This is a genomic window from Streptomyces sp. NPDC057271 (assembly GCF_042668715.1).
GTDB lineage: Bacteria > Actinomycetota > Actinomycetes > Streptomycetales > Streptomycetaceae > Streptomyces.
Map to the genome: position 1 here is coordinate 13181 of NZ_JBHUYJ010000052.1, position 42234 is coordinate 55414.

Annotated in this window: 40 protein-coding genes and 1 riboswitch; of the genes, 19 read left to right on the forward strand and 21 right to left on the reverse strand. The window is 73.2% G+C overall.

Annotated features, from left to right (window positions below; all coding sequences use genetic code 11):
- Nucleotides 1-70 precede the first annotated feature (70 nt).
- Nucleotides 71-646 (reverse strand): GNAT family N-acetyltransferase, encoded by a 576-nt coding sequence (locus ACFUJR_RS23180; protein WP_383176999.1) that lies wholly within the window; start codon nt 644-646, stop codon nt 71-73.
- Nucleotides 633-2807 (reverse strand): penicillin acylase family protein, encoded by a 2175-nt coding sequence (locus ACFUJR_RS23185; RefSeq protein WP_383177002.1) that lies wholly within the window; start codon nt 2805-2807, stop codon nt 633-635. Before ACFUJR_RS23185 ends, ACFUJR_RS23180 begins: the two co-directional genes overlap by 14 nt.
- 79 nt (nt 2808-2886) lie before the next feature.
- Between ACFUJR_RS23185 and ACFUJR_RS23190 the strand changes: the two genes are divergently transcribed.
- The 3 genes from ACFUJR_RS23190 (at nt 2887) to ACFUJR_RS23200 (ending at nt 5520) form a co-directional block, all read left to right on the forward strand.
- Nucleotides 2887-3612, forward strand: coding sequence for a siderophore-interacting protein (locus tag ACFUJR_RS23190; RefSeq protein ID WP_383177005.1), 726 nt, complete (start codon nt 2887-2889; stop codon nt 3610-3612).
- A 299-nt stretch (nt 3613-3911) separates the two neighbouring features.
- Nucleotides 3912-4898, forward strand: coding sequence for an SCO1860 family LAETG-anchored protein (locus ACFUJR_RS23195; protein ID WP_383177008.1), 987 nt, complete (start codon nt 3912-3914; stop codon nt 4896-4898).
- 175 nt (nt 4899-5073) lie between these two features.
- Nucleotides 5074-5520 (forward strand): SRPBCC family protein, encoded by a 447-nt coding sequence (locus ACFUJR_RS23200; protein WP_383177011.1) that lies wholly within the window; start codon nt 5074-5076, stop codon nt 5518-5520.
- 27 nt (nt 5521-5547) lie between these two features.
- Here ACFUJR_RS23200 and cobC read toward each other — a convergent pair whose 3' ends face one another.
- On the reverse strand, nt 5548-7107 hold the full coding sequence (gene cobC / locus ACFUJR_RS23205; RefSeq protein WP_383450675.1) for an Rv2231c family pyridoxal phosphate-dependent protein CobC: 1560 nt from the start codon (nt 7105-7107) through the stop codon (nt 5548-5550).
- A complete protein-coding gene (locus ACFUJR_RS23210; protein ID WP_383177017.1) occupies nt 7092-8318 on the reverse strand; it encodes a precorrin-6Y C5,15-methyltransferase (decarboxylating) subunit CbiT in 1227 nt (408 codons plus the stop codon). Before ACFUJR_RS23210 ends, cobC begins: the two co-directional genes overlap by 16 nt.
- Nucleotides 8319-8386: 68 nt before the next feature.
- Between ACFUJR_RS23210 and ACFUJR_RS23215 the strand changes: the two genes are divergently transcribed.
- Nucleotides 8387-9166 (forward strand): ZIP family metal transporter, encoded by a 780-nt coding sequence (locus ACFUJR_RS23215; protein WP_383177020.1) that lies wholly within the window; start codon nt 8387-8389, stop codon nt 9164-9166.
- Nucleotides 9167-9168: 2 nt separating this feature from the next.
- Here ACFUJR_RS23215 and ACFUJR_RS23220 read toward each other — a convergent pair whose 3' ends face one another.
- The 7 genes from ACFUJR_RS23220 to ACFUJR_RS23250 form a co-directional block, all read right to left on the reverse strand.
- Nucleotides 9169-10629, reverse strand: coding sequence for a cobyrinate a,c-diamide synthase (locus ACFUJR_RS23220; protein ID WP_383177023.1), 1461 nt, complete (start codon nt 10627-10629; stop codon nt 9169-9171).
- Complete coding sequence (gene cobO, locus ACFUJR_RS23225; protein WP_383177026.1) at nt 10623-11231, reverse strand: cob(I)yrinic acid a,c-diamide adenosyltransferase; 609 nt, start codon at nt 11229-11231, stop codon at nt 10623-10625. The genes ACFUJR_RS23220 and cobO overlap by 7 nt, the downstream gene beginning before the upstream one ends.
- Complete coding sequence (locus tag ACFUJR_RS23230) at nt 11231-13339, reverse strand: putative cobaltochelatase (RefSeq protein ID WP_383177029.1); 2109 nt, start codon at nt 13337-13339, stop codon at nt 11231-11233. The genes cobO and ACFUJR_RS23230 overlap by 1 nt, the downstream gene beginning before the upstream one ends.
- 79 nt (nt 13340-13418) lie before the next feature.
- Nucleotides 13419-14966, reverse strand: coding sequence for a cobyric acid synthase (locus ACFUJR_RS23235; protein WP_383177032.1), 1548 nt, complete (start codon nt 14964-14966; stop codon nt 13419-13421).
- Entirely contained in the window at nt 14963-15925 is a 963-nt protein-coding gene (locus ACFUJR_RS23240; RefSeq protein ID WP_383177034.1) for a cobalamin biosynthesis protein, read from the reverse strand. The genes ACFUJR_RS23235 and ACFUJR_RS23240 overlap by 4 nt, the downstream gene beginning before the upstream one ends.
- A gap of 54 nt (nt 15926-15979) precedes the next feature.
- Nucleotides 15980-16054, reverse strand: a riboswitch (cobalamin riboswitch).
- Between the two features lie 181 nt (nt 16055-16235).
- Nucleotides 16236-16457, reverse strand: a complete 222-nt coding sequence (locus ACFUJR_RS23245; RefSeq protein WP_329122086.1) for a hypothetical protein — start codon at nt 16455-16457, stop codon at nt 16236-16238.
- A gap of 12 nt (nt 16458-16469) precedes the next feature.
- Nucleotides 16470-17735: an anion permease gene (locus ACFUJR_RS23250; RefSeq protein ID WP_383173693.1), complete on the reverse strand. Its 1266-nt coding sequence runs from the start codon at nt 17733-17735 to the stop codon at nt 16470-16472.
- Nucleotides 17736-18123: 388 nt separating this feature from the next.
- On the opposite strand from ACFUJR_RS23250, the gene ACFUJR_RS23255 reads away from it, so the two are divergent.
- Nucleotides 18124-19251, forward strand: a complete 1128-nt coding sequence (locus ACFUJR_RS23255; protein WP_383173696.1) for an alpha/beta hydrolase — start codon at nt 18124-18126, stop codon at nt 19249-19251.
- Nucleotides 19252-19362: 111 nt separating this feature from the next.
- Nucleotides 19363-20886, forward strand: a complete 1524-nt coding sequence (locus tag ACFUJR_RS23260; RefSeq protein ID WP_383173699.1) for a hypothetical protein — start codon at nt 19363-19365, stop codon at nt 20884-20886.
- Nucleotides 20887-20901: 15 nt separating this feature from the next.
- On the opposite strand, the gene ACFUJR_RS23265 is transcribed toward ACFUJR_RS23260, so the two are convergent.
- Both ACFUJR_RS23265 and ACFUJR_RS23270 read right to left on the reverse strand, forming a co-directional pair.
- Nucleotides 20902-21303 carry a VOC family protein gene (locus tag ACFUJR_RS23265; protein WP_383173702.1) on the reverse strand — a complete coding sequence of 134 codons (402 nt, stop codon included), beginning with the start codon at nt 21301-21303 and terminating at the stop codon, nt 20902-20904.
- A 75-nt stretch (nt 21304-21378) separates the two neighbouring features.
- On the reverse strand, nt 21379-22269 hold the full coding sequence (locus tag ACFUJR_RS23270; RefSeq protein WP_383173705.1) for a neutral zinc metallopeptidase: 891 nt from the start codon (nt 22267-22269) through the stop codon (nt 21379-21381).
- 265 nt (nt 22270-22534) lie between these two features.
- On the opposite strand from ACFUJR_RS23270, the gene ACFUJR_RS23275 reads away from it, so the two are divergent.
- From ACFUJR_RS23275 to ACFUJR_RS23285, 3 genes are all read left to right on the forward strand, one after another.
- Nucleotides 22535-24133 (forward strand): ABC-F family ATP-binding cassette domain-containing protein, encoded by a 1599-nt coding sequence (locus tag ACFUJR_RS23275; RefSeq protein ID WP_383173708.1) that lies wholly within the window; start codon nt 22535-22537, stop codon nt 24131-24133.
- 323 nt (nt 24134-24456) lie between these two features.
- On the forward strand, nt 24457-24678 hold the full coding sequence (locus ACFUJR_RS23280; RefSeq protein ID WP_006123601.1) for a helix-turn-helix domain-containing protein: 222 nt from the start codon (nt 24457-24459) through the stop codon (nt 24676-24678).
- A gap of 119 nt (nt 24679-24797) precedes the next feature.
- A complete protein-coding gene (locus ACFUJR_RS23285; protein ID WP_383173711.1) occupies nt 24798-25595 on the forward strand; it encodes an enoyl-CoA hydratase/isomerase family protein in 798 nt (265 codons plus the stop codon).
- A 20-nt stretch (nt 25596-25615) separates the two neighbouring features.
- Here the strand turns inward: ACFUJR_RS23285 and ACFUJR_RS23290 are convergent, their stop codons facing one another.
- Entirely contained in the window at nt 25616-26320 is a 705-nt protein-coding gene (locus ACFUJR_RS23290; RefSeq protein ID WP_383173714.1) for a hypothetical protein, read from the reverse strand.
- 57 nt (nt 26321-26377) lie between these two features.
- Between ACFUJR_RS23290 and ACFUJR_RS23295 the strand changes: the two genes are divergently transcribed.
- The 5 genes from ACFUJR_RS23295 to amaP are packed head-to-tail and all read left to right on the forward strand — an operon-like array spanning nt 26378 to nt 28612.
- Nucleotides 26378-26830 carry an Asp23/Gls24 family envelope stress response protein gene (locus ACFUJR_RS23295; RefSeq protein ID WP_383173717.1) on the forward strand — a complete coding sequence of 151 codons (453 nt, stop codon included), beginning with the start codon at nt 26378-26380 and terminating at the stop codon, nt 26828-26830.
- A 30-nt stretch (nt 26831-26860) separates the two neighbouring features.
- Nucleotides 26861-27052, forward strand: a complete 192-nt coding sequence (locus ACFUJR_RS23300; protein WP_383173720.1) for a hypothetical protein — start codon at nt 26861-26863, stop codon at nt 27050-27052.
- A 21-nt stretch (nt 27053-27073) separates the two neighbouring features.
- A complete protein-coding gene (locus tag ACFUJR_RS23305; protein WP_383173759.1) occupies nt 27074-27409 on the forward strand; it encodes an Asp23/Gls24 family envelope stress response protein in 336 nt (111 codons plus the stop codon).
- On the forward strand, nt 27406-28020 hold the full coding sequence (locus ACFUJR_RS23310) for a DUF6286 domain-containing protein (RefSeq protein ID WP_383173723.1): 615 nt from the start codon (nt 27406-27408) through the stop codon (nt 28018-28020). Before ACFUJR_RS23305 ends, ACFUJR_RS23310 begins: the two co-directional genes overlap by 4 nt.
- A gap of 13 nt (nt 28021-28033) precedes the next feature.
- The gene (gene amaP / locus ACFUJR_RS23315; protein WP_383173762.1) at nt 28034-28612 is read left to right on the forward strand and encodes an alkaline shock response membrane anchor protein AmaP; all 579 of its coding nucleotides are present in this window, start codon (nt 28034-28036) and stop codon (nt 28610-28612) included.
- 169 nt (nt 28613-28781) lie between these two features.
- Here amaP and ACFUJR_RS23320 read toward each other — a convergent pair whose 3' ends face one another.
- The 7 genes from ACFUJR_RS23320 to ACFUJR_RS23350 all read right to left on the reverse strand — a co-directional run bounded on the left by ACFUJR_RS23320 (nt 28782) and on the right by ACFUJR_RS23350 (nt 37104).
- The gene (locus ACFUJR_RS23320) at nt 28782-29537 is read right to left on the reverse strand and encodes an SDR family NAD(P)-dependent oxidoreductase (RefSeq protein ID WP_383173726.1); all 756 of its coding nucleotides are present in this window, start codon (nt 29535-29537) and stop codon (nt 28782-28784) included.
- 4 nt (nt 29538-29541) lie between these two features.
- The gene (locus tag ACFUJR_RS23325; protein ID WP_383173729.1) at nt 29542-31326 is read right to left on the reverse strand and encodes a glycoside hydrolase family 15 protein; all 1785 of its coding nucleotides are present in this window, start codon (nt 31324-31326) and stop codon (nt 29542-29544) included.
- A 34-nt stretch (nt 31327-31360) separates the two neighbouring features.
- The gene (locus ACFUJR_RS23330; RefSeq protein ID WP_383173731.1) at nt 31361-32179 is read right to left on the reverse strand and encodes an SURF1 family protein; all 819 of its coding nucleotides are present in this window, start codon (nt 32177-32179) and stop codon (nt 31361-31363) included.
- A gap of 140 nt (nt 32180-32319) precedes the next feature.
- Nucleotides 32320-32553, reverse strand: a complete 234-nt coding sequence (locus ACFUJR_RS23335) for a hypothetical protein (protein WP_355111499.1) — start codon at nt 32551-32553, stop codon at nt 32320-32322.
- 54 nt (nt 32554-32607) lie between these two features.
- On the reverse strand, nt 32608-33582 hold the full coding sequence (locus ACFUJR_RS23340) for a DEDDh family exonuclease (protein ID WP_383173735.1): 975 nt from the start codon (nt 33580-33582) through the stop codon (nt 32608-32610).
- Nucleotides 33583-33714: 132 nt separating this feature from the next.
- Nucleotides 33715-36312 (reverse strand): MXAN_6230/SCO0854 family RING domain-containing protein, encoded by a 2598-nt coding sequence (locus ACFUJR_RS23345; protein ID WP_383173738.1) that lies wholly within the window; start codon nt 36310-36312, stop codon nt 33715-33717.
- 153 nt (nt 36313-36465) lie between these two features.
- Nucleotides 36466-37104 (reverse strand): TetR/AcrR family transcriptional regulator, encoded by a 639-nt coding sequence (locus tag ACFUJR_RS23350; RefSeq protein ID WP_383173741.1) that lies wholly within the window; start codon nt 37102-37104, stop codon nt 36466-36468.
- A 96-nt stretch (nt 37105-37200) separates the two neighbouring features.
- On the opposite strand from ACFUJR_RS23350, the gene ACFUJR_RS23355 reads away from it, so the two are divergent.
- From ACFUJR_RS23355 to ACFUJR_RS23375, 5 genes are read left to right on the forward strand one after another with little or no spacing between them, the layout of a single operon-like run.
- On the forward strand, nt 37201-37998 hold the full coding sequence (locus tag ACFUJR_RS23355) for an acetoacetate decarboxylase family protein (RefSeq protein ID WP_383173744.1): 798 nt from the start codon (nt 37201-37203) through the stop codon (nt 37996-37998).
- On the forward strand, nt 37998-38882 hold the full coding sequence (locus tag ACFUJR_RS23360; RefSeq protein ID WP_383173747.1) for an SDR family NAD(P)-dependent oxidoreductase: 885 nt from the start codon (nt 37998-38000) through the stop codon (nt 38880-38882). Before ACFUJR_RS23355 ends, ACFUJR_RS23360 begins: the two co-directional genes overlap by 1 nt.
- 12 nt (nt 38883-38894) lie before the next feature.
- Complete coding sequence (locus ACFUJR_RS23365) at nt 38895-40175, forward strand: amidohydrolase family protein (protein WP_383173750.1); 1281 nt, start codon at nt 38895-38897, stop codon at nt 40173-40175.
- Nucleotides 40175-41398 (forward strand): amidohydrolase family protein, encoded by a 1224-nt coding sequence (locus tag ACFUJR_RS23370; protein ID WP_383173753.1) that lies wholly within the window; start codon nt 40175-40177, stop codon nt 41396-41398. The genes ACFUJR_RS23365 and ACFUJR_RS23370 overlap by 1 nt, the downstream gene beginning before the upstream one ends.
- 24 nt (nt 41399-41422) lie before the next feature.
- Nucleotides 41423-42136 carry a VIT family protein gene (locus ACFUJR_RS23375; protein WP_383173756.1) on the forward strand — a complete coding sequence of 238 codons (714 nt, stop codon included), beginning with the start codon at nt 41423-41425 and terminating at the stop codon, nt 42134-42136.
- Nucleotides 42137-42234 lie beyond the last annotated feature (98 nt).

The window sequence follows — 42234 nt, forward strand, 5'->3', positions numbered from 1 at the left end:
CCCACAGAGTCCTGCGCCCCTTCTAGGCTGGGCAGGGCCGGGTTCCCACAAGCCCCAGGCCCCGCACCCGTCAGCGGCTCAGGAACGCGAGGCGCGCCTTCTTCGCCGGGATGAAGACCTCCGGGAGGTCCACCTCCGGCAGCACGACCTCGGGGCCGAGCTCGAAGCCGGCCCGCACCAGCCGGGCGATCGCCTTCTCGTTGCCGGCGTCCGGTTCCGCCACGGCACGCGTCCGGTCGTTCAGCGCGAACGCCGTCAGGGCGACGAACAGCCGGGCGGAGAAGCCGGGTTCGGGGGTGGCGGCCGGTGCGATCAGGATGTGCACCCCGATGTCGCCCGGCAGCACCTCGTAGCACTCGCCGACGCGGTCGGCACCGGGCTCGTACGTCTGGAAGAGCGCCACCGGCTCGCCGTCACGCCGCACCAGGAAGCCGTGGTGCGTGGTGAGCGAGTCCAGGTGCGCGTAGATCTCCCGTACCTGGTCGACGGTGGTTCCGCCCATGCCCCAGAACCGGGCGCGGTCCTCGTTGACCCAGCCGTGGATGAGGTCGGCGTCGCGGTCGGGGTCGACGGGGTCGATCCGTACGGTGCCGAAGCCCTCGACGGTCTGGAGGTGGACCGGCGGTCGGGAGTCAGTGGTCGTCACGGCGGGGAGGCTCCTTGGTGAGGTGGTTCCAGTCGGTGGTGACAGGGGCGAGTTCGCCCCGCAGCCACAGGGGGAGTTGGTCGCGGTGGTGGGGGTCGCCGGTGACACCGGAGGCGCCGAAGGGCACGACCCAGAGGCTCCGCTCGCGGTCGGCGAGGTCCCAGACGTAGCGGGCGGCGGACGCGCGGGCGCTGCGGTCGGTGAACCCGGGCACGCTGGACGTGGACAGCACGCAGTCGTGGTCCCCGCCGAGTCCGGGCCAGGTCGCGTCGTCCTCCTCGGGAAGGGCCGCCCACGGGGCGAGTCGGTGCGTGACACCCCAGGCGGGCGGCTCGTCCCCGGCGGCGACCTCTTCCAGGGCCTCCCGCACGATGCCGTCGATGTCGGCGGCCGGTACGGGTCCGGAGACGAGCAGCGTCTCCAGCGCGAACGCGACTCGGGGCCCGAGCGCCAGCCAGGGCCGGAAGACGGCGGGGTGCGCGGCGGGCTCGCGCAGTGCCGCGAACGCCGGATGCCCGGCGACCCGCCGTACGACGGCCCCGCGCACGGCGGCGTACAGACCGGCGTCGGCGCTGTCCGCCTCCATCCGGCGGTCCCAGGCGAGCAGTCGCGCCCGGACGGCACGGGCGTCGGGGGAGAGGCCGTCCTCGCCTCCCGCCAGGACCGCGTCCAGGAGCCGGGCCGCCGAGGGGTTGTCGGTGTCGGTGTGGACGGCGGTCATGCCCTCGGGCGTCCAGGCCGTCGAGGCGGCGAGCAGCGCGTCGATCCGCGCCGCCCGGTGCGGGGGAGAGAACTCCACGCCCAACGGGGCCGCGACGCCCCGCGCGTTGGCCATGACGGCGTGACCGTCCACGTCCGCGCGGGGGGTGGCCACGGCCTCGTCCTTCCAGGCGTGGGCCGCCTCCCAGGCGGGCACCACACGCAGGGAGTTGACCCGGTCGCGCACGGGGACGTACCCCGCGACCCGGTGCAGCAGGCCGCCGTCCACGTCGGCGGCCTGGACGACGTTGACCGGCTCGGCCCAGCCGTCGACGGCACGGTCCACGTCCGCGACGGTCCGGGCGGCGAGCAGGTCGGGCAGGACGGCGAAGCCCAGCTCACCGGTCACGCGCGGCGGGTAGCGCAGGCTGATCGCCTCCCAGGACGCGTCGCGGCCGGAACGGGCATCCGTGCCCCTCCCCTCGGCGTCGTCGTCCGCTCCGGAGGCCACCGGTGCGGCGCCGCCGTCCGCGCCCCTCCCCTCGGCGCCGCCGTCCGCGCCGATGATCACCGGACCGCGCTCGGTCTCGACGACCTCGATCTCGACCGGCTCCCCGCCCGCCACCTCGACCGTCTCCCGGTGCGCGGACGCCCGGCGCCAGCCGTCCGGGCCCAGGGCCTCCACCCCGCCGTCGGCGGTCCGCCTCAGTCGCTCGCGGTACAGGTCCTGGTAGTCGGCCATCGCGTTGGTGATCGCCCAGGCCACCCGGCCCGTGTGTCCGAAGTGGGCGAGACCCGGGACGCCGGGGACCGCGAGGCCGAGCACGTCGTATTCAGGGCAGGCGAGGCGGATCTGCTGGTAGACCCCGGGCGCCTCGATGAAGCGGTGCGGGTCGCCCGCCACGATCGCCGCCCCGCTCGCCGTCCGGGCGCCGGAGACCACCCAGCCGTTCGAGCCCGACGTGCCCGGACCGTCCGTGGCGAACAGCTCCGTCCACTCCTCGCCGAGCCGGCGCGCGACCTCCTCCCGCCACAGCTTGGTGGGGAAGCCCGCGAAGAGGATGTGTGTGGAGAGCCAGACCGCCAGCGGCGTCCACGGATCCCAGCGCCCGGGCGCGAGTCCCACCCGGGCGAACTGGGTCGCCCGCGCGGCGCCTTCCGGCAGGCCGTCGTTGACCCCGTCCACGTACGCCCGTACCCACCGCGCCGTCTCCGGGTCCAGCGCGTCGAAGCAGCGGCGCGCGGTGTCGGCGAGCCCGGCCTGCCGTACGAAGGTGTCCCAGCCGGTCTCGCCCGCACCGAGGAACGCGGCCGACGTGCCCTGCGCCCGGTGCCGTTCGACCTCCAGCTGCCAGGCACGGTCCACCGCCGTCACGCGCCCCTGCGCGAAGACGAGTTCGGTCGGATCGGCGGCCCGCAGATGCGGTACGCCCCAATCGTCCCGGTAGACCTCGATGCTCACTCCGACTCCGATCCCGTCCGACGCCAATTAGGTTAGGCTGACCTAAATTAATCTACGCTACGCAGGGGAGACGATCGCGGTGGGGCAAGGGCATGGCTGGGAAGGCGTCGTCCTCCGACTGCTCCGTGGCCGGGACTTCACGTTCACGGTGACCGGGGCCGAGCAGGTCACCGAGCACTACCGCCGGGTCCACCTGACGGACGGCGGACTCCTCGCCGCCGCCGGTGTGCACCCGACGATGTGGGTGCGGATCTGGTTCGAGAACGCGGGCAAGCCGCACCAGCGCGCCTACACCCTCGTCGACCCCGACCCGGCCGCCGGGACCTTCAGCCTGGAGTTCGCCCTCCACGACGGCGCCGCCAGCGACTGGGCCCGCACCTGCGCCCCCGGCGACACCGTCGAGGCCACGCTTCAGGGCACCGGCTTCACCGCCCCCGAACCCCGCCCCGGCCGCATGCTCGTGATCGGCGACCCGGCCTCGATGCCCGCCATCAACTCCCTCCTCGACTCGGCGCCCGACGTGCCGGCCACCCTCTGGTTCGAGACCTCCCACGACGCCGACGGGGAGCTTCCGCTGCGCGTGGACGCGGACCGGCACGACGTCCGCCGGGTACCCCGGCAGGGCGGCGGCGCGGCGCTCGTCGAGCAGGTGCGGAAGGAGCTTCCCGAGCTGCTCGGCGACGATCCGTACGTCTGGATCGCCTGCGACACCGCGACCACCCGCACCCTCGCCACGTACGTCCGAAAGGAGCTCGCGCTCCCCAAGGACCGGATCCACTCGCTGGGCTACTGGCGCGCCACATGAGCGAGCCCCGCCGATGCGCCGGGTTGACCGTCCGTTACCCCTGACCGGTGCGGATCGTTGGAATACTTCCGCGCGCCCCGCGCTCTTCGCAACGCACGGGGCGCGCGGGAACGCGTGTGCCGAAAGAATCGAATACGGGCGCGGAAACACCCCTTTGGAGTGAACTCACGCCAGGTGCCTGTCGGTTCACTCTCCGTGCGTAAAGATTCCGGTGTCTCAAGTCGCCGAGGCCGCGTCGACCCCGTGTCCCCGTGGTGAGCGGCCGGCGACGCCATGTCTCTTGTGGGGGTACCACCATCTTGAACAGCAACACCTTCCGCATGCCCGTACGCCGCACCGCCGCCGCGACGACCGCCGTCGCGCTGGCCGTCGGGCCCGTGCTCCTCCTGGCCCCCGCGGCGCACGCCACGGGCGGCGGAGAGGGGCGCGCGACCGCCGTCGTCCTGCGGACCGGTCTCGACGTCTCCTTGCTCGACAAGTCGGTCCAGGTGCCGCTGCGCACCTCCCTCAACGAGGTCAAGGCGCCGGAGAGCGAGAACAAGACCGCGCTGACGGTGAAGGTCGAAGGCGCCGAGAACGGCAAGCCGATCGACGTGCTGCGCGCCGACGTCGCCACCTCGAAGGCCACGGTGGACAAGAACAAGGCCGAGGGGTACGTCAATCTGGTCAAGGCCCGGGTCCACGTTCCCGGCGTGCCCCTGCTCTCCCTGATCGAGGTCCGGAAGGTCACCTCCAGGGCGGTCTGTGAGGCGGGCAGGCAGCCGGTCGCCGAGTCCAACGTCCTCGGGCACGTGACCGTCTTCGGCAAGAAGACCACCCTGTCGACCACCGGACAGACCAAGGTCACCGTGCCGGGCATCGGCGACGTGACCCTCGACCTGTCCCGTACCTCCACCACCTCGCGCACCGCCGCGGCGACCGCGCTCGAACTGAAGGTGGAGGTCGACCCGCTGAAGCTGGGCGTCGCCGAGGTCAACGGTGTGGTGACCCTCGCGGAGGCCACCTGCGAGACGCCCAAGGGCTCGGGCCCGACGGACCAGCCCACCGACAAGCCGACCGAGAAGCCCACGGAGCAGCCGAGCGAGCAGCCCTCGCAGGAGCCCTCCGCCCAGCCCTCCGACGACGGAGGTGTGACGACCCAGAACGACGGCACCCACCCTGCCGACCAGAACCTCGCCGCCACGGGCGGCAGCTCGACGACCCCGTACCTGGCCGGCGGCGCGATCGTCCTGCTCGGCGGCGGTGCGGGAGCGCTCGTCCTGGCCCGCAGCCGCGCCCGCGGCTGACCGACCCGAGGGGGAGACGGGGAGCGGAAGGAGGGCGGCGATCGCGCCGCCCTCCGTTCCGTCTCCGCGCCACCCGCCTCGGAGCGGGCGCATCCGTGGACGCCGCGGCAGGCGAAGGGAGAGCGAAGCGGGTACGAACAGCTCCCCCTCGGAGCCGACACCGGAGGCTGACGCAGTGATCACGGTCGAACGAGACTTCCTCCTCCCCGTTCCTCTGGACAGCCTGGTGGCCTATCTGGAGGAGTTCGGCCGTGCGGAGGAATGGGACCCCGGCACGGTCTCGTGCGTCAGGGTCGACGAGGGGCCTGTACGGGAGGGCTCCCTCTGGCGCAACACCTCACGCTTCCGGGGGCGCCTCACGGAACTCGACTACCGGCTGGAGGCCCGTGAGCCCGCGCGCCTGGTGTTCGTCGGGACGAACAAGACCGTGACCGCGACCGACGAGATGCGCTTCGAGGCCCGGTCGGCGACGACGACCTCGATGACGTACGAGGCGTCCCTGCGGTTCAAAGGCCTGGCGAGGCTGGCCGCGCCGTTCCTGAGGCCGGAGTTCGAGCGCCTCGCGGACGAGGTGAGCGAGCGCCTGCCCAAGGCCCTGTCGAAGTCGTCCGGCTGGACCTAGGGCCTTCCGTCCGGGGCCTGGTGCGCGCTAACCCTCGATCAACAGGGCCTGATCCAGGGCCTGCAGGAATCTGTTCGTGGTGGCCCGGTCCCGAACCGCGAGCCTGAGCCAGTTCCGGTCCAGGCCCGGGAACGTGTCCCCGCGTCGCGCCGCGAAGCCCAGTGCCCGCAACCGTTCCCGTACCGCGTCCGCGCGATCGATCCGGATCAGTACGAACGGACCCTCCGCCGCCGCCACCGCCCGTACCTCGTCGAACTCCGCCAGGCCCGCCAGCAGATGGGCCCGCTCGACCCCGATCCGGTCCGCCGCGAACTCCGCCTCCGCCAGCGCGGCCCGCGACATGCAGGCCTCCGCCGCCACCAGCGCCGGGGTCGACACCGGCCAGAGCGGCTGCGCCTGTTCGAGGAGCGCGATCGTCTCCGGGTGTGCCAGGACGTATCCGATCCGCAGCCCCGCCAGGCCCCAGGTCTTCGTGAGGCTCCGCAGCACCACCAGGCCCGGCACATCCGTCCGCCCGGCCAGCGACTCCCGCTCGCCCGGCACCGCGTCCATGAACGCCTCGTCCACCACCAGCGTCCGCCCCGGCCGCGCCAGAGCCGCGATCGCCGCCGCCGGGTGGAGGACGGACGTCGGGTTCGTCGGATTCCCGATCACCACCAGGTCCGCGTCCTCCGGAACGGCCGCCGGATCGAGCCGGAACCCGTCCTCCTCGCGCAGCAGCACCCGGCCCACCTCGTGGCCCGCGTCGCGCAGGGCCGCCTCGGGCTCGGTGAACTGCGGATGCACCACCACCGGCCGCCGCGCCGGCAGCGCCCGCGCGAGCAGCACGAACGCCTCCGCCGCCCCGGCCGTGAGCAGCACATGGCCGGGGGGCAGATCGTGGCGCTCGGCGACCGCGGCGCGTGCCGCCCGGCCGTCCGGGTAGTGCGCCAGACCGGTCAGGCTGTCGGCGATCCGTGCCCGCAGCCACTCCGGGGGCGTGTTCGTCCGGACGTTGACCGCGAGGTCGATCAGCTTCTCGTCCCGTACCTCCGCGTCACCGTGGTGGCGCAGATCGTGGGCATCAGTGTGCGCGTGGGTATCCATGGCCGCCGTCGGGTGATGAGTGGGGGGTGTACGGGGCTCCGTCTGACCAGCGATGTACCCCTGTCTCCGGGGCAACAACCGTACGGCAGCGGCATCTTCGTTCGGACGAAAGGGGAGGGACCGGGCGATAGCGCACGTCACGCGCGCCGTTTTCCTCTTCGGTACGAGGAGTGCGGCACCGGCGCCCGCCGCCAGCAGCGCCGCCGCCTCCGCCACCGACGCCGTCCCGGTCGCCGACAGAGGCGCCCGCGAGGGGTGCGGTACGGACACGGCGGCCAGTTCCTCCGCCCCGTACGACCGCAGCGGCACCCCGAGCCGCCCCGCCGCGCCCACGATCCCCGGTTCCGCCGCCCGCGCCTCCAGCGTCGCGAGCGCCGTCACGTCCGAACCCGTGAGACCGGCCTCCCGCAGCGCCTCCGTGACCAGGCCGAGGACCTCCTCCACCGAGACCCCCGAGCGTGCGCCGACCCCCACCGCCGCCCCGCTCACCGCGTACCCCACACCAGGAACACCGGCGCCGTCGGCACCATCGTCGAGGAACCGTCCGGCAGCGCGAGCAGGCGCTGCGACTGCAACAGCACGCCTTCGGCCGCCAGCCCGCAGGACGCCAGCGCCGACCGGACCGCCCCCACCTGCTCCAGGGCCGTCACCGCCACCACGACCGCGCGCCGCGCCCGCCGCCCCGCCGCCAGCACGACCGACCTCAGCTCACGCCCACCGCCACCGATGAACACCCCGTCGGGATCGGCCAGATGGGAGAGCACCGTCGGCGCCGATCCGTGCACGGCCCGCACCTCCACGCCGTGCGCCGCCGTGTTCGCACGGATCCGCTCGACACCGGACGCCGTCTGCTCCACGGCGACCGCCGCCGCGCCGAGCCGGGCACACTCGATCGCCACGGCGCCGCAGCCCGTACCGATCTCCCAGACCAGATCCCCGGCCCGCGGCCCGAGCCGCGCGAGCGCCAGCGCCCGCGCCTCGTACGGCAGTACGGAACGGCGGTCCGCCCCGTCCGCCCCGAGCCCGTGGGCCACGGTGGACTCCGCTCCGAGCCCGTCGGCCACGGTGGACTCCGCCGCGAACTCCCCGTCGGGCAGGGCCCATCGGCCCGGACCTGTGAGCGGCCCGGTCACCGTGGGAGCCGGCCCGTCCTGCCGTGACTCGTCCAGGCACAGGACCAGGCTCACGCCCTCCCAGCTCCGGCACATCGCCTCCGCGGGCTCGACCCGCTCGAAACGCTCACGGAAGGGATCACCCAGCGCCGAGAACACCACCAGCGTCCTCGACGCCACCCGGTGCACCAGCTCCCCGCCCAGCTCCGCCGGTCCCACGCCGGGCCCGGGCAGCACGGCCACCTTGGGATGCGCACGGCAGACGTTGACCGCGCGGTCGAGCGCCGAGCCCGCCACCACGAGGGCGTCGTCCCACGGCAGCCCCAGGCGGGCGAACGCGAGCCCGACGGCCGTGGGCCCGGGCCGCACGTCGATCCCACCGGGCCCGAAGCGCTCCTCCAGCGTCCGCACCACCCCGAAGAACCCGGGGTCTCCGAGCACCCGCACGATCACCCGCGTCCCGCCCTCGGACACGTGCTTCTCGACCAGGTCGAGTTCCGTGTCCGTCAACTCGTCGCTCCGCACGTCCACCACCAGGGCCGCCTCGCCTGCCCAGGAGCCGAGATCCGCGCCCGCACCGCTGCCGATCACCGTGATCATGCGACCAGCATCCCCACGACGGCGCCGCTGATGTGCGCGGAGCGTGTCCGATCGGATAGCAAAGGCGCATGGCCGTTATCGTCGCGCTCGGCGCGTTCCTCATGACGCTGTTCGGCGGCTGGACGGCGCAGCGCGTCACCGACCGACGTCACCTGGTCCTCGGACTCGCCGGCGGACTCATGCTCGGCGTGGTCGGACTCGACCTGCTGCCGGAGGCCCTGGAGGCCTCCGGGACCAAGGTCTTCGGCGTGCCGCAGGCCCTGCTCCTCTTCGTGGGCGGCTTCCTCTTCGCCCACGTCGTGGAACGGCTGCTGGCGGTCCGTCAGGCCGCGCACGGCGTCGGAGGCGACTGGGGAGCAGCACGAAGCGCTCCGATGAGGGGTGGCGGCCCGCAGACGGGTGGGCGGACGCCGCAGGTCGGACTCACCGCGGCCGCCGCCATGGTCGTCCACAGCCTCATGGACGGCATCGCGCTGGGCGCTGCCTTCCAGGTCGGCGGAGGCATGGGCGCCACCGTCGCGCTCGCCGTCATCACCCACGACTTCGCCGACGGGTTCAACACGTACACGATCACCAGCCTGTACGGGAACGCCCGTCGCAAGGCGGTCATCATGCTGGTCGCGGACGCGCTCGCGCCGATCGTCGGCGCGGCGTCCACCCTGCTGTTCACCCTTCCGGAGGAAATGCTCGGCAGCTATCTCGGCTTCTTCGGCGGCGCCCTGCTCTATCTCGCCGCGGCCGAGATCCTGCCCGAGGCACACCACGAACACCCCGCCCGCTCCACCCTGTTGTGCACGGTGGCGGGCGTGGGCTTCATCTGGCTCGTGACGGGCCTGTCCGGCGGCTGATCTCACGCCACCGGCCCGTTCACGCAGTGCTCGACGAACCGCACGGCCGCCTCCGGGGCGCCCGCCCAGTGGGTGTGCACATAGCTCGCGTGCACCCCCTGCTGTACGAACCCCTCGACACTCCCCCGAGCGCTTCGAGCGGAGGGGACCCCCGCCGGCTGCCGCAGCCCCCAGGCCGGGTCCGTACCGGCGCCCGGTTCGATCACGGTCCGGTGGAACTCGTGACCTCGCATCCGGGCCCCGACGGCGGCGAGCGAACTGTCGCTCACCGCCACGGCGTCCCGGTACCCGAGGGTGAGCCGGTCCGACATCCGCGCGTCGGCGTCGAGCACCCCGCACATCGGCGTCCCGTCGAGCGAACGCGCGAGGTACAGCAGCCCGGCGCACTCGGCGGCGACGGGCGCCCCGGAGGCGGCCAGTTCGGCGACGGCCTTCCGCAGAGGCACGTTGGCGGACAGCTCGGCCCCGTACATCTCGGGAAAGCCGCCGCCTATGACGAGACCGCGCGTCCCCTCGGGGAGGGCCTCGTCCCGGAGTGGATCGAACGTGACGACCTCGGCCCCGGCGGCGCTGAGCAGCTCGGCGTGCTCGGCATACGAGAACGTGAACGCGGCGCCTCCCGCGACCGCTACGACGGACCGGGTCGTGGGCACACGTCCCGCAGGGACGACGGGAGTCCCCCCGGACGACGCCCGGGCGAGGGCGGGCACCACCCGCCCACCGGCGGGCGGCCGCACGGCGACCTCAGGATCCCACGCCTCCGCGTGCAGCTCAGGAGCGCTCCGCGCCAACGCGAGAAGCGCGTCCAGGTCGCACCCCAGGCGAACCTGCTCCGCCTGCGCGGCAACCGCGTCCACCGCCTGAGCCTGCCGCTCGGCGACGGGCACCAGCCCGAGGTGACGCGACGGCGTCGCCACCGCCGGAGCCCGACGCAGCACACCGAGCACCGGCACCCCCGACTCCCCGAGCGCCTCCCGCAGCAGATGCTCGTGGCGGTCCGTGGCCACCTTGTTCAGGATGACCCCGCCGATCCGCACCTCCGGATCCCATGAGGCGAACCCGTGCACCAGCGCCGCCACCGACCGGGACTGCGACGAGGCGTCCACGACGAGGACGACCGGGGCCTTCAGCAGCTTCGCGACCTGTGCCGTGGACGCCAGCTCACCCTGGTCGGCGGCGCCGTCGTACAGCCCCATGACGCCCTCGACGACCGCCAGGTCGCAGCCGCGCGCCCCATGCTCGAAGAGCGGCGCGACCAGCCCCGTACCGCACATGTACGCGTCGAGGTTGCGGCCCGGACGGCCCGTCGCGAGCGCGTGGTACCCCGGGTCGATGTAGTCGGGACCGACCTTGTGCGGCGAGACCGCGAGACCACGGCCCGCGAACGCGGCCATCAGACCGGTCGCGACCGTGGTCTTGCCGGCGCCGGAGGACGGCGCGGCGATGACGAGACGTGCTACCACTCGATGCCCCGCTGGCCCTTCTGACCCGCGTCCATCGGGTGCTTCACCTTCGACATGTCCGTCACGAGATCCGCGAAGTCCAGAAGCTCCTGCGGGGCGTTGCGGCCCGTGATGACGACGTGCTGCTGCCCGGGACGGTCGCGGAGCACCTCGACCACCTCGGCCGTGTCGATCCAGCCCCAGTGCAGCAGGTACGCGAACTCGTCGAGGACGTAGAACCTGTACTTCTCCTCCGCGAGGTCGCGCTTGACCTGCTCCCAGCCCTCGCGGGCCTTGTCCTCGTGCGACTGCTCGCCCTCGGCGACCTCGCGCTGGATCCAGGACCAGCCCTCGCCCATCTTGTTCCAGACGACCGTGCCGCCCTTGCCGGTCTCGCCGAGCGCCTTGAGGGCGTTCTCCTCGCCGACCCTCCACTTGGCGGACTTGACGAACTGGAACACCCCGATCGGCCAGCCCTGGTTCCAGGCGCGCAGTGCCATGCCGAAGGCGGCGGTCGACTTCCCCTTGCCCACACCGGTGTGGACCATCACCAGCGCGCGGTTGCGGCGCTGACGGGTCGTGAGACCGTCGTCGGGAACGACGGTCGGCTGTCCCTGCGGCATTAAGAGGCCCTCCTCGTTGCGTGCTCTGCCTGTACGTTCCTGACGAGCCCGGCGATCGAGTCGGCGCGCAGCTCGTCCAGGGTGACGGCGGTGCCGCCCAGTTCGCGGGCGAGGTCCCCGGCGAGTCCCAGCCGCACGGGACCGGTCTCGCAGTCCACGACGACGGCCGCCGTGCCCTCGGAGGCGTGCAGCCGCGCCGCCCGCGCGGCGAGCGCCACCGGGTCCTGCCGCCCGCTCGTCTCCCGCCACCGCCCTTCCGGCGACGCTCCCCCGGACTCCGTCCGGGGGGACCCCCTGCGCGCGCCCCCTCCTGCTTCGGTCGCCCGGCCGTCGGTCACGACGACGAGCAGGGGCCGGCGCGAGGGGTCGCGCAGCCGCTCGACGCGCAGCACGTCATGGGCCTTGAGCAGCCCCGCCGCCAGCGGCGTACGGCCGCCCGTGGGGAGCTGTTCGAGCCGGGCCGCGGCCGCGTCCACGGACGAGGTCGGCGGCAGGGCGACCTCGGCGTCGCGGCCCCGGAAGGTGACCAGCCCGACCTTGTCGCGCCGCTGGTAGGCGTCGAGCAGCAGGGAGAGCACCGCGCCCTTCACCGCGCTCATCCGCTGTCGGGCCGCCATCGACCCGGAGGCGTCCACCGCGAAGAGCACGAGGTTGCCCTCGCGGCCCTCGCGGGTCGCCTGCCGCAGGTCGTCCCGGCGGACCACGAGCCCGGGGCCGGTCCGTCCGCGCGCCTTCTGGTGCGGGGCGGCGGCGTGCACGGTCGCGGCCAGGTGCAGCCTGGTCAGCGCGCCCCGGGGCCGTACGGCGCCCGTCGTCCTGCCGTGCTCGGTACGGGCCCGGGAACGGCGCCCGGCCGCGCCCTCGCCGAGTCCGGGCACGCTGAGCATCTTGGTACGGAACGGCTCGGCTGCCTTGACGGCGGACCGCTCACCGGCGCCGCCGCCCGCGCCCGGAGCGGGCGCCGGGGCCTCGTCCGCACCCGCGTCGCGGGGGGCACCCTCGGCGGGTCCTTCGCCCTGGGGCGGCACGCCGCCACCGGGGCCACCGCCGGGTCCGCCGTCGGGACCGGGGTCCGGGTCGTCGTCCCCCTCGTCCTCGCCGTTGAACTGCTCCAGCGTCTCGTCGAGCTTGTCCTCGTCGAGCCCCGGCGAGTCGAAGGGGTTCCGCCGCCTGCGGTGCGGGAGGGCGAGCAGTGCGGCCTGCCGTACGTCCTCGGAGGTCACCTCCGTCCGTCCGGCCCACGCGGCGAGCGCGGTCGCCGTCCGCGCCATGACGATGTCCGCGCGCATGCCGTCCACCTCGAACGCGGCGCAGGTCGCGGCGATCTGGAGCAGGGCGGCGTCGCCGAGCACGACGTCGGGAAGCAGCGCGCGGGCGGCGACGATCCGCTCCCGCAGGGCGCTCTCCTCACCGGCCCAGCGGGCGGCGAAGGCGGCCGGGTCGTCGTCGTACGCCAGCCGTCGCCGGACGACCTCCACCCGCTGCTCGGGCTCGCGGGAGGCCGCCACCTCGACGGTCAGCCCGAACCGGTCCAGCAACTGCGGACGCAGCTCGCCCTCTTCGGGGTTCATCGTGCCGACGAGCAGGAAGCGGGCCGCGTGCCGTACGGAGACGCCCTCGCGCTCGACGTACGAGGAGCCCATGGCGGCGGCGTCGAGGAGCAGGTCGATCAGGTGGTCGTGGAGAAGGTTGACCTCGTCGACGTACAGGATCCCGCGGTGCGCGTCCGCGAGGAGTCCGGGCTCGAAGGCCTTCACGCCCTCGGAGAGGGCCCGCTCGATGTCCAGCGCGCCGACGAGCCGGTCCTCGGAGGCACCGACGGGCAGTTCGACCATCCGCGCGGGGCGCGCGGAGGCCGGAGCGGTTCCGTGCGGCCCGTCGGGGCACCCGGGGTCGGGCGCGCCGGGGTCGCAGCTGAACCGGCACCCCGCGACCACCGGAACCTCGGGCAGCAGGTCGGCGAGGGCCCGCACGGCGGTCGACTTGGCGGTCCCCTTCTCGCCGCGCACGAGGACACCGCCCACGGCCGGACTGACGGCGTTCAGCGACAACGCCAGCCGCAGGTCGTCCATGCCGACGACGGCGGTGAACGGATACCGGGTGCTCATCGGGTGGTCCTCTCTTCGCGTTCGGTTCGGGGACACGGGCGCACGGACGGGACGAGGCGCACCGGCGGGGGAAGGGGCGTCACGGCGCCCCCGGCGGCACGAACGGCAGCCCCGTCGGGGCGCCCCGCTCGATCAGACGCAGCAGCGCGTCGGTGTCCGCGTGTTCCTCGATCAGGTCGCCGAGGCGGTCCAGCTGCTCCTCGCGCAGCGACCCGAAGGCCGTGTCGGGAGCCGGTACGAAACGGCGGCCGGCCGCCTCCGCGACCTCCCGCAGGAACGCGCGGCGGAAGCCGTCGCTCTCCAGGGAGCCGTGCCAGTGCGTACCCCACACGGCGCCGACCCGGCACCCGTCCAGGAACGGATCGCCGCCCAGGACGTCCGCGACGCCGTGGTGGATCTCGTACCCCTCGACCCGCTCGCCGAGCGCCTCGCCGACCGGCCGGGCCAGCGTCTTCTCGGCCGCGAACCGGACCCGTACGGGCAGCAGTCCGAGCCCGTCGACCGTGCCCGCCTTCGACTCGACCTCGTCCTCGATCCGCTCGCCGAGCACCTGGAAGCCGCCGCAGATGCCGAGCACCGGCCGGCCCTCCGCGGCCCGCCGTGCGAGCGCGTCCGCGAGACCGCGCTCGCGCAGCCACGCCAGTGCCCGCACCGTCCCGCGGGTGCCCGGCACGACCACCAGGTCCGCGTCGACGAGCTCCTCGGCCCGGTCCACGAACCGCACGACCACGCCCGGTTCGGCCGCCAGCGCGTCCACGTCGGTGAAGTTCGACATCAGGGGCACCGCGCAGACGGCGACCCGTAGCACGTCCTCGCCGACCGGCGGCGCGACGACGGACTCGCGGACCGTGCCGCGCAGCGAGACGCGGAGCCCGTCCTCCTCGTCGATACCGAGCCCGTGCGCGTAGGGCAGTACACCGAACGTACGGCGCCCGGTCAGCCCGAACAGCATGTCGAGGCCCGGCTCCAACAGGGTCACGTCACCGCGGAACTTGTTCACGAGGTAGCCCGCGACCAGCTCCTGGTCCTCGGGTGCCAGGAGCGCCGTCGTGCCGAAGAACTGGGCGAACACCCCGCCCCTGTCGATGTCCCCGACCACGAGGACCGGCAGCCGCGCGGCCCGCGCGATGCCCATGTTCACGATGTCCGTACGCCGCAGGTTGATCTCGGCCGGACTGCCCGCCCCCTCGCAGATCACGGCGTCATACGTGCCCCGCAGCTCCTCCAGGCACGCCAGGACGGGTTCGAACAGCTCCTGCCGGCGCCCTCCGTGCAGCGCTTTCCCGGGAGACGACCCCCCAGGCCCCCCGAAGAACCCCTTGGCGCTCAGTTCGCCCACCGGCCTGCCCATCAGGACGACCTGGCTGGAGCGGTCGCTGCCCGGCTTCAGGAGCACCGGGTTCATCAGCGCGGTCGGCTCCACGCGCGCGGCCTGCGCCTGCATCGCCTGGGCCCGCCCGATCTCCGCGCCCTCCCGGGTCACGAAGGAGTTCAGGGACATGTTCTGGCCCTTGAACGGCGCGACCTTCACGCCCTGCCGGACCAGCCAGCGGCAGATGCCCGCCGTGACGACGCTCTTGCCCGCGTCGGACGTGGTCCCGGCGACCAGCAGCCCCCCGCCTCTCATGCCTTCCTCCGCTTCAGCGCGCCCGCCACGATCCGCCCGCCCACACAGACGGCGAGCGTCAGCCCCGTCACCCGGCGCGACAGCCGTACCGCGCGTTCGATGTCCCCGACCTCCACGGCCCGTCCCTCCCCGTTCAGTACGGGCCGGTGCTCGACCCGGCCTCCGTACGACAGCGTCCCGCCGAGCCGTACGCCGAGCGCCCCGGCGAACGAGGCCTCCACCGGGCCGGCGTTGGGGCTCGGGTGCTTCGCCGCGTCGGCCCGCCAGGCACGCACCGCACCGCGCGGATTCCCCCCGGCCACCGTCGCGAGCGCGGCGGTCAGCCGGGCACCCGGCCAGCCGGCCACGTCGTCGAGCCGGGCCGAGGCCCAGCCGAACCGCCGGTACCGGACCGACCTGTGGCCGACCATCGCGTCCAGGGTGTTCACCGCCCGGAAGCCGACCAGCCCCGGAACGCCCGCGACCGCGCCCCAGACCAGCGCCCCGACCACGGCGTCGGAGGTGTTCTCGGCGACGGACTCCACGACCGCGCGGGCCATCGCCGGACCGTCCAGGGAGTGCGGATCGCGTCCGCACAGATGGGGCAGCCGCTCACGGGCCACGTCCAGGTCCCCGGCGGCGAGGGCCCCGCCGATCGCGCGGGCCTCCCGGCCCAGGGTCGTCCCGCCGACGACGGCCCACACGGAGGCGGCGGTCAGCGCGACGGAGGCCGGGTGACTGTGGCGTACGGTACGGGCGGCCAGCGCGGCGGCGCCCGCGGCGCCGGCCACGCAGACGGCGGTGTGCAGCGCTCCCCACCCGCGGTGGTCGCGCCACAACCGCTTCTCGACCGCGCCCGCGGCACGTCCGAAGGCGGCGACCGGATGGCCGCGGCGGGGGTCGCCGACGATCAGGTCCGCGGCCAGACCGGCTGCGGCGCCGTACGCGAATACACCTGTGGCTGCACTGCGGCCGGGCATGGCGCTGTGTCCTCACTCAGGGTCCGCGCCCTGGCTCGACGTGACCGGCGGCGAGAGTTCCTGGCTCCCGGGGATCGACTCCCCGGTCACAGTGGCGGGACCGCGCCGGATTCGCACCGGGCTTCCTCTGCTTGCCGCCGTAATGGCCCCGGAAGTCCACCACGCTCCGCGAACACCCGTCAACTCACGTTTGACCTGCGACGGGACAGTGTGCGGAGCACCACACGAGCCCGCCGGGCCGGGGGAAACGCCGACCGGGCGGGCCGCACCCGAAGGTGCGACCCGCCCGGCCGGCGAAGCGGGACCGCCGTCAGACGACGATCAGATAGATGCCGTACGCGACGGCCGCCGCGCACAGCGCGAAGCAGGCGTACGCGCCGGTGCGCGCCAGGGCGGCGGAGCCACCCTGGGAGGCGGCCTGCTCCTGCTTGGAGAGGCCGACGATGCCGAGGGTGAACAGGCCCACCAGGGCCACGGTCGCCACGAGGCTGACTCCGAAGACGGAGCCGAGAGCTGCCCAGTCGATCTTCATGTCTGTCGTTCCTTACACCGCGGCCGAGGCGGCGGGGGCTGCCGGGTCCGTGGGGGCCGGCGAGGGGATGGTGGTCTTGAAGTCCTCGTCCGCGACGGCCGAGACGGAACCGGCGGTGGCGGGCGGGGCGACGGCCGCGATGGCGGTGGTCACGACGCCGGCGGGCTCGGTGGCGGCATCCACGTCGTTGACGTTGGTGTGGTCGACCACCTGGCGGCGGGAGACGAACCAGATGGCGACACAGGAGGCGATCAGGAAGGCCGCGACGGCGGCGACTCCCCAGTCGCCCTGCTTGGTCACGAACTCGGATCCCGCGGCGACCAGACCGGCGGCGGGAAGGGTGAGGCCCCACGCGACGAACATGCGGGTGGCGGTCGACCAGCGGACGACGCCGCCCTTGCGGCCCAGGCCCGCGCCCATGACGGCGCCGGAGCAGGAATGGGTGGTCGAGAGCGAGAAGCCGAGGTTCGAGGAGGCCAGGATGACGGCCGCCGCGCTGCTCTGGGCGGCGAAGCCCTGCTGCGGCTGAAGGTCGGTGAGGCCCTTGCCCATGGTGCGGATGATCCGCCAGCCGCCCAGGTACGTGCCGAGGGCGATGGCCAGACCGGCCGAGACGATGACCCAGACGGGCGGGTTGGAACCCGGGACCAGGACGCCGCCGGCGACCAGCGCCAGCGTGATGATGCCCATCGTCTTCTGAGCGTCGTTCGTGCCGTGGGCCAGCGAGACGAGACCGGCCGACGCGATCTGTCCGGCGCGGTAGCCCTTGGCCTGCGTCTTCTCGTCGGCCTTCTTGCCGATCCTGTAGGTCAGCCGGGAGGCGAGGAACGCCGCGACACCGGCGACGAGCGGTGCGGCGATCGCCGGGATCAGGACCTTGGTGACGACGACGCCGCCGTTGACCCCGCTGAGGCCCACCGAGGCGATGGTGGCGCCGATGAGACCGCCCATGAGGGCGTGCGAGGAGCTGGAGGGCAGGCCGACCAGCCACGTCAGCAGATTCCAGAGGATGGCGCCGACCAGCGCGGCGAAGATGACCTCCGGCTGGATGCCTTCCTCGTTGACCAGGCCGCTGGAGATCGTCTTGGCGACCTCGACGGACAGGAACGCGCCGACCAGGTTGAGCACGGCGGACATGGCCACCGCCGTCTTGGGCTTGAGGGCACCGGTCGAGATGGTCGTCGCCATCGCGTTGGCGGTGTCGTGGAAACCGTTCGTGAAATCGAACACGAGAGCTGTCACGATCACAATCGCGAGCAGCAGCGTGATGTGTTCCATTTACCCAGGCAATCGTTTGACGTCAGTGGCTGGACGAACGTAGGCAACCTGAGTGAACGGAAGGTGAACTGAGTCCGGCGGTGGGGTGACTCGAATCGGGGTCCGGACATTCCGCTTAGGGGTCGGAGGGGCCACCTGTCCACGATGTGAGCGGGGTGCGACCCCGGGTAATCCGTGCCATCACCGGACATGGAGGACTCCCGCCGCTTCCTCCCCGACCGCCCGTGTCAGCCCGTGGACGCTTCAGGGGCGGTATCAGCCGACCGAGGGACCCGCGGAGGAGACCCATGTCACTCTCCGGAGGCGCCGACCGGCTGCTGACGAGGGGCCGGACCACGGGCGGCTCCGTCCGGTGGCAGCCCCGGCCGGACCTGTCGACACTGGGACCGTGCGCCCGGCTACAGCGACGGCAGCGGCCGTCACCACCCTGATCGGTGTCGGCGCGGCCGCGATCGCGGCCGGCCGGTACGCCGGCGACGTCGCCCTCAAGGCCTCGTCCGGCCGGCCCCTGCCCGGCGACCCCCGGCTCACCGTGCACGCCACGGGTCCCGACCGGGTCACCCTCACCCGCAGCCTCGCCTCCCTGCGCCCCGGTACGTACGGGATCGAGGGCGCCGGCGTCCACGCGGTCGTGGGCCCCGCCCTCGACCGGGTGCCGCACACCGCGGACACCGTCGTACGCCGCCTGGAACGCGTCGAGCTCGGCGAACTGGAGCCCGGCGCCCGGGTCCGCCTCACCCCCGAGCTGCACGGCGGCACCCCGTACAGCTCCCTCGGCATCGTCCACGAGGACGTGGAGATCCCCGGCGAGCTCGGCGCCCTGCCCGCCTGGCTCGTCCCCGGCCCGCGCTCCACCTGGGTCATCGCCCTGCACGGCATCGGCACCACCCGACGGCACCCCCTCAACCTCGTCCCCTTCCTCGCCCGGCGGCAGATCCCCGTCCTCTGCCTCTCCTACCGCGGCGACGAGGGCGCGCCCCCGTCGCCGGACGGCCTCGGCCACCTCGGTGACACCGAGTGGCGCGACGTCGACGCCGCGATCCGCTACGCCGTCCGCAGGGGCGCCGAGCACGTCGTCCTGCACGGCTGGGGGACCGGCGGCACGATGGCCCTGCACGCCGCCGCCGACTCGGGCGTACGGGACGTGATCCGCGGCCTCGTCCTGGACTCCCCGGTCCTCGACCGGGAGGCCACCCTGCGCAACCTCGCGGCGGCCCGCCGCGTGCCCGGCCCGCTGCTGCCGCTCGCCGTCCGCGCCGCACAGGGCAGGGCCGCGCTGCACGGCGACCGCGTCCGGGAGGCTTCCGACCCGGCCGCCCTGCGCGTGCCGACGCTGGTCTTCCACGGCCCCGACGACACGATCGCCCCCTGGGAGCCGTCCCTCGAACTGGCCGCCCGGCGCCCGGAACTGGTCACCCTGAACACCGTCCGCGGAGCCCCGCACGCGGCGATGTGGAACGCCGACCCGGTCCGGTACGAAGAGGCCCTCCGGCGGTTCGTCACCCCGCTCCTCTAGAGCCTGCCGCACCCCTCCGCCAGGGCCTCGGCCCGGGGCGTGCCGCCGGTGTTCCGGCGGCCTCTCCGATTCCGATTGGGCTTTCGGGCCGCCAACGGGAAGACTGCCCCCGTGACGTCTCGAAAGCCCGATGAGCAATTGGCGCGCAACTCCAGACTCCGACTTGTCCGTCCGCGGGCACTCGCCACCGCACGGCGTGCCGTGACGACCCGGCGGACCCGCCCGGCCCCCCGGCCGCCGGAGGGCACTCCGCCCCGCGCGGAACTCGCCCGTCAGGCGAGGACCGTCCTTACCGACGCCGTACGGATCGCCCGCTGGGTCACCCTCGACGGTGGCGCCCGGACCGCGGCGGCGTCCGGCCCCGGGTCCGTCCGCGCGCCGGGCGCCGCGACGGCCTCCGTGCCGGGCGCCGCGAACTCCCAGGCCCCCGTGGCCGCGCCCGACGGTGTCCCCGCCCCGGGACGGGCCGCCGCCGCACTGGACCTGACACCCGGCCAGGTCCGGGCAGGCTGGGACCGGGCCCGGCTCGCCGGCCTCGTCGAACTCCACGGCGACACCGCCCGCCCCGGCTGGCGCCTGCACGCCTGGGACCGCGACGACTCCGCCGTCCTGCGCGGCTGGGTGGCCCTCTTCGACGCCTGGTCCCTGGTCCACCCCGCCCCGGCGGACGTCGCGCCCGGCGCCGTGGCCGAGGTCGTCGAGGCCGTCCCCCAGGTGCTCTCGCTCCTTCAGCTCTCGGCAGGTCCCGTGGGGGTCCCCGCTCTCCTCGACCTGCTCCGGCAGCGGGTCGAGGAGCTGCGCGAGGAGCGGTGCGAGGTGCCCGTCGAGGGCGCGGACATCACGCCCGGCACCGCTCCCGACGGCGCGCCGGGTGCCTCCGCTGCCCTCCTCGCCGGGCCCGAGGGGCTCGACGCCCTGCTCGACTGGGCCCTGGAAGGGCTCGCCGCCGTCGGCGCCCTGACCCTCGGAGAGGGGTCCGACGGCCGCCAGGCCACCCTGACCCCGCTCGGCAACTGGGCGGTGTGGGTCAAGCTGGAGCAGATCTGCGTCGCAGCCCAGAGTCCCGCGGGCAACATCGAGCAGTCCGCCGAGGACATGCTCCGCGGCTGCGCGAGCCTCACCCCCGGCCCGGCCCGCGACGAGTACCGCGCCTGGCTCGCCGCCCGCACGCTCACCAGCGCCGTCTCGGAGCTGCTGGCCGTCGCCCGCGGCGAGGACGCACTGCTGCGCGGACTGGCCTTCGAGGCGCTCCGTGTCGTCGGCGCCCCCGCCGAGGCCGAGGTGCGGGCGGCGGCCGAGGAGGCCTCGCTCCGGCCGTACGCCCTGCTCTGGATCGCCGAGTACGAAGGCGCCGACCCCGACGACGCCCCTGACGTCCTCACGCGGGAGGAAGCCACCTGGCTCTGGGTGGACACCGCCGCGGCCGTCGCCGACCACGGGGAGAGCACGCTCCTGGTGCGCCACCTCGACTCCGCCGTCCAGGGCACGGTCCCGGCGCTCCTCGACGCTGTCCGGGCCGTCGGCCACCCCCGTACGGTCCAGGTCCTGGTGGCTCTCGCCGCGGCCCACCCCGACCCCGCCCTCGCCAAGGCGGTCCGCCGGGCGGCCTTCCAGGTCCACACCGGGGGAGCCTGACCGCCACGTCGGCTCTCAGCCGGTGTCCCCCGGCAGATAGGTGCCGAAGCTCCACACGTTGCCCTCGCCGTCGCGCGCCATGTAGTCCCGCGAGCCGTAGTCCTGGTCCGTCGGCGGCATCACGATGTCGACGCCGTGGGCCACCGACCGGGCGTGGTGTTCGTCCACGTCGTCCACGTGGACGTACACCCCGCTGGGGCCGGAGCCCTCGACGAGCTTGTCGAACTCGCTGCCGGTGCCCTTGCTGCCGAGCATCACCATGCCGTTGCCGTACGACAGCTCGGCGTGCACGACCTTGCCGTCCTCGCCCTCGTACACCGCGGCGCGGGTGAAGCCGAACGCCTCGGTGAGCTGCCGGATCGCGGCATGCGCGTCGTGGTAGGTCAGGGTCGGACAGATGTGGGGTGCCTCAGCCATCCCGATCACTCCTTCTCGCGGCAGGGAACGTGACCTGGATCTCAGTCTGGCATCCGGCGCGGACATCGGGACGCGTCAGCGGAAGGTGTTGCAGCGCGCCATGTCACCGGTCCTGAAGCCGGTGGCGAACCACTCCCCGCGTTGCGCGGCCGAGCCGTGCGTCCAGTTCTCCGGTGTGACCCGGCCCTGGAACCTCTCCTGGATCCGGTCGTCGCCCACCGCGGCCGCCGCGTCCAGACCGTCCCGGATGTCGGCCTCGGTCAGGCTGGTGAGCAGGGGCCGGCCCGTCTTCTCGTCCGGCGTGCTCGTCGCGTGGCGTGCCCAGACGCCCGCGTAGCAGTCGGCCTGCAGCTCGACCCGCACGGCGTCGGAGTTCGCGCCCGCCCGGCCGTCCTGGGCGCGGGCCAGGGTCCCCGTCATGTTCTGCACATGGTGGCCGTACTCGTGCGCCACGACGTACGCCTGGGCGAAGGGCCCGCCGCTCGACCCGAACTTCGTCCGCAGCTCGTCGAAGAAGCCCAGGTCCAGATAGACCTGGCGGTCGCCCGGGCAGTAGAACGGCCCGACCGCCGAGGTGGCCGGGCCGCAGGCCGTGCCGACCCGGTGGGTGAACACGACCGTGCGCGCGTCCCCGTACCGCCCGCCCCGCCGCTCGTACTCCGCCCGCCAGAAGTCCTGCACGCTGTTGACGACCGCCACGATCCGGCAGTCCTCGCGGGCGTTCGCGTCCGCGCCGGTCCGGCAGCTCTGCTCGATCCGGGCCGCCGAGGAGGAGGTCGCGACCGGCTCGGGGTCGCCCGAGGCGAGCCCCAGCTGCTCGGGGCCGACCCCGAGGAGCAGCCCCAGGACCAGGGCGATGAAGCCGACGACGCCGCCGCCGACGGTGGCCTTCCCGCCGGGGACGCGGCCGCCGCGGACGTCCCGTACCTCCGAGGTGTCCAGGTCGGCGTCGTCGTCGAACCGCATGCGCCACCACCCTCTACGTCTCCGCCGCGGCAGAGACGCCGCCCTGCGCCCGAGTATCGGAGAATCCGGTAGGGATCGCCCCTTTTGCCTGGTGTGGGTGGTAACAGCCGGTACGCGGGGTGCGGGGCCGGTGCCGGACCATGGCCGAAAAGCAGTTGCATGCGCCCGTTAGACTGGCCGTATGGCCATTCTCCCCGCGCATGACTAGCGGCGTCGAATCCGCATACAGCCCCTTCCGCCGAACCGTCCGCCCTGGAGTCTGTCCGTGATCACCGCTTCCGGCATCGAGCTGCGCGCCGGCGCCCGCATCCTCCTCGAGTCCGCTTCCTTCCGTATCGCCAAGGGCGACCGCATCGGCCTCGTCGGCCGCAACGGAGCGGGCAAGACCACCCTCACCAAGTGCCTCGCGGGCGAGGGCATGCCCGCCGCCGGGCAGATCGCCCGCTCCGGCGAGGTCGGCTACCTCCCGCAGGACCCGCGCACCGGCGACCTCGACGTCCTGGCCCGCGACCGCATCCTCTCCGCCCGCGGCCTGGACGTCCTCATCAAGAAGATGCGGATGAACGAGGAGCGCATCGCGAACGGCACCGGCGCCACGCGCGACAAGGCGATGAAGCAGTACGAGCGCCAGGAGACCGAGTTCCTCACCAAGGGCGGATACGCCGCCGAGGCCGAGGCGTCGACCATCGCCGCCGCCCTCGGCCTCCCCGACCGCGTCCTCGGCCAGCCGCTGCACACCCTCTCCGGCGGTCAGCGGCGCCGGGTCGAACTGGCCCGGATCCTGTTCTCCGACGCCGACACGCTCCTCCTCGACGAGCCCACCAACCACCTCGACGCCGACTCGATCGTCTGGCTGCGTGACTACCTCAAGACCTACCGCGGTGGCTTCATCGTCATCTCCCACGACGTCGACCTCGTCGAGACCGTCGTGAACAAGGTCTTCTACCTGGACGCCAACCGCTCGGCGATCGACGTCTACAACATGGGCTGGAAGCTCTACCAGCAGCAGCGCGAGGCCGACGAGAAGCGCCGCAGGCGCGAGCGCCAGAACGCCGAGAAGAAGGCCGCCGCCCTCAACTCGCAGGCCGACAAGATGCGCGCCAAGGCCACCAAGACCGTCGCCGCGCAGAACATGGCCAAGCGCGCCGAGCGCCTGCTCTCGGGGCTGGAGGCGGTCCGGGTCAACGACAAGGTCGCCAAGCTCCGCTTCCCCGAGCCCGCGCCCTGCGGCAAGACCCCGCTGACCGCGGAGGGCCTGTCGAAGTCGTACGGCTCGCTGGAGATCTTCACCGATGTGAACCTCGCGATCGACAAGGGATCGCGCGTGGTCATCCTCGGCCTCAACGGCGCGGGCAAGACGACGCTGCTGCGTCTGCTCGCCGGGGCCGAGAAGCCCGACACCGGCGAGGTGACCCCCGGCCACGGCCTCAAGCTCGGCTACTACGCCCAGGAGCACGAGACGCTCGACCCGGACCGCACGGTCCTGGAGAACATGCGGTCGTCCGCGCCCGACCTCGACCTCGTCGAGGTGCGCAAGACGCTCGGCTCCTTCCTCTTCTCCGGCGACGACGTCGACAAGCCGGCCGGAGTCCTCTCCGGCGGTGAGAAGACCCGGCTGGCCCTCGCGACCCTGGTGGTCTCCTCGGCGAACGTGCTCCTCCTCGACGAGCCGACCAACAACCTCGACCCCGCCAGCCGCGAGGAGATCCTCGGCGCGTTGCGCACCTACAAGGGCGCGGTCGTCCTCGTCACGCACGACGAGGGCGCGGTCGACGCGCTGGAGCCGGAGCGGATCATCCTGCTCCCCGACGGCGTCGAGGACCTGTGGGGTCCGGACTACAAGGACCTCGTGGCCCTCGCCTGATCATCTCGGTATGGATCATTCGGCTCATGGGTGATCCTTCATCTGAGTGAGGGCGTCTCGTACTCCTCGGCGCGGCTCCGTGCGGAATCCTCCCGTCGGGGCCGCGCCGTCTTTCGCTCCCCACTGCCGCGCTGACCTGGCACTTCCTGGCCGGGCGTGTCGCGTGGGACGGATCACGCGCTCCGGAATATTGGATTCCGTTCGTGAGGAGAGCTTCGCCGTCCGCAAACCTGGCGGCACAGACCTTGTCGAATGGGTGGCCAGGACGTCCAGGAGGGGTGATCATGAGAAGTCCAGAGCGCACTTCCCATGAGGAGGCACGGGTGGCCGAGACTCTGAAGAAGGGCAGCCGGGTGACCGGCGCCGCGCGCGACAAGCTCGCGGCAGACCTGAAGAAGAAGTACGACTCCGGTGCGAGCATCCGGGCGCTGGCCGAGGAAACCGGCCGCTCCTACGGATTCGTCCACCGGATGCTCAGTGAGTCCGGAGTCACGTTGCGTGGACGCGGCGGGGCGACGCGAGGCAAGAAGGCCGCCTCGGCCTGACGGGGCGCGGTTCGTCGGGTCCACCGGTTCTCGCGGTGGCCACCCGGTCGCCCGTGCGGTCGACCGGGTGGTTACTGTGCAGTCACTTAGCAGTGCTGCACCGGAACCGGAGGCGCCCCATGACTTCGCTCGACTCTGTGCTCGTGTTCGACAAGGACGGTGTACGGCTCACCGTCGAGGACGCCGTTGCCACGGTGGCCCTGACCAACCCGGCGAAGCGCAACGCCCAGTCTCCCGCTCTGTGGCGGGCGTTGACGGAGGCCGGAAGGTCACTGCCGGGCAGCGTGCGGGTCGTCGTCCTGCGCGGTGAGGGCAAGTCCTTCTCCGCCGGGCTCGACCGGCAGGCGTTCACGCCCGAGGGCTTCGACGGAGAGCCGTCCTTCCTGGACCTGGCACGCGGTTCGGACGACGACCTGGACGCGGTCATCGCCGAGTACCAGGAGGCGTTCACCTGGTGGCGCCGCAGCGACATCGTGTCGATCGCGGCTGTCCAGGGGCACGCCATCGGTGCCGGGTTCCAGCTCGCCCTCGCCTGCGACCTGCGGGTCGTCGCCGACGACGTGCAGTTCGCCATGCGCGAGACCAGCCTGGGACTCGTACCGGACCTCACCGGCACGCACCCGCTCGTGGGCCTGGTCGGCTATGCCCGCGCGCTGGAGATCTGCGCGACCGGCCGCTTCGTCCACGCGCAGGAGGCCGAGCGCATCGGCCTCGCCAACATCGCCGTGCCCGTCGACGAACTCGACGCCGCGGTACGGGACCTGAGCGCCGCGCTGCTCGCGGCGCCGCGCGACGCCGTGATCGAGACGAAGGCGCTCCTCCAGGGCGCCACCGACCGCACCTACGAAGCCCAGCGCACCGCCGAACGTGCCGCCCAGGCCCGCCGTCTGCGCGACCTGGCAGGCCTCGGCGACTGACGCACGCGGTGCGCGCGGTCTCAGCGGGTCCCTGAGAAGCGGACCTCGGAGACCAGGACCGTGACCGCCGTTCCCTCGGGAGCGGTCACGGTCGCGCGCGTCCGGGCGGTGCGGGCCACGTCCAGGGCACGGTGGCCGTCGGTCACCGCCAGCTCCACCCTCAGCGCGCCCGCCGTGCGGTGGACGGGTGCGCCCAGGAGGGACGTCAGCCCCGCCACGCCCGCCACGCCCAGCACCGCCTGGGCCACCCCGTCCTCCTCGTCCAGCGGCGCGGTTCGCCCGGGTGGAGGAGCGGTGCCCGGCGAATCCGGAGCGACCTCGACCAGCCCGGTCACCCGAAGATCCACCGCCGTGACCACCAGTCCCAACGCACGTTCCGCCGCGGCGAACAGCGCCTCGCGCGCCTCCTCCGCCAGGACCGGCAGCGGCGCGTCCGCCATCCGCCCCGCCTCCACCGCGAAATCCGCGGTGATCCGCAGCGACCCCGGCGGCAGCCCACCCGGCGGTACGGGGAACGGCGCCTGCGGGCCCACCTCCGCGAGCCCCACCCGTAGCTTCCCCGGAACCACCCCCCGTACCGGGGCCAGGCTCCGCAGCAGCACCGCGCGTGCGGCGCTCTCGGTCAGCCATGCGCCGTCCGTCGCCTCTCCGAGCGGCAGCAGCCGGCCCGGCCCGAGCCGATCGCGCACCGCTCCCGACCATCCCGCCCCAGATGTCGTCATCATTGGCTCAGCTTAATGTGGGCAAAGGCATCGATAGCTTCACGGAAGGGATGAACGGTCATGAATGACCCCGCACACCCCAGAGAACCGTCCGTGACCAAGCGTGGAGGTGGCGATCCCGCCACCCGTGGCCGGACCACCATCGCCGACGGCGTCGTCGAGAAGATCGCCGGTCTGGCAGCACGTGAGGTCGACGGCGTCCACGCCATGGGCAGCGGGTTCTCCCGCACCATCGGCGCGGTCCGCGACAAGGTGCCGGGCGGAGGAGGAACCAAGGCGGGCGCCACCCGCGGTGTGAAGGCCGAGGTCGGCGAGGTGCAGACCGCGCTCGACCTGGAGATCGTCGTCGAGTACGGCGCCTCCATCGCCGACGTGGCCGGGTCGGTACGCGAGAACGTCATCTCGGAAGTGGAGCGGATGACCGGCCTGGAAGTCGTCGAGGTCAACATCGCGGTCAGCGACGTGAAGCTGCCCGAGGACGAGGAAGAAGAGCCGGAGTCGCGGCTCCAGTAGCCGACGGCGGTGCGACCGAAAGGGCTCGGCATGAGCATGGCGGTGGTCGGCCTGATGGCCGGAATGGCCCTCGGATTCGCCGGATACTTCGGCGGCTTCGGGGCGTTCGTGCTGATCGCGGCGTTGGGCGCGATCGGCTTCGTCGTCGGGCGGTTCCTGGAGGGGGACCTCGAACCCGGCGACTTCTTCCGAAGCCGCGAGCGCGGCGACCGGTTGCGGTGACCGGAGGTGACAGCCGACAGCATGGGCCGGGCCGGCCGCGGGGCGACCACGATCGCCGACCGGGTCGTCGCGAAGATCGCCGCACGGGCGGCGCGGGAAGCGCTCGGCGTGCTGCCGCAGGGCGGCTCCGCGCCCCTTGCCTCGGTCGTCGTGCAGCGTGACGCGGCACGCGTCTCGATCAACCTGGAACTGGGCTACCCCTCCGACCTCCGCGGACAGTGCCTGGCGGTCCGCAGCCGGGTGATCCACCGGGTGCGGGAACTGGCGGGGCTGGAGGTCCCCGAAGTGGCCGTCCACGTCGAACGCCTGCACTCCCCGCGCACAGCACGCGAGTCGGGCGGGCGGAAGCTGCGATGACCACGGACACGGGCACCCGCCCCGACCCCGCGCCCGCACCGGAGGACTCTCCGGAGGAACCCGCGCCCCGCGCCCGCCGCTTCTGGGCGGTGCGGCGGATCCCGGCGGTGCTGGTCGCCCTGATCCTCCTCGGCGGCACCGGCCTGCTGCTCTACGACGTGGCAGCCGTACGGGCCGGCCGCTCGGCCATGGACTGGCGTCGCGAACTCGGCGACGACCTGGCGACCCGGCCCCTCGACGACGTCCTGGTGCTGATCGGCGCGGGCCTCGCGGTACTGATCGGGGTCTGGCTCCTGATCCTGGCGGCCACCCCCGGACTGCGGGCGGTCCTCCCGATGCGGCGTGACCACGCCGACGTACGGGCCGGACTCGACCGTGACGCGGCGGCCCTGATCCTGCGGGACCGGGCGATGGAGGTCTCGGGCGTGCAGTCGGTACGGGTGAAGGTGAAGCGCAAGAAGGTGGCGGTGCGGGCGGTCTCGCACTTCCGCGAACTCGACGAGGTGCGCTCCGACGTGGAGAGCGTTTTGGGGACCGGCATCGACGAACTCGGCCTCGCCCGGCCACCGGCGCTGAACGTACGGGTGGGCCGCCCGCTGAAGAAGAGGTGAGGGAGTGCCTGTCATTCTCCGGCGCGTGAACCGTGTGGTGCTCGGACTCGTAGGCCTGGTGCTCGTCGTCCTCGGCGGCGCGGTGCTCGCGGCCGGCTTCGATCTGCCGGTGCCCTCGTGGTGGCCGTGGTCCGGCCCCTCCGACGTCCTGCTGAGCCGGGCCGACCGGACGCGGTGGCGCGACGAGGGCTGGTGGTGGCCGGTCGTGATCGCCGCCCTTGGCGTGATCGTGCTCCTGGCCCTGTGGTGGCTGCTCGCCCAGCTCCGGCGGGCCCGGCTCGCGGAGATCCTCATCGACACGGGTGACGGCGAGGCGGCGACTGTACGGTGCCGGTCCCTGGAGACCGTCCTCGAAGCGGACGCGAAGGCGCAGGCGGGGGTCGCCCGGGCCCGTATCTCCCTGACGGGTCGCCGCGCGGCCCCGCACGCGCGCGTGGCGCTGCGCCTGGAGCCGTACGCCTCCCCGACCGGCGCGCTGAACACCCTCACCGCCGAGGCCCTGGACCACGCCCGCACCTCGACCGGCCTGAGCACCCTCCCGACGGAGGCTCGCCTCCGCGCGGTCAAGCACCGCGCGCGGCGGGTGACCTGACGCGCCATCGCGCACCGGGCGCGGCCCCGCCCCCGAGGCGCCGGTCGGAACCCGTGCCTGGTGCGGGCGGTCGGAACCCGCGCCCGGGCAGCCGTCGGAAGCCGCGCCCAGGGCAGCCCGTTGGAACCCGTGCCCGGGCCCCGGTCAGAACCCGTGCCCGGCGCTCCGGTCAGAAGCCGTGCCGGGACCCGCCGTCCACCGACATCATCACGCCCGTCACATAGGACGCCGCGGGCGAGAGCAGGAACGCCGCCGTGCGGCCGAACTCCGCCGGGGTGCCGTAGCGACGCAGCGGGATGCGGGACTCGCTCGCCGCGCGCGACGCCTCCGCGTCGCCCGAGAGAGCGTCGAGCTGACGCACCCGGTCCGTGTCGATCCGGCCGGGGAGTACGCCCACCACCCGGATGCCCCGTGGCCCCAGGTCCGCCGCCAGGGACTTGGCGAACCCGGCGAGACCCGGGCGCAGCCCGTTGGAGATCGTCAGGCCCGGGATCGGCTCGTGGACCGAGCCGGAGAGCACGAAGCCGATGACCCCGCCCTCGGTCAGCTCGTCCGCCGCCGCCCTGGCCATCCGTACCGCCCCGAGGAAGACGGTGTCGAACGCCGACGCCCACTGCTCGTCGGTGTTGTCCGCGCCGAAGCCGGGGGCGGGGCCGCCGACGCTGACGAGGATGCCGTCGAAGCGCCCGAAGCGGGACCGCGCCTCCGCGATCAGCCGGGCCGGCGCTCCGGCGTCGGCGTTGTCGACGGCGAGACCGGCCGCGTCGGGACCCAGCTCCGCGACCGCCTCGGCGACCGACTTCTCCTCGCGTCCGGTGACCAGCACCTTCGCGCCCTCGGCGAGCAGCGCCTCGGCCGAGGCACGGCCGAGCCCCCGCGTCGCACCGGTCACCACGTACACCCGGTCCTTCAGCCCAAGATCCATGGACCTATCCTGCCGGGTCCTCCCAGGGCAGCGCGAGGGCGGTTCCCACCAGACCGATGTGGCTGAACGCCTGCGGGAAGTTGCCCAGCTGGCGCCGCGCGACCGGGTCGTACTCCTCCGCGAGCAGCCCCACGTCGTTGCGGAGCGCCACGAGGCGTTCGAAGAGCTCCCGCGCTTCGTGCTCCCGCCCGGTCATCCGCAGCGCGTCCGCCATCCAGAAGGAGCAGACCAGAAACGTTCCCTCCCCGCCGGGGAGGCCGTCGACGGAGACACCCGCGGTGCTGTAGCGGCGGACGAAGCCGCCATGTGTCAGCTCCTCGCGCACCGCGTCCACCGTCCCCACCACCCGGGGATCGTCCGACGGCAGGAACCCGACCCGCGGGATCAGCAGCGTCGCCGCGTCCAGTTCCCGCGAACCGTACGACTGGGTGAACGTGTTGCGCTCGGGGTCGTACCCCTTGGCGCACACGTCGGCGTGGATCTCGTCCCGCAAAGCCCGCCAGCGCGCCGGGTCCCCGCGCAGCGACGGGTCGTCCTCCAGAGTGCGCACCGCCCGGTCGGCGGCGACCCAGGCCAGCACCTTCGAGTGCACGAAGTGGCGGCGGGGCCCGCGTACCTCCCACAGCCCCTCGTCCGGGTCCCGCCACGTCGACTCCAGGAAGCCGAGCAGGCTCAGCTGCAGGTTCCAGGCGTGCCGCACAGGCGGAATGCCTGCCGCCCGCGCCATGCTCAGCGAGTCCATCACCTCGCCGTACACATCGAGCTGGAACTGGTCCACGGCCGCGTTCCCGATCCGTACCGGCGCCGAGTCCGCGTAGCCGCTCAGCCAGGGCAGCGTCATCTCGGGCAGCCGCCGCTCGCCGCCCGGACCGTACATGATCTGCAGATCCGCCGGATCGCCGGCCACCGCCCGCAGCAGCCAGTCGCGCCAGGCCGCCGCCTCGTCGACATAGCCGGCCGACAGCAGCGCGCCGAGCGTCAGGGTCGAGTCGCGCAGCCAGCAGGAGCGGTAGTCCCAGTTCCGTACGCCTCCCAGCTCCTCCGGAAGCGAGGTGGTGGGCGCGGCGACGATGCCGCCCGTCGGCGCGTAGGTGAGCGCCTTGAGCGTGATCAGCGAGCGCATCACCGCCTCGCGGTAGGGCCCCCGGTACACGCAGCGCGCCGACCAGTCGCGCCAGTCCCGCAGGCAGTCCTCCAACGCGCCGAAGGGCTCGATCAGCTCCGGGCGCGGCTCGTGCGAGGGGTGCCAGGTGAGTACGAACGCGACCTTCTCACCCGCGTCGACCGTGAACGACGAACAGGTCGAGAACTGCTGGCCCCAGGTCTTCACGGGCGGCTCGCTGCGCAGCCAGACCGAGTCGGGGCCGGCGACGGCCACATGGTGGCCGTCGCTGCGCCTCATCCACGGCACGACCGAGCCGTAGTCGAAGCGCAGCCGCAGCACCGCGCTCATCTCGACGGTGCCGCTGACGCCCTCCACGATGCGCATGACATCGGGTGCAGTGTCGCGCTGCGGCATGAAGTCGACGACCTTCACGGTGCCGGTGCGCGTCTCCCAGTACGTCTCCAGGACCAGTGAGTCGCCGGCGTAGCCCCGCGTGGTGCAGGTCGTGGCGCCCTTGGGGGCGATCCGCCAGTGGCCGTTGTCCTCGTCGCCGAGGAGCGCGGCGAAGCACGCGGCCGAGTCGAAGCGCGGCAGACAGAGCCAGTCGATCGACCCGTCGCGTCCGACGAGCGCGGCGGTCTGCAGATCGCCGATGAGGGCGTAGTCGTCGATACGTTGCGTCACGCTGTGGCGTGTTCCCGTCTGGGGCGACGGTCAATCAGAGGGACGGTGTGGCCTGCACCGCGGCCGGAGCCGGCTCGGGGGTGTCCGCGCCGCCCTCGGTGCGGGCAGCGGACACCCGGTCGCGCTTCTCGCGGCGGACCAGGACCACCCACCCGACGGGTACACCGGCGGCGAAGAGCCACCACTGCACGGCGTACGCCATGTGCGCGCCGATCGAGTCGTGGTCGGGCTCGGGGATCAGTTCGGGGGTGTTCCCGGCCGGTTCGGGCGCGGTCTGCTCGACATAGCCGCCGAGCACCGTACGGCCGGTGAGCTCGGCCTGCTGTGCGCTGTTGATCAGCATCACCTGACGGTCCGGCAGCCCGCGCAGGTCCTTGATCCCACTGGCGCCGGTCGTCTCGTCGGCCTTGAGCCGGCCGGTCACGGTCACCTCGCCCCTGGGGGCCGGCGGGACCGGGGGGTACGCCTTCTGGTCGGCCGAGGCGGGGACCCAGCCGCGGTTGACGAGCACGACCCGGCCGTCGGCGAGCGCCAGCGGCGTCAGGACGAGGAAGCCGACCTGGTCGTCGGCGTTGGTGCGGCGGCGGACGACGACCTCTTGCGTGGTGTCGAAGGTGCCGGTGGCCGTGACCCGGCGCCAGTAGTCCGCGCGCGGCACGGTGTGGCCGGGGGAGGTCAGCTTCTCGACGGGGAGCGGCGCCGCCTTCAGGTTCTCCGCGATCAGGGCGTTCTGCGCGACCCGGCGTTCGTGCCGGTGGAACTGCCAGAAGCCCAGCTCGATCATCGTCGGGACGAGGACGAGGGCCACGAGGGTGAGGATCACCCACTGCCGGGACAACAGGAAGCGGTACACCCCATGACCGTACAACTGTGGTCATGGGGTGCACGCACGGGGGTTCCGGTCGCCGGGGAGCGGCCGGGGCCGAAGGGGCGGACGGGGCCGAAGGGGTCGCCGGGGCCGCCCGTACGGCCGGGCCGCCCGTACGGCCGGGCTCAGACGTGGTCGACGATCCCCGCCTTTCCCTCCGCCCGGGCGCAGTGCCCGCCGCAGTACCAGCTGCCCTCGACCTCGACACCCTGGCCGATGATCTGGACCTTGCAGTGCTCACAGATGGGCGCCATGCGGTGAATGGCGCAGGAGAAGCAGTCGAAGACGTGCACCGCGCCCTGCGCGTGCACCTCGAAGGACATGCCGTAATCGTTTCCGCAGACCTCACAACGTGCCATGCGCCACAGGGTGCGACGTGAGCCGGGCGAGGCGCGGGCGGCACGCCCGGCGCGTCACCCGTCTGCCGGGGCCACGTCGCGCAGCAGCTGGGTGAAGGCGGCCTCGTCGACGATCGGGGTGCCGAAGGACTTCGCCTTCACCGTCTTGGAGGTGGCCGAGTCCGAATCGTTCGTCACCAGCAGACTCGTCAGCCGGGAGACGCTCGTGGCGACATGGAGTCCCGCTTCGACGGCACGGTCCTCGAGCAGCTCGCGGTCGATGGACGTGTCGCCCGAGAACGCCACGCGCATGCCCTGCTTGAGCGGTTTGTCTGCTTCGTAACGTCCGGGGTTCGGGTGCGGGCACGGTGGACGTTTCCGCGACGGGCGCCAGCCGTTCGCGTGATACGAGGCCTGGTGGCCGATCCGGGCCGGGGCGGGCGTGGACACCCACTCCGTCAGCGGCCGGCACTCCAGGAGCGGCAGCCGTACGTTCCGCTCGGCCGCCGCGTGCAGGCTCGGCCGGAACGCCTCGGCCAGCACCCGCGCGTCGTCCAGCGCGTTGTGCGCCTGCTGCTGGACCACACCGAAGTGCGCGGCCAGCGACTCCAGCTTGTGGTTCGGCAGCGGCAACGACAGCTCCTTGGCCAGGGCGATCGTGCACAGCCGCTGACGCACGGGCGCGGTGCGCTCCGCCCGCGCGTACTCCCGGGAGATCATCGACCAGTCGAAGAGGGCGTTGTGCGCCACCAGGACCCGGCCGTCGAGCCGCTCGGAGAACTCGGTGGCGATCTCCGGGAAGAGCGGCGCGTCCTTCAGCACGTCACGGGTGAGCCCGTGGATCCAGACCGGCCCGGGGTCCCGCTCCGGATTCACCAGCGTGTACCAGTGGTCCTCGACCTCGCCCTGGGCGTCCAGCCGGTAGACGGCAGCGGACACTATCCGGTCGTCGCGGGCGAGTCCGGTGGTCTCCACGTCGACGACCGCGTAACCCTGTGGGTAGGCGGCCGGCCACGTTGCTGCTGTCGTACGGTCGTCGAGCATGGTCACTGAGAATACGGGCCCCTGCTGACACCCCCGCCCCCCGGTGCCCCGCCGGCGACGGGAACCGGCCAACCGCTCGGCGCGCGGCGGCCATGACGCCCGCCCCGCGGCGCAGTTCACGGGAGTCGCCGCGCGGGCTCAGCCGAGACAGGCCACGAGGTCACCGGCGGCGGCCTGTTCGAGACCGCAGCCGTCCACCGGTCCCGGCAGCAGACGGTAGACCGTCCCGGTCGCGCGCTCCGGCACGACATCGCCGTCGAGGAGGGCGAGGAAGGCGTTCCGGCCGCTCGCGCCAGCGGCCGCCACGGCCCGTCCGTCCTCGGCCGTACGACACCGGTCGGGTGCTCCGGCCGTACGGATCCGGTCCGCGAACGACTCCACCGGCTCCTCGCTCCCGCGCCGGTACTCCCACACCTCGTCCGGGCCCTCGTGCGCCCGTCGCAGAACGGTCACCGCGTCGGTCCTGGCGGCGGCGTGCCAGACCGCCAGATCCCACAGCGTCGTCCGCCCCGCCGTGAAGTACCGGTACAGGTCCTTGCCGACCCGGCCCAGGTCCGCGCTGTGCGACCCCACGCTCTGGAACCCCTCGGACGGCGGCAGATGCAGATCCGTCCAGAGGAAGGTGCGGTGCTCCAGGTCCACCAGCATCGGCACATGGACCTGGGAGTCGCCCACGAGGTCGTAGCGCTGACGCACGGCCCTCGGGTCGTACGACGCGTCCCTGCCCTCCCTGGAAGGGAGGCTCATGAACCCGGCGAACGCGTCGAGGAGCTGCTCGAACGGCACGTTGTTGTAGCTGAGGACGATCGGCATCGCGAACCGCACACCGGCCTCCGCGAGCGCCGCGAGGTCCAGATCGGCGTACTCGGTCGCGCCCTTGGGCGCGGGCGCGGAGGTCAGATCGCCGGAATGGACGACGGCCCGCCTGCCGTAGACGAGGTTGGTGTAGTCGCACAGCCCGACGTACGACCAGTCCGCGGCGTACAGGGCGACCGACAGATCCAGGTCGACCCGGGTCTTCGTCGGCTGGGTCCAGTGCAGGAACATGCGCAGGACCTCGCCCCGGGGGAGCGGCTGCGTCGAGCCCCGCGGGACCGACACGAGGGCCTTGGCCGCGGCGCCCTCCGCGGACGGCACGGCGAGCCCCGCGAGCGAGGAGTCCAGGACGGCTGCGTCGAACCGGGGCGCGGCGCCGAGTCTGCGCAGCACCTCGCTCTCCAGCAGTCGGCAGACCTCCTCGGTGAGCGCGGCCGGCAGGGGTGCGCGCCGGTCGTCCGCGGTGAACGCGTGCGTGACCCGGCCGCGCGGGAAGAAGACCCGCCGGTCGCCCGCCAGATGGCGGATCCGCAGCCGGCCGAGCGCCGCGAGGAGCGGTCCCGGGCCCGCGCCGGGCAGGGCGCGGCGCAGCGTCTCGGCCACGTGTGCGTGGAGGGTGCCGGAGCCGTACAGCCTCAGCAGATGGTCGAGGCGTCGCACCAGCTCGCCGGGGCGCCGCGCGAGCAGCGGAAGAGCGGTCTCCGGGTCGCCCCCGGCCAGGGCGGTCTCGACGCGCCCCGACCAGGTGTGCGGTTTGAGCCGGCCGCTGTCGACCCGTACCGCGTCGGGGTGTTCGGCGGCGGTGCGCAGCAGCGCCTCGCCGTGCGAGACGGCCGTCGTGTCGGTCGCGCGCAGCACCGCGAACGCCATCGCCGCCCGGGGGTGGCGGTCGTGCCGCTCGAAGGGGTGGAGGGTCTCGGCGGCCTTCTTCCACAGGCCCGGGTGACGCGACAGATCCTCCACCAGCGAGGCCACGTCGAGGCCGTCCAGGACGGCGAGGAGCCGGCGGCGCAGCGCGCGCGGCAGCGAGCGGAAGCGCCGGGGCGCCAGCAGGTCCGCCTCGCCGCCCGACCGGACGACGAGCAGCCGGAGGACGTCGGTCGCCGTGGTCAGCCGCACGTCCAGCTCGGGCAGTACGGCGTCGCGGGTGGCCGGGTCGAGCAGCAGCGTGCCCAGGAGCAGAGCCTTGGTCTCGCGTACCGGAATCTCGTCGGGCAGCCAGTCGAGCGTCGTGGGCGCGCCGGTGAGCAGCACCTTCAGGTCGTCGCGGTCGGCCGGCGAGAGGGGTGTGCGCCGGGCGAGCAGCGTGAGCAGGGCCTTCGCCGCGTCCGCCGAGCGGTTCCGGCCGAGCGCGAGCAGCCGGAGCGGCCCGGCGGAGGACTCCTCGCCCTCCCGGTCGGCGGGAACGGTCGCGGTCTTCGGCTTCAGGAACGGGTCCGCGGGGTCGATCCGGCGATGGCAGATCGGGCAGCCGTCGTACTCGGCCCCGCTCCAGCAGTGACGGCACACGAGGTGGGCGCAGGGCGAGACCGCGTGGACGGTTCCGGCGGTGCCGCACAGGACGCAGGGCTGGGTCGGCCACTGAAGCAGCAGGGTGAAGACCCGGTCGACGTAGAGCGTGAAGGTGTCGTCGGGGACGCCCGCCGGAAAGGACCGGAAGAGCGGCATGTGCGGGCGGTCGACCCCCGACTCCGCGTCCAGACGCCGGAGCAACTGCTTGCCCGCGTCGGCGAGTCCGGCGGGACCGAGCCAGGCGAGCGCCTCGCGCAGTTCGGCGGTGGGGGCGAAGCCCCGGTCCAGAAGCTCGGCCTCCAGAGCGGTGAGGCCTTCGGCGGTGGACGGGTCGCCGGGGCGGGGCCCGGCCTGATCGACGTAGACCGTACGGAGACGGCGGAGCAGGACGGACGACACCACAGACAAAAAGGGATCTCCAGGAGGGAGGGGAAGAGTGAGGCGGGGGACGGAGAGTGAGCGCGCTACGGATGCCGTAGAAAGAGTGAGAAGGAAGCACGCTTGCGGAGCCGTCCCCGCGTGAAGAAGCCTAGGACGCCCCCGCGCGCGCGTGCCACCGAATTAACCGGGCGTCCCGCCCCGCGGTCTCAACAGGCCGTCCACCAGGGCTCGTACGGAGGTGGTGAAGAGGCGCTCCGGGTCGATCGGGCGGGCCAGGGCGCGGGTGAGCGCGGGGTCGGCCGGGTCGGTCGTCTCCGTCTCCCAGAGCTCCTCCTCGGCGGGGGACTGGACCGGCGCCCGCTCGCGGTTGCGTTCCACGAGGACGTAGCCCACGACCTGGACCTGCACCGCCCGGACCACCTCCGCCGCCCGCGCGCCGCGCAGGCCCGCAGCGTGCACCTCGCCGGCCAGGGCGCGCTGCGCGGGCAGGAACATCCGCTCCGTCAGGCCCCGTTCGTGGACCATCGCCACCAGATGCGGGCGCGCGCGCAGTTCGCGGCGCAGCGAGCGGGCCACCGAGACGATCCGGTCGGCGGGGGTGCGCCCACGCGGGGTGATCGCGGCGAGATCGGCGACCGTCCGCTCGACGAGCGCGTCGAGCAGCGACTCGCGGTTGCCGACGTGCCAGTAGATCGAGGTGACCGCGGTGCCCAGTTCGGCGGCGAGCTTACGCATGGTCAGGGCGTCCGGGCCGTGCTGCCGCACCAGAGCGGCGGCGGCCCTGAGGACCTCCTCGCGGGTGAGTGCGGTGCGCGCCATCGTCCCCCCAATTCCGTTGCGTGCACGCCTATTTACCCTTCATCGCCGCCGGTGTAACTGTGTTACAGGCCGACGGTCCCTGAAGGGTGGTACGTCATGGCACGAGTACGGTACGGGGCGCGCACCGACGCCGAGATCACGGCGGCCCGCGCCAAGAGCAGCAGGCTTCCCGACATCTGGTCCACCGGAGTGGTCGCCGTCTGGGAGACCGATCCGGACGTGGTCGCGGCCGTCCTGCCGCCCCCGCTGAAACCCACCGGACGGCCCCTGGTGCGGGCCAACATCTCCCAGGTCGACCTGCCCGGCCACCCCCTCGGAGCCGGCTCGGTAGCCGTCGCCGCCGCCCACGGCGACCAGGAGGGCTGGTACCCGCTCGTCATGCCGATGACCCTGGAGCGGGCCCTCATCGGCGGCCGTGAGGTCTTCGGCGAGCCGAAGAAACTCGGCGAGGTCGTCGTCGAACGCGACGGGCTCGTCGTCCGCGCCGCCCTCGGCCGGCACGGCATCGACTTCGTCGAGGTGCGCGGCGCCGTCTCCGGCCCGATGCCCCTGCCGGAGCCCGCCGAGAAGACCGACTTCTACTTCAAGTTCCTGCCGGGCGTGGACGGCACCGGCTTCGACGCCGAGCCCGTCCTCGTCCACTGCGTCCGGGCCGAGAAGGTGCGCGGGCTGGAGAGGATCACCGGCGACGTCGTGCTCCGCGAGTCCATGTACGACCCCGTCGCCGACCTCCCCGTGCGCCGGATCGTCGAGATCACCATCGGCGAGAAGACCACCGACCAGAAGGGCCGGGTCGCGGAACGGGTCAGCGCCGAAGCCCTCCTGCCGTACGTCCACCAGCGCTACGACGACCCGCAGCAGATCCTCGACGGACCGCCGGAAGGGAGCGTGTGATGGAGCTGCGTCCGGGGCAGGTCGCGGTCGTCACCGGCGCGGCGAGCGGCATCGGACTCGCGATGGCGCGCCGGTTCGCCGCCGAGGGGCTGGCCGTCGTCCTCGGCGACGTGGAGGAGGCCGCGCTCGCCGAGGCGGCCGGGGAACTGACCGAGGGCGGTGCCCAGGTCCTCGCCCGTACCGTCGACGTCAGCGACGCGGGGTCCGTACGGGCCTTCGCCGACGCGGCGTTCGACGCCTTCGGCGGGGTGCACGTCCTGTGCAACAACGCCGGGGTCGGCTCGGGCGCCGAGGGCCGCATGTGGGAGCACGAGCCCAACGACTGGAAGTGGGCCTTCTCCGTCAACGTCTGGGGCGTCTTCCACGGCGTCCAGGCCTTCGTCCCGCGCATGATCGCCGGCGGTGCGCCCGGGCACGTCGTCAACACCTCCTCCGGCGACGGCGGCATCGCCCCGCTGCCGACCGCCTCCGTCTACGCCGTCACCAAGGCGGCCGTCGTCACCATGACCGAGTCGCTGTACGCGCATCTGAAGGCCGAGAACGCGCGCGTGGGGGCGTCCGTGCTCTTCCCCGGCCCGCACATGCTGCGCACCGGGCTCTGGGAGTCGCACCGCAACCGGCCCGAGTGGTACGCCAAGGAGCGGCCGCGCAGGACGCCGTACCGCAGCCTGGACCAGTGGGAGGCGGCGATGAGGGCCGCCGGGCACGAGGTCGCCTTCACGCCCGTCGAGGAGGTCGCGGAGCACGTCGTGGACGGCATCCGCGCCGACCGGTTCTGGATGCTCCCGGCGAGCGAGCACAGCGACCGGCAGATCCGGGCGCGCGCGCAGTCGATGCTCGACCGCGCCGACCCGTCGTACCTGGAGAACTTCATTCTCGATTGAGGGGGCTTGGCCATGAGCTTTGAGGACCCGTACCTGATCATCTCCTCCGACTGCCACGCCGGTCTGCCCACCGAGCGCTACCGGCCCTATCTCGAATCCCGGTTCCACCGGCCCTTCGACGAGTTCCTCGCCGGGCGCGACGCCCGCCGTGAGGCCATGACCCGGCTCGGAGTACGCAACGAGGCCTTCGCGAACAAGTGGTTCAGCGACAACGAGGAAGGGCTGCGGGGCGGCTGGGACGCCGCGCAGCGGCTCAAGGAGCTCGACGGCGACGGCGTGGCGGCCGAGGTCGTCTTCCCCGACGCGGACGCCGTCGACAGCCAGACCGCCGCGCCCTTCGGGGTCGGCCTCGGGCTCTCCGGCGACCAGGACCCGGACCTCGGCATGGCGGGCGCGCGGGCGCACAACCGCTGGCTCGCCGAGTTCGTCGGGCAGAGCCCCCAGCGGCACTGCGGGGTGGCGCTGCTGCCCATCACGGCGGAGCCGTCGAAGGTCGTCGCCGAGATCCACCGGGCCAAGGAGTCCGGACTCGGGGCGCTGATGATCCCTTCGATGTGGGTCGACAGGGAGCCGTACCACGACAGGCGCTACGACCCGATCTGGGCCGCCGCCGCCGAGACCGGGATGCCGGTCGTCACCCACTCCGGTGCCGCGCCGCGCGAGGAGTACGGCGACCACCTCGGCATCTACGTCAGCGAGGTCACCTGGTGGCCCGCCAGGCCGCTGTGGTTCCTCCTCTGGTCCGGGGTCTTCGAGCGCCACCCCGGGCTGAGGTTCGGTGTCGCCGAGTCGGGCTGCTGGTGGCTGCCGAACCTGCTCTGGTTCATGGACCGCCTCTACCTCGGCGCGCACGGCGGCAAGAAGCTGTCCCCGTTCGCCGAGCTCAGGCGGCCGCCGAGCGAGTACCTGGACCGCCAGGTCTTCATCTGCGCCACCAACACCAAGCGGCGCGAGCTGGCACAGCGGTACGAGATCGGCGTGGACAACATCCTGTGGGGCTCGGACTTCCCGCACCCGGAGGGGACCTGGCCCCACACACGCGCGTGGCTGGGGAACACCTTCCACGACATTCCGGTGGCGGAGACGCGGCGGATGCTGGGCCTCGCCGCGGCCGAGGTCTTCGGCTTCGACGTCGAGGCGCTGGCCCCGCTCGCCCGCCGCATCGGTCCGACCCCCGCCGAGCTGGGCCAGTCGCCCGACCAGGAGGCGGTGGAGGCATCCTGGGCCCGCTCCCGCGAGGTCGGCCGCCACTGGCTGACGGACCACGACTTCCCCACCCTGGGGGTGAACTGATGGACCGGTACACCGTCATCTCGGCGGACTGCCACGCGGGCGCCGACCTCCTCGACTACAAGCCGTACCTGGAGAAGAGGCACCACGAGGCCTTCGACGCCTGGGCGGCCGGCTACGTCAACCCGTACGAGGACCTCCTCGCCGACACCGCCGACCGCAACTGGAACTCCCGGCGCAGGCTGCGCGAGCTGGAGGCGGACGGGATCGTCGCCGAGGTCGTCTTCCCCAACACCATCCCGCCGTTCTTCCCCTCCGCCTCCCTGATGGCCCCCGCGCCGAGCCGCGAGGAGTTCGAGCAGCGCTGGGCCGGGCTGCGCGCGCACAACCGCTGGCTCGCCGACTTCTGCGCGGACACCCCCGGTCGCCGGGCGGGCGTCGCGCAGATCCTCCTCAACGACGTCGACGAGGCCGTGAAGGAGATCCGCCGCACCAAGGAGGCCGGCCTGACCGGCGGCATCCTCCTCCCGGGCGCCCCGCCCGGCAGCGGGATCCCCGAGCTGTACTCGCGGACGTACGACCCGATCTGGGCGGTCTGCGCCGAGCTGGACGTCCCGGTCAACCACCACGGCGGCTCCGCATCGCCGCCGCTCGGCGACGAACCTGCGGCGCGCGCGGTGTTCATGGTGGAGACGACGTGGTTCTCGCACCGGGCGCTCTGGCACCTCGTCTTCGGCGGGGCCTTCCGCCGCCACCCGGAACTCAGACTCGTCCTCACCGAGCAGGGCTCGGGCTGGATCCCCGGGGTCGTCGAGATGCTGGACTACTACCACGCCCGCCTGGTCGCGGCGGCCTCCCGGGCGGCCACCGCCGAGTCCAGGTTCGGCGCGGGACTCGCGGAGTCCATGGGCAAGGGCCCCAGCGAGGTCTGGCGCGACAACTGCTTCGTCGGCGCGAGCTTCATGCGCCCGCACGAGGTGCCGCTGCGCGACCGGATCGGCCTCGACAAGATCATGTGGGGCAGCGACTACCCGCACGACGAGGGCACGACGCCGTACTCCCGCGAAGGCCTCCGCATCGCCTACGCGGGGCTGCCGAGGGAGGAGGTGGCGGCGATGGCCGGCGGCAACGCGGCCCGCGTGTACGGCTTCGACCTGCCGTTCCTGGACGCCCTGGCCGCCGTGCACGGCCCCACCGTCGAGGAGATCGCCGAGCCCTTGAAGGAGGTCCCGGCGGGCGCGACGAGCCCCGCCTTCGCCCCGGGCGGGTCGGTCCGCGTCTGGTGACGGACCGGATGAGACCCTCCCCGGGTGACTGACGCACCCGCCCACGACGAGGCCCACGGCGGAGGTCTCGGCACCCGTCTCAACTGGCTCCGGGCCGCCGTACTCGGAGCCGACGACGGAATCGTCTCCACCGCGGGCCTCGTCGTCGGCGTCGCTGGCGCGACCGACTCACGGGCCACGCTCCTCACCGCCGGCCTGGCCGGACTGCTGGCCGGATCGATGTCGATGGCGGTGGGGGAGTACGTCTCGGTCTCCACGCAGCGCGACGCGGAGATGGCGGCGCTGGCCGAGGAGAGACGCGAACTCCGTGAGGACCCGGAAGCCGAACTGGCCGAACTGACGGACCTCCTGTCGGCCCGCGGCCTCTCGCGGGTCGTCGCCCGCGAGGCCGCGGAACAGCTCACCGCCCGCGACGCCCTGCGCGCCCACGCGCGCGTGGAACTCGGCATCGACCCCGACGCTCTGACCAACCCCTGGCACGCGGCCGGCGCCAGCTTCCTCGCCTTCACGGCAGGCGCGCTGCTCCCCCTCCTCGCGATCGTCCTCCCGCCCGCCTCCACCCGCCTCTGGATCACGGTCCTCTCGGTCCTCACCGCCCTGGCCCTCACCGGCTGGTGGAGCGCCCGACTGGGCGCGGCCCCACCCCGCCGCGCGGTCCTGCGCACCATGGGCGGCGGGGCGCTGGCGATGGCGGTGACGTACGGGGCGGGGTCGCTGCTCGGGGCGGCGGGGGTCTAGGTCCAATGCCGGTGACTTAGGTTGTGCCTTGTCGGGTGGTGGTGATGGTGTTCGGTGCGGTTGGTGTCCGGTTGCGGTGCTCGGCCCGTTTGAGCGGC

Bases quoted from the DNA above. Each gene is read 5' to 3' on its own strand.
- ACFUJR_RS23210 (WP_383177017.1), bottom strand. From the start codon at position 8,318: ATGATCACGGTGATCGGCAGCGGTGCGGGCGCGGATCTCGGCTCCTGG.
- ACFUJR_RS23215 (WP_383177020.1), top strand. From the start codon at position 8,387: ATGGCCGTTATCGTCGCGCTCGGCGCGTTCCTCATGACGCTGTTCGGC.
- cobO (WP_383177026.1), bottom strand. From the start codon at position 11,231: ATGCCGCAGGGACAGCCGACCGTCGTTCCCGACGACGGTCTCACGACC.
- ACFUJR_RS23230 (WP_383177029.1), bottom strand. From the start codon at position 13,339: ATGAGCACCCGGTATCCGTTCACCGCCGTCGTCGGCATGGACGACCTG.
- ACFUJR_RS23235 (WP_383177032.1), bottom strand. From the start codon at position 14,966: ATGAGAGGCGGGGGGCTGCTGGTCGCCGGGACCACGTCCGACGCGGGC.
- ACFUJR_RS23240 (WP_383177034.1), bottom strand. From the start codon at position 15,925: ATGCCCGGCCGCAGTGCAGCCACAGGTGTATTCGCGTACGGCGCCGCA.
- ACFUJR_RS23245 (WP_329122086.1), bottom strand. From the start codon at position 16,457: ATGAAGATCGACTGGGCAGCTCTCGGCTCCGTCTTCGGAGTCAGCCTC.
- ACFUJR_RS23250 (WP_383173693.1), bottom strand. From the start codon at position 17,735: ATGGAACACATCACGCTGCTGCTCGCGATTGTGATCGTGACAGCTCTC.
- ACFUJR_RS23265 (WP_383173702.1), bottom strand. From the start codon at position 21,303: ATGGCTGAGGCACCCCACATCTGTCCGACCCTGACCTACCACGACGCG.
- ACFUJR_RS23270 (WP_383173705.1), bottom strand. From the start codon at position 22,269: ATGCGGTTCGACGACGACGCCGACCTGGACACCTCGGAGGTACGGGAC.
- ACFUJR_RS23285 (WP_383173711.1), top strand. From the start codon at position 24,798: ATGACTTCGCTCGACTCTGTGCTCGTGTTCGACAAGGACGGTGTACGG.
- ACFUJR_RS23290 (WP_383173714.1), bottom strand. From the start codon at position 26,320: ATGATGACGACATCTGGGGCGGGATGGTCGGGAGCGGTGCGCGATCGG.
- ACFUJR_RS23295 (WP_383173717.1), top strand. From the start codon at position 26,378: ATGAATGACCCCGCACACCCCAGAGAACCGTCCGTGACCAAGCGTGGA.
- ACFUJR_RS23300 (WP_383173720.1), top strand. From the start codon at position 26,861: ATGAGCATGGCGGTGGTCGGCCTGATGGCCGGAATGGCCCTCGGATTC.
- ACFUJR_RS23305 (WP_383173759.1), top strand. From the start codon at position 27,074: ATGGGCCGGGCCGGCCGCGGGGCGACCACGATCGCCGACCGGGTCGTC.
- ACFUJR_RS23310 (WP_383173723.1), top strand. From the start codon at position 27,406: ATGACCACGGACACGGGCACCCGCCCCGACCCCGCGCCCGCACCGGAG.
- ACFUJR_RS23320 (WP_383173726.1), bottom strand. From the start codon at position 29,537: ATGGATCTTGGGCTGAAGGACCGGGTGTACGTGGTGACCGGTGCGACG.
- ACFUJR_RS23335 (WP_355111499.1), bottom strand. From the start codon at position 32,553: ATGGCACGTTGTGAGGTCTGCGGAAACGATTACGGCATGTCCTTCGAG.
- ACFUJR_RS23350 (WP_383173741.1), bottom strand. From the start codon at position 37,104: ATGGCGCGCACCGCACTCACCCGCGAGGAGGTCCTCAGGGCCGCCGCC.
- ACFUJR_RS23355 (WP_383173744.1), top strand. From the start codon at position 37,201: ATGGCACGAGTACGGTACGGGGCGCGCACCGACGCCGAGATCACGGCG.
- ACFUJR_RS23360 (WP_383173747.1), top strand. From the start codon at position 37,998: ATGGAGCTGCGTCCGGGGCAGGTCGCGGTCGTCACCGGCGCGGCGAGC.
- ACFUJR_RS23365 (WP_383173750.1), top strand. From the start codon at position 38,895: ATGAGCTTTGAGGACCCGTACCTGATCATCTCCTCCGACTGCCACGCC.
- ACFUJR_RS23370 (WP_383173753.1), top strand. From the start codon at position 40,175: ATGGACCGGTACACCGTCATCTCGGCGGACTGCCACGCGGGCGCCGAC.